This window comes from Streptomyces cavernae, from assembly GCF_004023625.1.
GTDB lineage: Bacteria > Actinomycetota > Actinomycetes > Streptomycetales > Streptomycetaceae > Streptomyces > Streptomyces cavernae.
In genome coordinates, this window is sequence record NZ_ML137711.1 from 204,878 (window position 1) to 252,992 (window position 48,115).

44 protein-coding genes (1 of these 44 only partly in view) are annotated in these 48,115 nt (G+C 71.0%); 27 read left to right on the top strand and 17 right to left on the bottom strand.

Going from position 1 to position 48,115, the window contains the following annotated elements; all coding sequences use genetic code 11:
* Nucleotides 1–92 carry the beginning of a glutamate decarboxylase gene (gad, locus tag EF387_RS05825; protein WP_128375387.1) on the bottom strand. Its footprint begins 1,321 nt before the window's first position, so only the first 92 of its 1,413 coding nucleotides appear in the window; the start codon lies at nucleotides 90–92; its stop codon lies off the left edge, out of view.
* Nucleotides 93–238: 146 nt separating this feature from the next.
* Here gad and EF387_RS05830 point away from each other — a divergent pair, with 146 nt between their 5' ends.
* Complete coding sequence (locus tag EF387_RS05830) at nucleotides 239–1,000, top strand: MerR family transcriptional regulator (RefSeq protein WP_128375388.1); 762 nt, start codon at nucleotides 239–241, stop codon at nucleotides 998–1,000.
* Nucleotides 1,001–1,129: 129 nt separating this feature from the next.
* On the opposite strand, the gene EF387_RS05835 is transcribed toward EF387_RS05830, so the two are convergent.
* Nucleotides 1,130–1,495 carry a YbjQ family protein gene (locus EF387_RS05835; protein WP_128375389.1) on the bottom strand — a complete coding sequence of 122 codons (366 nt, stop codon included), beginning with the start codon at nucleotides 1,493–1,495 and terminating at the stop codon, nucleotides 1,130–1,132.
* Nucleotides 1,496–1,631: 136 nt separating this feature from the next.
* Between EF387_RS05835 and EF387_RS05840 the strand changes: the two genes are divergently transcribed.
* Complete coding sequence (locus EF387_RS05840; RefSeq protein ID WP_128375390.1) at nucleotides 1,632–2,651, top strand: DedA family protein; 1,020 nt, start codon at nucleotides 1,632–1,634, stop codon at nucleotides 2,649–2,651.
* Nucleotides 2,652–2,678: 27 nt separating this feature from the next.
* Here the strand turns inward: EF387_RS05840 and EF387_RS05845 are convergent, their stop codons facing one another.
* Entirely contained in the window at nucleotides 2,679–4,331 is a 1,653-nt protein-coding gene (locus EF387_RS05845) for a threonine/serine exporter family protein (RefSeq protein WP_128375391.1), read from the bottom strand.
* A gap of 141 nt (nucleotides 4,332–4,472) precedes the next feature.
* On the bottom strand, nucleotides 4,473–4,964 hold the full coding sequence (locus tag EF387_RS05850) for an inorganic diphosphatase (protein ID WP_003991985.1): 492 nt from the start codon (nucleotides 4,962–4,964) through the stop codon (nucleotides 4,473–4,475).
* Nucleotides 4,965–5,043: 79 nt separating this feature from the next.
* Between EF387_RS05850 and dacB the strand changes: the two genes are divergently transcribed.
* The 6 genes from dacB (at nucleotide 5,044) to folE (ending at nucleotide 13,000) form a co-directional block, all read left to right on the top strand.
* On the top strand, nucleotides 5,044–6,702 hold the full coding sequence (dacB, locus tag EF387_RS05855) for a D-alanyl-D-alanine carboxypeptidase/D-alanyl-D-alanine endopeptidase (protein ID WP_128375392.1): 1,659 nt from the start codon (nucleotides 5,044–5,046) through the stop codon (nucleotides 6,700–6,702).
* 90 nt (nucleotides 6,703–6,792) lie between these two features.
* Nucleotides 6,793–7,920, top strand: coding sequence for a zinc-dependent metalloprotease (locus EF387_RS05860; RefSeq protein WP_128375393.1), 1,128 nt, complete (start codon nucleotides 6,793–6,795; stop codon nucleotides 7,918–7,920).
* Nucleotides 7,921–8,166: 246 nt separating this feature from the next.
* Complete coding sequence (gene tilS, locus EF387_RS05865) at nucleotides 8,167–9,201, top strand: tRNA lysidine(34) synthetase TilS (RefSeq protein ID WP_128375394.1); 1,035 nt, start codon at nucleotides 8,167–8,169, stop codon at nucleotides 9,199–9,201.
* A 231-nt stretch (nucleotides 9,202–9,432) separates the two neighbouring features.
* Nucleotides 9,433–9,993: a hypoxanthine phosphoribosyltransferase gene (gene hpt / locus EF387_RS05870; protein WP_128375441.1), complete on the top strand. Its 561-nt coding sequence runs from the start codon at nucleotides 9,433–9,435 to the stop codon at nucleotides 9,991–9,993.
* Between the two features lie 197 nt (nucleotides 9,994–10,190).
* Nucleotides 10,191–12,224, top strand: a complete 2,034-nt coding sequence (ftsH, locus tag EF387_RS05875) for an ATP-dependent zinc metalloprotease FtsH (protein WP_128375442.1) — start codon at nucleotides 10,191–10,193, stop codon at nucleotides 12,222–12,224.
* 170 nt (nucleotides 12,225–12,394) lie between these two features.
* On the top strand, nucleotides 12,395–13,000 hold the full coding sequence (gene folE / locus EF387_RS05880; RefSeq protein ID WP_128375395.1) for a GTP cyclohydrolase I FolE: 606 nt from the start codon (nucleotides 12,395–12,397) through the stop codon (nucleotides 12,998–13,000).
* Nucleotides 13,001–13,131: 131 nt separating this feature from the next.
* Here folE and EF387_RS05885 read toward each other — a convergent pair whose 3' ends face one another.
* The 6 genes from EF387_RS05885 to EF387_RS05910 all read right to left on the bottom strand — a co-directional run bounded on the left by EF387_RS05885 (nucleotide 13,132) and on the right by EF387_RS05910 (nucleotide 18,325).
* Nucleotides 13,132–13,617 (bottom strand): DUF3180 domain-containing protein, encoded by a 486-nt coding sequence (locus tag EF387_RS05885; RefSeq protein WP_128375396.1) that lies wholly within the window; start codon nucleotides 13,615–13,617, stop codon nucleotides 13,132–13,134.
* A 62-nt stretch (nucleotides 13,618–13,679) separates the two neighbouring features.
* Nucleotides 13,680–14,291, bottom strand: a complete 612-nt coding sequence (folK, locus tag EF387_RS05890; protein ID WP_128375397.1) for a 2-amino-4-hydroxy-6-hydroxymethyldihydropteridine diphosphokinase — start codon at nucleotides 14,289–14,291, stop codon at nucleotides 13,680–13,682.
* Nucleotides 14,288–14,647 (bottom strand): dihydroneopterin aldolase, encoded by a 360-nt coding sequence (folB, locus tag EF387_RS05895; protein WP_128375398.1) that lies wholly within the window; start codon nucleotides 14,645–14,647, stop codon nucleotides 14,288–14,290. The genes folK and folB overlap by 4 nt, the downstream gene beginning before the upstream one ends.
* Nucleotides 14,648–14,971: 324 nt before the next feature.
* A complete protein-coding gene (locus EF387_RS05900) occupies nucleotides 14,972–15,463 on the bottom strand; it encodes a nuclear transport factor 2 family protein (protein ID WP_128375399.1) in 492 nt (163 codons plus the stop codon).
* Complete coding sequence (gene folP / locus EF387_RS05905; protein ID WP_128375400.1) at nucleotides 15,460–16,383, bottom strand: dihydropteroate synthase; 924 nt, start codon at nucleotides 16,381–16,383, stop codon at nucleotides 15,460–15,462. Before folP ends, EF387_RS05900 begins: the two co-directional genes overlap by 4 nt.
* A 121-nt stretch (nucleotides 16,384–16,504) precedes the next feature.
* Nucleotides 16,505–18,325, bottom strand: a complete 1,821-nt coding sequence (locus EF387_RS05910; RefSeq protein WP_128375401.1) for a phosphatidylglycerol lysyltransferase domain-containing protein — start codon at nucleotides 18,323–18,325, stop codon at nucleotides 16,505–16,507.
* A gap of 220 nt (nucleotides 18,326–18,545) precedes the next feature.
* On the opposite strand from EF387_RS05910, the gene EF387_RS05915 reads away from it, so the two are divergent.
* The 3 genes from EF387_RS05915 (at nucleotide 18,546) to EF387_RS05925 (ending at nucleotide 22,270) form a co-directional block, all read left to right on the top strand.
* Nucleotides 18,546–19,670, top strand: coding sequence for an alpha/beta hydrolase (locus tag EF387_RS05915; RefSeq protein WP_128375402.1), 1,125 nt, complete (start codon nucleotides 18,546–18,548; stop codon nucleotides 19,668–19,670).
* A 592-nt stretch (nucleotides 19,671–20,262) separates the two neighbouring features.
* A complete protein-coding gene (locus EF387_RS05920) occupies nucleotides 20,263–21,765 on the top strand; it encodes a hypothetical protein (protein ID WP_128375443.1) in 1,503 nt (500 codons plus the stop codon).
* Entirely contained in the window at nucleotides 21,752–22,270 is a 519-nt protein-coding gene (locus EF387_RS05925; RefSeq protein WP_128375403.1) for a GNAT family N-acetyltransferase, read from the top strand. Before EF387_RS05920 ends, EF387_RS05925 begins: the two co-directional genes overlap by 14 nt.
* A gap of 59 nt (nucleotides 22,271–22,329) precedes the next feature.
* On the opposite strand, the gene EF387_RS46590 is transcribed toward EF387_RS05925, so the two are convergent.
* The 3 genes from EF387_RS46590 to EF387_RS05935 all read right to left on the bottom strand — a co-directional run bounded on the left by EF387_RS46590 (nucleotide 22,330) and on the right by EF387_RS05935 (nucleotide 24,472).
* Entirely contained in the window at nucleotides 22,330–22,500 is a 171-nt protein-coding gene (locus EF387_RS46590; RefSeq protein ID WP_155589739.1) for a hypothetical protein, read from the bottom strand.
* A gap of 5 nt (nucleotides 22,501–22,505) precedes the next feature.
* Complete coding sequence (locus EF387_RS05930) at nucleotides 22,506–23,786, bottom strand: PH domain-containing protein (protein WP_238431358.1); 1,281 nt, start codon at nucleotides 23,784–23,786, stop codon at nucleotides 22,506–22,508.
* 209 nt (nucleotides 23,787–23,995) lie between these two features.
* Complete coding sequence (locus EF387_RS05935; protein WP_128375404.1) at nucleotides 23,996–24,472, bottom strand: PH domain-containing protein; 477 nt, start codon at nucleotides 24,470–24,472, stop codon at nucleotides 23,996–23,998.
* Between the two features lie 274 nt (nucleotides 24,473–24,746).
* On the opposite strand from EF387_RS05935, the gene EF387_RS05940 reads away from it, so the two are divergent.
* Nucleotides 24,747–25,898, top strand: coding sequence for an NADH-quinone oxidoreductase subunit D (locus EF387_RS05940; RefSeq protein WP_128375445.1), 1,152 nt, complete (start codon nucleotides 24,747–24,749; stop codon nucleotides 25,896–25,898).
* Between the two features lie 81 nt (nucleotides 25,899–25,979).
* Here the strand turns inward: EF387_RS05940 and EF387_RS05945 are convergent, their stop codons facing one another.
* On the bottom strand, nucleotides 25,980–27,050 hold the full coding sequence (locus EF387_RS05945; protein ID WP_128375405.1) for an SAM-dependent methyltransferase: 1,071 nt from the start codon (nucleotides 27,048–27,050) through the stop codon (nucleotides 25,980–25,982).
* Between the two features lie 118 nt (nucleotides 27,051–27,168).
* Between EF387_RS05945 and EF387_RS05950 the strand changes: the two genes are divergently transcribed.
* The 3 genes from EF387_RS05950 to EF387_RS05960 all read left to right on the top strand — a co-directional run bounded on the left by EF387_RS05950 (nucleotide 27,169) and on the right by EF387_RS05960 (nucleotide 29,844).
* Nucleotides 27,169–28,368 carry a sensor histidine kinase gene (locus EF387_RS05950; RefSeq protein ID WP_128375406.1) on the top strand — a complete coding sequence of 400 codons (1,200 nt, stop codon included), beginning with the start codon at nucleotides 27,169–27,171 and terminating at the stop codon, nucleotides 28,366–28,368.
* A gap of 113 nt (nucleotides 28,369–28,481) precedes the next feature.
* Nucleotides 28,482–29,153: a response regulator transcription factor gene (locus tag EF387_RS05955; protein WP_128375407.1), complete on the top strand. Its 672-nt coding sequence runs from the start codon at nucleotides 28,482–28,484 to the stop codon at nucleotides 29,151–29,153.
* Nucleotides 29,154–29,211: 58 nt separating this feature from the next.
* Nucleotides 29,212–29,844, top strand: a complete 633-nt coding sequence (locus EF387_RS05960) for an AAA family ATPase (RefSeq protein WP_128375408.1) — start codon at nucleotides 29,212–29,214, stop codon at nucleotides 29,842–29,844.
* Nucleotides 29,845–29,853: 9 nt separating this feature from the next.
* Here the strand turns inward: EF387_RS05960 and EF387_RS05965 are convergent, their stop codons facing one another.
* Nucleotides 29,854–31,086 carry a threonine aldolase family protein gene (locus tag EF387_RS05965; protein ID WP_128375409.1) on the bottom strand — a complete coding sequence of 411 codons (1,233 nt, stop codon included), beginning with the start codon at nucleotides 31,084–31,086 and terminating at the stop codon, nucleotides 29,854–29,856.
* 165 nt (nucleotides 31,087–31,251) lie between these two features.
* Here EF387_RS05965 and EF387_RS05970 point away from each other — a divergent pair, with 165 nt between their 5' ends.
* The 10 genes from EF387_RS05970 (at nucleotide 31,252) to EF387_RS06015 (ending at nucleotide 40,470) form a co-directional block, all read left to right on the top strand.
* Nucleotides 31,252–32,184: a Rossmann-like and DUF2520 domain-containing protein gene (locus tag EF387_RS05970; RefSeq protein WP_128375410.1), complete on the top strand. Its 933-nt coding sequence runs from the start codon at nucleotides 31,252–31,254 to the stop codon at nucleotides 32,182–32,184.
* The gene (gene panC, locus EF387_RS05975; protein ID WP_128375411.1) at nucleotides 32,181–33,203 is read left to right on the top strand and encodes a pantoate--beta-alanine ligase; all 1,023 of its coding nucleotides are present in this window, start codon (nucleotides 32,181–32,183) and stop codon (nucleotides 33,201–33,203) included. The genes EF387_RS05970 and panC overlap by 4 nt, the downstream gene beginning before the upstream one ends.
* A complete protein-coding gene (locus EF387_RS05980) occupies nucleotides 33,200–34,948 on the top strand; it encodes an L-aspartate oxidase (RefSeq protein ID WP_128375412.1) in 1,749 nt (582 codons plus the stop codon). The genes panC and EF387_RS05980 overlap by 4 nt, the downstream gene beginning before the upstream one ends.
* A gap of 5 nt (nucleotides 34,949–34,953) precedes the next feature.
* On the top strand, nucleotides 34,954–35,940 hold the full coding sequence (nadC, locus tag EF387_RS05985; protein ID WP_128375413.1) for a carboxylating nicotinate-nucleotide diphosphorylase: 987 nt from the start codon (nucleotides 34,954–34,956) through the stop codon (nucleotides 35,938–35,940).
* 16 nt (nucleotides 35,941–35,956) lie between these two features.
* Nucleotides 35,957–36,754, top strand: coding sequence for a type III pantothenate kinase (locus EF387_RS05990; RefSeq protein ID WP_128375414.1), 798 nt, complete (start codon nucleotides 35,957–35,959; stop codon nucleotides 36,752–36,754).
* A gap of 332 nt (nucleotides 36,755–37,086) precedes the next feature.
* Nucleotides 37,087–37,713 (top strand): glutathione S-transferase family protein, encoded by a 627-nt coding sequence (locus EF387_RS05995; protein WP_128375415.1) that lies wholly within the window; start codon nucleotides 37,087–37,089, stop codon nucleotides 37,711–37,713.
* A 911-nt stretch (nucleotides 37,714–38,624) separates the two neighbouring features.
* Nucleotides 38,625–38,807, top strand: a complete 183-nt coding sequence (locus EF387_RS06000; RefSeq protein ID WP_128375416.1) for a hypothetical protein — start codon at nucleotides 38,625–38,627, stop codon at nucleotides 38,805–38,807.
* A gap of 120 nt (nucleotides 38,808–38,927) precedes the next feature.
* Nucleotides 38,928–39,353: a BlaI/MecI/CopY family transcriptional regulator gene (locus EF387_RS06005; RefSeq protein ID WP_202918154.1), complete on the top strand. Its 426-nt coding sequence runs from the start codon at nucleotides 38,928–38,930 to the stop codon at nucleotides 39,351–39,353.
* Between the two features lie 9 nt (nucleotides 39,354–39,362).
* A complete protein-coding gene (locus EF387_RS06010; protein ID WP_128375417.1) occupies nucleotides 39,363–39,893 on the top strand; it encodes an amino-acid N-acetyltransferase in 531 nt (176 codons plus the stop codon).
* Nucleotides 39,894–40,131: 238 nt separating this feature from the next.
* Nucleotides 40,132–40,470, top strand: coding sequence for a histone-like nucleoid-structuring protein Lsr2 (locus tag EF387_RS06015; RefSeq protein ID WP_128375418.1), 339 nt, complete (start codon nucleotides 40,132–40,134; stop codon nucleotides 40,468–40,470).
* On the opposite strand, the gene EF387_RS06020 is transcribed toward EF387_RS06015, so the two are convergent.
* Nucleotides 40,449–41,192, bottom strand: coding sequence for an SCO3374 family protein (locus EF387_RS06020; protein ID WP_128375419.1), 744 nt, complete (start codon nucleotides 41,190–41,192; stop codon nucleotides 40,449–40,451). The two genes, EF387_RS06015 and EF387_RS06020, sit on opposite strands and share 22 nt — an antisense overlap.
* A gap of 440 nt (nucleotides 41,193–41,632) precedes the next feature.
* Between EF387_RS06020 and EF387_RS06030 the strand changes: the two genes are divergently transcribed.
* Nucleotides 41,633–44,149, top strand: a complete 2,517-nt coding sequence (locus EF387_RS06030; protein WP_128375420.1) for an ATP-dependent Clp protease ATP-binding subunit — start codon at nucleotides 41,633–41,635, stop codon at nucleotides 44,147–44,149.
* A 93-nt stretch (nucleotides 44,150–44,242) separates the two neighbouring features.
* Here the strand turns inward: EF387_RS06030 and EF387_RS06035 are convergent, their stop codons facing one another.
* A complete protein-coding gene (locus EF387_RS06035; protein ID WP_128375421.1) occupies nucleotides 44,243–47,371 on the bottom strand; it encodes an NACHT domain-containing protein in 3,129 nt (1,042 codons plus the stop codon).
* Between the two features lie 148 nt (nucleotides 47,372–47,519).
* Here EF387_RS06035 and EF387_RS06040 point away from each other — a divergent pair.
* On the top strand, nucleotides 47,520–48,115 hold a 596-nt coding region (locus EF387_RS06040; RefSeq protein WP_155589740.1), incomplete at its 3' end, for a carboxylesterase family protein.

Sequence of the window (48,115 nt, forward strand, 5' to 3'; positions counted from 1 at the left end):
ACCATTCCGCTGAGCGGATTGGCCTCTCCGTAGAGGGGGTTCACGGGTACGGGGCGCTCGTCGTGTTTCTCGGGACCTTTGTGCAGCGGCACGGGGACTCCTCCGGTGGCGGTGGAACGGCTTCCCTTGCGAAACGGCCTCCTCCTGCGAGGTTACGTAGGGACCTCCGTCCGCGCGCGCTTGCACCTCACGCAACGTGAGGAGCCAACCTGGTGTGCGGACCGGGAAAGGAGCGGGAGTGAGCTACTCCGTGGGACGGGTCGCCGGTTTCGCCGGGGTCACGGTGCGCACGCTGCACCACTACGACGAGATCGGCCTGCTGGCGCCGAGCGAGCGCAGCCACGCCGGCCACCGGCGTTACAGCGACGCCGACCTCGACCGGCTGCAGCGGATCCTGTTCTACCGGGAGCTGGGCTTCCCGCTCGAGGAGGTCGCGGTACTGCTGGACGACCCGGAGGCGGACCCTCGGGAGCACCTGCGCCGTCAGCACCGGCTGCTGACCGACCGGATCGAGAAGCTGCAGATGATGGCCGCGGCCGTGGAGCGCGCGATGGAGGCGAGCAAGATGGGCATCAACCTCACGCCCGAGGAGAAGTTCGAGGTCTTCGGGGACAAGGACCCGGAGCAGTACGCCGAGGAGGCGGAGCAGCGCTGGGGCGGCACGGAGGCGTACGCCGAGTCCCAACGGCGTGTCGCCCGTTACACCAAGGACGACTGGCAACGCATGCAGGACGAGGTCAAGGACTGGGGCGAGCGCTACGAGGCCCTCATGGAGGCCGGGGAGCCGGCGACCGGGGAGCGAGCCATGGACCTGGCCGAGGAGCACCGGCAGCACATCACCGGCTGGTACTACGAGTGCTCGTACGAGATGCACCGGGGGCTCGCCGAGATGTACGTCGCCGACGAGCGGTTCAAGACGTTCTACGACTCCATGCGGCCGGGGCTCGCCGAGCACCTCCGGGACGCGATCGTCGCCAACGCGGCCCGTCACGGTCAGTGAGCCCTCGTCAGGAACTCTTACCGCACTCCTGTCACTCCGGTAAGGGGCGTCCGCAATGGCGGACGCCCCTTACCGGGCTCCTCCTTGGCTCCTGCCTGGCACCACGTTGGCCACGTCCGGCCTACTGGGCTACTCCTTGGCGACGACGGCGGCCGTCCCGTACGCGCACACCTCGGTGCCGACGTCGGCCGCCTCGGTCACGTCGAAGCGCATCATCAGCACCGCGTTGGCGCCACGCGCGCGTGCCTGATCGATGAGGCGCTCCATGGCCTGATTGCGGGTCTGCACCAGCGTCTTGGTGAGGCCCTTCAGCTCGCCGCCGACCATCGACTTCAGGCCCGCGCCGATCTGACTGCCCAGGTGCCGTGAGCGCACCGTGAGACCGAACACCTCGCCGATGACCTGCTCCACCCGGAAGCCGGGGACGTCGTTCGTGGTGACGACCAGTACGTCGGACTGGGGACCGAGACCCCCGCCGTATTCTTCGAGGCTCATGGCTCACAGCTTCGCCGCAGTCGGTACACAGCGCATCCCGGGGCGGCCGGTGGAACCTGGCGCCGTCACCCGACGTTGATAGCTTTGGACCGGCCAGAAGCCGTACTCTTCCTCACCCCCTCAGGAGCTCGGACCCGTGCAGACGCTTGCCCTTGGACCAAGCTGGTTGGATCCGGACTACCTGCTCGACACCTTCGGCATCTGGGGTCTGCTCCTCATCGTCTTCGCCGAGTCGGGGCTGCTCATCGGCTTCTTCCTGCCGGGCGACTCGCTGCTGTTCACGGCGGGCCTGCTGATCACCTCCGACCAGCTGGACTTCCCGCTGTGGGCCGCCATCGTGCTGATCTGCGTCGCCGCCATCCTCGGCGACCAGGCGGGCTACATGTTCGGCAAGAAGGTCGGGCCCGCGCTCTTCAAGCGCCCGGACTCCCGCCTGTTCAAACAGGAGAACGTCACCAAAGCGCACGAGTTCTTCGAGAAGTACGGTCCCAAGTCGCTGGTCCTGGCCCGCTTCGTGCCCATCGTGAGGACGTTCACGCCGATCATCGCCGGCGTCAGCGGCATGCGGTACCGCTCGTTCCTGATCTTCAACGTGGTCGGCGGCATCCTGTGGGGCGCGGGCGTCACCCTGCTGGGCTCGTGGCTCGGCAAAATCGACTTCGTCAAGACGAACATCGAGCCGATCCTGCTGCTGATCGTCTTCCTTTCCGTGGTGCCGATCATCATCGAGTTCCTCAGGGCGCGCAGCCAGGGGAAGAAGAACCCCTCCGGCCCCTCGGACCCCGCCGAGGCGGCACAGGGCCCCGCCATGGACGACGCGACGACCCCGCTGCGTCTGACGGAGCTCCACGACGGTCAGGACCACCAGCAGAACCACCAGCGGCCCTCCCACCCGCAGGGCCAGGGCCCCGGGCAGCCGGGCTACCCGCAGGGCCCGGGCTACCAGCAGTCCCCCTACCCGTACGGCCAGGGCCAGGGCGCCGAGCCCAACCCGTACCAGCAGGACCAGGGCTATCAGCAGCCGTCGTACCCGCAGGGGCCGGGTTACCAGCAGTCTCCGTACCCGTACGGCCAGGGCCAGGGCCAGGGGCAGGGCGCCCAGCCGAACCCGTACCAGCAGGACCACGGCCACCAGCCGAACCCGTACCAGCAGTAGCCGCCCGACCGGGCGGCAACGCTCGCGCTAGAAGCCGCGTGTCCGCTTGGCCGCGCGGCGGCCGGTCCCGCCGGCCGCGCCCGGCACCCGCAGGAACATCCGGGAGATCTCCGAGCCCAGGTGCACGCCGATGGCGATGGCCATCGAGAGGGTGGCGGCCTGGGTGATGGAGACCAAGCCCTTGTCGACGTTGTTCTGCGAGATCGCCAGGACACCGAAGTACGTGGCGGAACCGGGCAGCAGCGGCCCGATCGCGGCCGTCGTGTAGGGCAGCGCCGACGCGAACCGGTAGCGGGACAGCAACTGCCCGAACAGGCCCACCAGGCCCGCCGCCGCGGCCGTGGAGGCGACCGGTGAGAGTCCGCCTGCGTAGTGCATCGCCCCGTACACGCTCCAGGCCACGCCCCCGTTGAGCGTCACCAGCAGCACGGTCGACCGCTCTTGCTGGAGCAGGATCGCGAAGGTCAGCGACAGCAGCATGGAGGCGGCGAGCTGCCACAGCGGCCGCTCGGCGCCCGCCAGCGCCGCGTCCGGGTTGAGCTCCGCGCCCAGTTCCACCCCGAAGTAGAGAACCAGCAGCACACCGATGACGATGCCGACGTAGAAGTACATGACCTCCAGCAGTCGGGCCGAGGCGGTGATGTAGAAGCCGGTGAGGCCGTCCTGGACGCCCGCCACCAGCGCCCGGCCCGGCAGCAGCGCGAACAGCCCACCCGTGATGACCGCGGACGCCGCCACGTCCACGTGCGCGAGCGTCAGCGTCACCCCGATCGCGGCCGGCGGCATCGCCGCCACCGTGAACTGGTAGAACTCCGGCAGCCCTCGCCCCGCGCAGAGCCAGGCCAGCCGGTCGCCGAGCATCGCGCCGAGCGCCGCCGCCACGAACACGATCACGTCACCGCCGACCAGGACGGAGGCCGCACCCGCGAGGAGCCCGCTGGCCACGGTCAGCGCCCAGCCGGGGTAGGGGTGCCGGTTGCGGCGGATCTCGGCGAGCCGCCGGTAGGCCTCCTCCAGGGAGATGTCGGTCTCGGGGTCGCTCAGGTCGTCGACGAGCTGGAACACGGCCGCCAGCCGCGTGTAGTCCGTGCCCCGGCGGCGCACCGTCCGTGACGCGGTCACCGGATCGTCGACCAGGGACGGCTGGTAGGAGATCGACAGCAGGGTGAAGGTGACGTTGGGCTCGCAGCGGTCCAGGCCGTAGGACCGGCACACGGCGAACATCGCCGCCTCCACGTCCTCGGCGCCCTCCCCGCCGGCCAGCAGCAGTTCGCCGATCCGGAGGGTGAGATCGAGCACACGCGGTACGGCGGGCCCCGTCTCGTCCTGCCGCTGCACCGGCTCCGGCGCGGGCCGCTCGGTCACCGGCAGCCGCAGCATGGTGCGCATCCGGTCCTGCCAGGGGGCGTCCTTGGTGAGCCTCACCATCGGGACGCCGGTCGCCGGGGTGAAGGCGGCGGCGTGACCGTCGCTGTACGTTCTCGGCGTGTTGAAGGCGGAACCCTCGGGTTCAGCCTGCTGCGGCACCTCGAGCCCCTTGGGGATCGCGAACTCCGACGTCGTGGAGGACTCGTCGTCGACCCCACCGCGCTGCGGCGTCACCACGCCCAGCGGCTGGGTGAACGCGCTCCTCGCCTCGTCCGACTGCGGCTTGAGGTCCTCCGCCCCCGGCTCAGCCACCAGTGCCCCGCCCCACCTCTCGTGTCGTCGCGACCGTGATCCCGTACCCGTGTTCCTGGGCCACGCCTCAGTATGCGCACGGACAAGAGAACGGGCCGCGTGCCCCCTCAGGAGTTCACGCGGCCCGCAGGTCACAGGAGGTCAGTGACCGCCCTGCTCCTTGAAGCGCTTGTACGACCGCTCGATCTCGGCCTCCGCGTCCGTGCGGCCCACCCAGTTGGCGCCCTCGACGGACTTGCCGGGCTCCAGGTCCTTGTAGACCTCGAAGAAGTGCTGGATCTCCAGGCGGTCGAACTCGGACACGTGGTGGATGTCACGCAGGTGCTCCACGCGCGGGTCGTGCGCCGGGACGCACAGCAGCTTGTCGTCGCCGCCGGCCTCGTCCGTCATGCGGAACATGCCGATCGCGCGGCACTGGATGAGGCAGCCCGGGAAGGTCGGCTCGTCCAGGATGACCAGCGCGTCCAGCGGGTCGCCGTCCTCGCCGAGGGTGTTCTCGACGAAGCCGTAGTCCGCCGGGTAGCTGGTCGAGGTGAAGAGACGACGGTCCAGGCGGATCCGACCGGTCTCGTGGTCCACCTCGTACTTGTTCCGCGAACCCTTAGGGATCTCGATCGTGACGTCGAACTCCACCGATGGCTCCTTCATGATCAACACATAGTTCTGGTGGTTAAGTGTCCCTCACGCAGGTGTGTGATCGCGAAAGGGGCTGGTGGTCGTGCCAGAGCTGAAACCTTGGCGGGGCGCGCGACCGCATGTTGCGCGGGTCGTGCGCGCCCTGCGGCCGCACCGCGAGCGGCTCACGGCGCGGGTGAAACCGCATGGTCAGCGGCTCGCCGCGGCCGTGAAGCCGCACGGCGTCCGGCTTGCCGAGGCCGTCCGGCCGCGGGGTGCGCGGGTCGTCGAGCTCGTACGGGAAACGAAGCCGAACACCTGGCAGCTCACGGCCGGCGCCGCCACCCTCGGCCTGGTGCTGTCGGCCGGTGCGGTGACCGCGGCCGGTCCCTGGGACTCCACGGGTCAGCGTACGGCGGAGCGCGACCGGGCCGCTGCCCTCGAGACCGCGGGTGGCGCAGATCACGGCCCTACGTCCGGTACGTCCGGCTCCGCTTCCGGGGTGGTCAAGCCCGCGCCGAGCGCCCCCGCGGTCCTCTCGGGCCTCGGCGGCGCCGTACCGTCCCCCGCGGAGCGCGCCCTGGCCCGGGTACTGGACCCGCTGCTCGACGCCCCGGCCCCGGGCGGGGCGAACACGGCCGCCGTCGCCGACGTGGCGACCGGGAAGCTGCTCTACGGCAAGGACGCGGGGCGGATGCTCACCCCGGCCTCCACCACGAAGATCGCCACCGCGGTCGCAGCGCTGTCCGCGGCCGGCGCCGACCACCGCATCACCACGCGCACGGTCCTCGAACCCTCCGCCGACAAGGTCGTCCTCGTCGGCGGCGGCGACCCCACACTCACCGCGCGCGAGAAGACGGCCGGCAACGCGAGCCTGCGTACGCTCGCCGACGCGACGGCCCGCGCCCTGAAGGCCCGCGGCAAGGACGCGGTGACCCTGTCGTACGACACCTCCCTGTACAGCGGGCCGACCGAGCACGCCATCGGGGTCAACGACAACCTCGCACCGGTCGTGCCGCTCATGGCCGACGAAGGCCGGCTGGACGACTCCACCCGCGGCCCCGCACCGCGCGGCCCGGACCCGGCGGCCGACGCGGCCCGGACCTTCGCCGACCTGCTGGCCGAGCGGGGGATCAAAGCCAAGGCACCGGGCCGTCCCAAGGCACCGGGCCGAGCCAAGGCCTCCCCCCGCGCCACGGAACTGGCCTCGGTGCAGTCGCCGCCGCTGTCCGCCCTGGTCGAGCGGATGCTGACCAACAGCGACAACGACATCGCCGAGGCACTTGCCCGGCAGACGGCGCTGGCGTCGGGAGAGCCGGCCTCCTTCGACGGCGCGGCGGCGGCGGTCGGTTCCCGGCTGGCCGAGCTGGGACTGCCGCTGAAGGGTGCGAGGTTCGCCGACGGCAGCGGCCTGGACCGCGCGGACCGGCTCTCCGCGGGCCTGCTGACGGCCCTGCTGGCGCTCGCCGGGGACACCGCCCATCCGGAGCTGCGGTCCGTCCTGACGGGCCTGCCCGTGGCCGGCTTCACCGGCACCCTCAGCCACCGCTACTCCGACGAATCCCCGGCAACAGGCCTGGTCCGCGCCAAAACGGGCACCCTCACCGGAGTGAACACCCTGGCGGGCACGGTGGTGGACACGGACGGCCGTCTGCTGGCCTTCGCGTTCCTCGCCTCCCGCACGACGGACCCGCAGGCGGCCCAGCAGACTCTGGATCGCGCCGCCACGGCGCTGGCGGGCTGCGGCTGCCGCTGACCGGCCGCCGCCACCCGGCACCGCTCCCGGAAGGCGCCCGGGATCTCGTACCCCTAACCGCTTGTGGATCCGCTCACGTACGGTTGACGCATGACGAGCATCGGTGGTGCGGAGATGGTCGACTGGAATCTCGCGGTGGCGACCGCGACCCGGCTCGTGAGGCCGGGTCCGGAGATCAGCCGCGACGACGCGCGCGCCGTGGTCGCCGAACTGCGCCGGCACGCGAAAGCGTCCGAGCAGCATGTGCGCGGCTTCACGCAGATGGGCGCCGAGGAGGGTCACGACACCCCGGTACTCGTCGTCGACCGCCCCGGCTGGGTGCGGGCCAACGTCGCCGGGTTCCGGGAGATCCTCAAACCACTCCTCGAAAAGATGCAGGAACGCCGCGGCAGCACCCCCGGCGGGGCCGTGCTCGGCGCCGTCGGCGGCAAGGTCACCGGCGTGGAACTGGGCATGCTGCTGTCGTTCCTGGCCTCGCGGGTGCTGGGCCAGTACGAGACGTTCGCCCCGGCCACCCGGGAACTGCCCGCCGGGGAGAACGGCGGCGGCCGGCTGCTGCTGGTGGCCCCGAACATCGTCCACGTGGAGCGCGAACTCGACGTGCAGCCCCATGACTTCCGGCTGTGGGTGTGCCTGCACGAGGAGACGCACCGCACCCAGTTCACGGCGGTGCCCTGGCTGCGCGATCACCTCGAGGGCGAAATCCAGTCGTTCCTCGGGGAGACCGACGTCGATCCGATGACCGTCCTGGAGCGCATCCGGGAGGCCGCCCAGTCGCTGGCCGGCGGGCGCCCCGAGGGCGAGGAGGGCGAGGACGGCGGGCGGTCCTTCGTGGAACTGGTGCAGACCCCCGCCCAGCGCGAGATCCTGAGCCGGCTCACCGCGGTGATGTCGCTGCTCGAGGGCCATGCCGACTTCGTGATGGACGGCGTCGGGCCGGATGTCGTGCCGACCGTCGCCGAGATCCGCGAGAAGTTCCAGCAGCGCCGCCAGCGCGGGGCGTCCCGGCTGGACCTGGCCCTGCGCAAACTGCTCGGCCTCGACGCCAAGCTCCGCCAGTACCGCGACGGCGAACGCTTCGTACGAGCCGTCGTCGACCAGGTCGGCATGGACGGTTTCAACCGGGTGTGGACCTCCCCCAACACGCTGCCCACCAAGGCCGAGATCGCCAAACCGGCGGACTGGATCGCCCGGGTGCACCGCAAGGCCGAGCAGTAGCCGGGCGGGAGCAGCGGGGGAGCGATCGCCGGGGGCGTGAACCGCGGACGTGTGACCGGTGGGGCGCAGGGGTAGCGCGATTCGGCCGACGAAAGGTAAATACCCCTTCAATCACCCGTCCGAGGGACCGTGAGCCCGGAGCGGGCGTGCAATGCTCGGGGAGCGGCTCGGTTCTGTCACCATCTATACACTCTGCGTGACCGTCCTCGGGCTCACCCCCCGAAAACTTCATGAAGGGAACCGGACATGGGTCCCCATCCAGCGGTCGCGGCGATACGCCTGGCGGTGCGCCGCGTCCTCCACGACATCCTCACCGAGCACACCTCCCCGGGGGCCTCCCCCGCCGAGGCGGCCCCGCCCTCGCCCCTCGTGCTCGTCGCGTGCTCCGGCGGCGCAGACTCCACGGCCCTCGCCTCCGCCCTCGCCTTCGAAGCCCCCAAACTCGGCATCCGCGCCGGTGGCATCACCGTCGACCACGGTCTGCAGCCCGGCTCGGACCAGCGCGCCCGAGAGGTCGCCGACCGCCTTGTCCACCTCGGCCTCCACCCGGTCGAGGCCGTCGCCGTGACCGTCGGCCGGGGCGGCGGTCCCGAAGCGGCCGCCCGTGACGCGCGCTACGGCGCCCTGGACGCAGCCGCCGAACGCCACGGCGCCGTCGCCGTCCTGCTCGGCCACACCCGGGACGACCAAGCCGAAACCGTCCTGCTGGGACTCGCCCGCGGCTCCGGCATCCGCTCCCTGTCCGGAATGGCACCCGTCTCCGGAGGTCCGGGGGCCGTCGGCCGTTACCGCCGCCCCTTCCTCCAGCTCGACCGGCAGACCGCCCGCAAGGCCTGCCTGGTCCAGTCCCTCCCCGTCTGGGACGACCCCCACAACGCCGACCCGGCCTACACCCGGTCCCGGCTGCGCCACGAGGGCCTGCCCGCCCTGGAGAAGGCGCTCGGCAAGGGCGTCGTCGAGGCCCTCGCCCGTACCGCACAGCTCTCCCGCGACGACGCCGACGCCCTCGACGCCTGGGCCGGCCAGGCCGAGGCCTCCGTGCGCGACGAGGCGGGTCTGCTGGAGTGCGCGAAGCTCTACGCGCTGCCGCCCGCCGTCCGCCGCCGCATTCTGCGCCGCGCCGCCATCGAGGCCGGTGCGCCCGCCGGTTCGCTGTTCGCCCGGCACATCGAAGAGGTCGACAAACTGATCACCGGCTGGCGCGGCCAGGGAGCCATCAATCTGCCCGGCAAGGTGGTCGCCCAGCGGCAGGGTGGCAGACTGGTGATTCGGCAAGGCTGAACCGGGACCGGCGTTCGGGTGCCTCGGAGTACCCCGTCACGGGGCCGGGAGGGGCGCAGGACGGCTGCCGGAGCGGCTGCGAGTGAGCCGAAAGGGGTGCTGCGCCTTCCACAGGGCGAGCGTGCGGAGGCCGTGAGGAACCAGCGGCCGAGCGCACGGTCGACCGTCGGAAGCGGCATCGGCGCCCCTGAGGCGAACGAGCCCGGAAATGCGGCGGGACGACCGAAAGTGATGCGGGTGGACGCGAAAGACATGGGCACCGACCTCAAGTCGGTGCTCATCACCAAGGAAGAGATCGACGCCAAGCTGGTGGAGCTGGCGGCGAAGATCGACGCGGAGTACGCGGGCAAGGACCTGCTCATCATCGGTGTCCTCAAGGGCGCGGTGATGGTCATGGCGGACCTGGCGCGCGCCCTCGCCACCCCCGTCACGATGGACTGGATGGCCGTGTCCTCCTACGGTGCCGGTACCCAGTCCTCCGGTGTGGTGCGGATCCTCAAGGACCTCGACACCGACATCAAGGGCCGGCACGTCCTCATCGTCGAGGACATCATCGACTCCGGGCTCACCCTGTCCTGGCTGATCTCCAACCTCGGCTCCCGTGAGCCCGCGTCGCTGAAGGTGTGCACGCTGCTGCGCAAGCCGGAGGCGGCGAAGGTCGCGATCGACGTCGAGTGGGTCGGCTTCGACATCCCCAACGAGTTCGTCGTGGGGTACGGCCTCGACTACGCCGAGAAGTACCGCAACCTCCCGTTCGTGGGTACGCTCGCCCCTCACGTCTACGGCGGCTGAACCCCGGGGTACCCGGCTCCGTAAGACGTTCGGGAACCCCAGCGGGTTTCGCGCCGTTGGAGCATGCGTGGACGGGATTGTCATCCGCGCGTGCCGCGTCGGGTGACAATGCTGGGGTACCGTCCGAAGAGCAGTCTGTACAAGTCTTTATCAAACTCACTATGGCAGGAGGGACGGGGCGGCACCGCTCCGTGTGGATGGACGTGAAGCGATACTTCCGTGGGCCGGTCATGTGGATCGTGCTGGCCGTCCTTGCCGTGGTCGTGTTGATGCAGGTCGTCGGCTCGTCCGGCGGCTACAAGACGGTGGACACCGGTCAGGTCGTCCAGGCGATCAACGAGAACAAGGTCGAGTCGGCCAAGATCACCACCGGTGACGAGCAGATCATCAAGGTCGAGCTCAAGGACGGCGCAAAGGTCGAAGGCGCCACAAAGATCCAGGCGAGCTACATCGGTGACCAGGGCGTGCAGATCGCCGGCACGCTGCAGGAGAAGTACCAGAACAAGCAGATCGCGGACGGCTACACGGTTTCCCCGTCCAAGCAGAACCCGTTCGTCGGGATCCTGCTCTCGCTGCTCCCCTTCGTCCTGATCGTGGTCGTCTTCCTGTTCCTGATGAATCAGATGCAGGGCGGCGGCTCCCGGGTCATGAACTTCGGCAAGTCCAAGGCGAAGCTCATCACCAAGGACACCCCGAAGACGACGTTCGCCGACGTGGCCGGCTCGGACGAGGCGGTCGAGGAACTCCACGAGATCAAGGAGTTCCTGCAGGAGCCGGCGAAGTTCCAGGCCGTCGGCGCGAAGATCCCCAAGGGCGTGCTCCTCTACGGCCCGCCCGGAACGGGTAAGACGCTGCTCGCGCGCGCCGTCGCGGGCGAGGCCGGGGTCCCCTTCTACTCGATCTCCGGTTCCGACTTCGTCGAGATGTTCGTCGGTGTCGGTGCCTCCCGGGTCCGTGACCTGTTCGAGCAGGCCAAGGCGAACGCCCCGGCGATCGTCTTCGTCGACGAGATCGACGCCGTCGGCCGGCACCGCGGCGCGGGCCTCGGCGGCGGCCACGACGAGCGCGAGCAGACGCTGAACCAGCTGCTGGTCGAGATGGACGGGTTCGACGTCAAGGGCGGTGTGATTCTCATCGCGGCGACGAACCGTCCGGACATCCTCGACCCGGCACTGCTGCGCCCCGGCCGTTTCGACCGTCAGATCGCGGTCGACCGCCCGGACATGCAGGGCCGTCTGGAGATCCTGAAGGTCCACCAGAAGGGCAAGCCGGTCGCGCCGGACGTGGACCTGTCGGCGGTCGCCCGCCGTACTCCGGGCTTCACCGGCGCGGACCTGTCGAACGTGCTGAACGAGGCCGCGCTCCTGACGGCGCGCAGCGACCGCAAGCTGATCGACAACCAGATGCTGGACGAGGCGATCGACCGGGTGGTCGCGGGACCGCAGAAGCGGACCCGGATCATGTCCGACAAGGAGAAGAAGATCACCGCGTACCACGAGGGCGGTCACGCCCTGGTCGCGGCGGCCTCCCCGAACTCCGACCCGGTGCACAAGATCACGATCCTCTCCAGAGGCCGTGCCCTCGGCTACACGATGGTCCTGCCGGACGAGGACAAGTACTCCACGACGCGCAACGAGATGCTCGACCAGCTCGCGTACATGCTGGGCGGCCGCGCGGCCGAGGAACTCGTCTTCCACGACCCGACCACGGGCGCCGCGAACGACATCGAGAAGGCCACCGCGACGGCCCGCGCGATGGTCACGCAGTACGGCATGACCGAGCGTCTCGGCGCGATCAAGTTCGGTGGCGACAACACCGAGCCGTTCCTCGGACGTGAGATGGCTCACCAGCGCGACTACTCGGAAGAGGTCGCAGCGCTGGTGGACGAGGAGGTCAAGAAGCTCATCGAGACGGCGCACAACGAGGCCTGGGAGATCCTGGTCGAGAACCGCGACGTCCTCGACAACCTCGTGCTCGCGCTGCTGGAGCGGGAGACGCTGGGCAAGGAGGAGATCGCCGAGATCTTCGCCCCCATCGTCAAGCGCCCGGCCCGGCCCGCGTGGACCGGCTCCTCCCGGCGCACCCCGTCCACCCGCCCGCCGGTGCTCTCCCCCAAGGAGCTGTCACTGACGAACGGGGCGAACGGTGCGACGCCCGCGATCGCGGGGGCGACCGCCGAGTCGTCGGTCCCGGTGGCCGAGCCGGCTCCGGAGGACCGGTCCGAGAGCTGACCCGTCCTGGGCCGTCCCACGGCCCAGGCAGGCCCGGAATGAACGCCGCGCCCCCCAGGTTCTAGCCTGGGGAGCGCGGCATTTCGTATGCCGGGATGTTTTCCTTATGCCGGGATGCCCGGATCCCGGGTGTGACACGGCGCGATGCGCATGAGAGAACGAGGCACCACATGACCGACCCCGTGACGTTGGCCGGCGAGGGCGCCATCGGCGAGTTCGACGAGAAGCGCGCCGAGAACGCCGTGCGGGAACTGCTGATCGCGGTCGGCGAGGACCCCGACCGGGAGGGGCTCAGGGAGACGCCGGGGCGGGTCGCCAGGGCGTACCGGGAACTCCTGGCGGGGCTGACACAGCAGCCCGAGGACGTCCTCACGACGACGTTCGACCTCGGGCACGACGAGATGGTCCTGGTGAAGGACATCGAGATCGTGTCCCTGTGCGAGCACCATCTGCTGCCGTTCCACGGTGTCGCGCACGTCGGTTACATTCCGGCCGAGAGCGGCAAAATCACCGGGCTGTCGAAACTCGCGCGCCTGGTGGAGGTGTTCGCCCGGCGGCCCCAGGTGCAGGAACGCCTCACCACACAGATCGCCGACTCCCTCGTACGGATCCTCGAGGCGCGCGGTGCGATCGTCGTCATCGAGGCCGAGCACATGTGCATGTCGGTGCGCGGCATTCGCAAGCCCGGCGCCAAGACCACGACGTCGGCCGTGCGCGGCCAGCTGCGGGACGCCACGACCCGGGCCGAGGCGATGAGCTTGATACTGGCTCGCTGAGCCTGACAGCGGCGCGCTGAGCCTGACACCGCGGCGACACCCCGGCGCACTTGCCTGACACCGGCGCGCAGCGCGGGACACCGGCGCGCTGAGCGACGCTCGAAGCGTGGGCGGTCGGGTGGTCGGGGCTGCTACGACGCGCGGGCCGCGCCGCCGTGTTCGTCGTCGTCCTCCGGGAGCTTGCACACCCGCTCCATGAAGAACGCCGCCGCTATGACGCCGATGCCGGCCAACACCGAGAAGCCGGCGTAGATGGCCTGGTCGCGGCGGGCGGGGATGTCGAGGGATTCCAGGAGGAAAACCCCCGTGCCGCCGTACATACCGGCGACCAGGGCCGCCACCAGGGCGCTGGCCTGGGCGAAGACCACCGCGCGGGCCGCCATCAGGGGGTCCACGCCCTTGGCGCCGATGCGGCGCTCCCGCTGGGCCTTCAGTCGGGCGCGGATGGAGAGCGCCGTGGCCAGCAGGACGACGGCGATCAGCGCGAGGACGATGGGGGCCGCCAGCGGAACCCTCGGCAGGGTGCCCACCGCGGTCCACAGCCGGGCGCCCGCCCAGGACAGCACCCCTGCCACGACGAACAGGCCGGCCAGCGTCCTGATCCGCAGCTCTTTCACATCGCCCCTTCGGTCGTGCCGGTCGTCCCGTCTGACGGCGCCGGCTCGGTAGACCTTAACGACTACTCGGGCAGCCTGAGTTCCAGGTCTGCCCGGGGGGCGACACCCTCGCGGGTGATGGCGGCCAGCAGTTTGGTGACCGTGCCGTGGCCGGGGAGCTGTGCGTCGGGGTCGACGTCGTGCCAGGGAGCGAGGACGAAGGCGCGTTCGTGGGCGCGCGGGTGGGGCAGCGTGAGGTCGGGGTCCTCGGAGCGCACGTCCGCGTAGGCCACGATGTCCACGTCGATCGTGCGCGGGCCCCAGCGTTCCTCGCGCACCCGGTGGAACGCCTCCTCGACGGCGTGAGCCCGCTCCAGCAGCGAGGACGGGGGGAGCGTGGTCTTCAGGACCACCACCGCGTTGAAGTAGGAGGGCTGGCTGCCGGGTTCGACGCCCCACGGCTCCGTCTCGTAGACCGGTGACACGGCCTTGACGCGGACGCCGGGGGTGTCCTCCAAGGCGTCGATGGCGCCCTGCAGGGTCTCCAGGCGGTTGCCGAGGTTGCTGCCGAGCGCGAGCACCGCCCGCTTGGGGTTGCTCAGTGTCGTGTCCGCGGCGTCGACCTGCTCCACCACGGACGGCGGCACGGGCTGGACGGTCGGGTCGCTCTGACCGTCGGTGAGGTAGGCGGTCATACTCGGCTCCGGTTGATGGTGACGGTCACGTCGTCGAAGGGGACCGTGATCGGTGCGTCCGGTTTGTGGACGCAGACCTCGACCTCGGTCACCGCGGCGTGCTTCAGGCACGACAGCGCTATGCGCTCGGCGAGCGTCTCGATGAGATTGACCGGCTCGCCCTCCACGAGGGCCACGACCTCCTCGGCCACCTCCCCGTAGTGCACGGTCTTCGTCAGGTCGTCGTCGGCGGCGGCAGGCCGGGTGTCCAGGCCGAGGACGAGGTCCACGATGAAGGTCTGGCCCTCTTCGCGCTCTTTCGGGAAGACACCGTGGTGCCCGCGGGCCTTCAGGCCGCGCAGCGCGACACGATCCACGCGAATCACTCCTGCAATCGTCGAACGGCAATTTACCGGTGACACGTCGTCGCCCGGGGTCACCGGGGCACCCTCTGCTTGCACCGGGGCACCCCGCTCACCGGGGCACCCGGGACCCCGCCAGGCCTCTGCGGGTGCGGCCGGAACACCGGCCGCACCCGAATGTACCCGCGGGCACTGACAATCCCCGATCACGGGGGTGCCGGCCCACACGGTCGACAGGCAGGGTTCACCGGGTGTTCTCCTGAGTGAACACTTGCGGCTCATGGCCGGGACGCCCTCCCAGTGGGATGCCCCACCAGCCACTACCCGGCCCCTACCCACTCAGGACGGGGTCTCGTCCCCTTCGTCCTCGTCGGTTTCGGCCAACACGGGTGACGCGTGATGGGACCACAGTTTCCAGCCGTCGTGTGTGCGCCGAAACACATTGGTGGCCACCACCAACTGTCCGACCAGTGGCCCCAGCTCGTCGCTGTCCTCGGGGGCCGGGCCGCCGCTGAGGATGTTCTCGGTGCAGCTGACGAGCGCGGTGTCGCCCGCGACGGACACGTTCACGTCTGTCAGGAAGAACTGGATGTAGTCGGTGTTGGCCATGATGAGCGCGTACGAGCGCAGTACCTCGCCCCGGCCGGTGAGGACGGGCCAGCCCGGGTGCACGCAGGAGATGTCGGCGGCGCCGTCGGGCTCGACGGGGCCCAGCTCCCCGGGGGCCAGCCACAGGCCGGACAGCTCCTCGAAGTCACCCCGCTCCAGCGCGTCGTAGAACGCGGTGTTGGCGCGTTCGACCTGCTCGACGTCGGTGCGGGAAGTGCTCACCGGGCTCCCTCGCCGGGGTTGTGCGGGGCGTCCGCGGCCGGGTGCGCGCCCGCACGCGCCCCGCGCGCTTGCTCGATGGCTCGGGCCACCCGTACCGCGTCGGCCGTGGCCCGCACCTCGTGCACGCGCACCGCCCACGCGCCCTGGTGGGCGGCGAGCGCGGAGACAGCGGCGGTGGCGGCGTCGCGCTCCCGTGCGGGCGGCGGGGCGCCCTCGGGGCCGGCCAGGACCCGGCCCAGGAACCGTTTGCGGGAGGCGGCGACCAGCAGGGGGTGGCCGATGTCGCGCAGCCGGTCCAGGTGGGCGAGCAGTTCGAGGTCGTGCTCGGCCTCCTTGGAGAAGCCGAGACCGGGGTCGATGACGATCCGGTCGGGGGCGATGCCGCCCGCCAGAACGGCCTCCACGCGCGCATGCAGTTCGTCGACGACCTCGGAAACCACGTCCCGGTAGGAGCCCTTGACGTTGCCGCCCTGGAGGAAGCCGCGCCAGTGCATGACCACGAAGGGGGCGCCGGCCGCGGCGACGACCGGGATCATCGCGGGGTCGGCGAGACCCCCGCTGACGTCGTTGACGAGGGCGGCACCCGCACCCAGCGAGCGTTCGGCGACCGAGGCGCGCATGGTGTCCACGGATACGGTGACGCCCTCGGAGGCGAGCCCGCGGACGACCGGGATGACCCGCTTGAGTTCCTCTTCCTCGTCGACGCGGGTGGCGCCGGGGCGGGTGGACTCTCCGCCGACGTCTATCAGGTCCGCGCCCTCGGTGACCAGGCCGAGGCCGTGCTTGACGGCGGCCGTGGTGTCGAACCAGCGGCCGCCGTCCGAGAAGGAGTCGGGCGTCACGTTGACGACCCCCATGACCGCACAGCGGTCCCATGCCGGTAGCCCTGCGACCCGCCCGCGCCCATGCAACGTACTCATGCGTCCAGCCTAGGCCCCGTACCCGGGGCGACCGGCAGCTTCGCGACCCGAGCCGCCGGATCCGGGGCCGGCCCGCCGACCGGTGCGCCGGCCGGTTCGCAGACTGGTCGGTGCCGGTCGCCTAGGCGGCGCGGACGCCGCGGTCGGCGAGGCTGTGCGGGCAGGGGCGCGGGGCGAGCGCCCGGTGGCGCAGGAACCGGGGCGGGGCGAGGTTCACGAAGCCCTCGGCCTGCATCGCCGCGAAGCCGATGCGGGGCAGGTCGCGGGAGGAGCGGTAGACCACGAAACGGGGCTCCCAGCGCGGCTGGAACTTGGCATTGAACTTGTACAGCGACTCGATCTGGAACCAGCGCGAGAGGAACACCAGCAGTCCGCGCCAGGCACGCAGCACGGGTCCCGCGCCGATCTTCTCGCCGCGGGCGAGCGCCGAGCGGAACATCGCGAAGTTCAGCGAGACGCGTTCGATGCCGAACCTGGGGGCGGCCTGCAGGGCGGCCACGATGAGCAGTTCGTTCATCCCGGGGTCGGCCGAGCGGTCCCGGCGCATCAGGTCCAGGGAGGCCCCGTCGGTGCCCCACGGCACGAAGTGCAGCACCGCCTTCAGATCGCCGTACGGTCCCGGCTCGGCGTCGGCCCTGTGGGCGGTGGCGATCAGACAGTCGCCGTCGCCGGCGTCGCCGACCCGGCCCAGTGCCATGGAGAAGCCACGCTCGGTGTCCGTGCCGCGCCAGTCCTCGGCGGCCCGCCTGATGCGCTCCAGTTCGCCGTCACCGAGGTCACGGACGCGGCGCACGCGGGTCTCGTAACCGGCCCGCTCGATGCGCTTGACCATCTGGCGCACATTGCGCATCGCGCGCCCGGAGAGGGAGAAATCCTTGACGTCCACCACCGCCTCGTCACCCAGTTCGAGGGCGTCCAGGCCGGTCTCGCGGGTCCAGACCTCGCCGCCGGTCTCGGAGCAGCCCATGACGGCGGGTGTCCAGGAGTGTGCCCTGGCCTCGTCCATGAAGCGTTCTATGGCGCCCGGCCAGGCCTCGACGTCGCCGATCGGGTCGCCGCTGGCCAGCATCACCCCGGAGACGACGCGGTAGGTGACGGCCGCCTTGCCGCTGGGGGAGAAGACGACGGCCTTGTCGCGGCGCAGCGCGAAGTGGCCGAGCGAGTCGCGTCCGCCGTGCTTCGCCAGCAGGGCGCGCAGCCGGGCCTCGTCCTCCTCGGTGAGGCGCGCTGCGGGGTGTTCCGGACGGAAGGCCAGGTAGATGGTGGTGACGGCGGTCAGCCAGCCCAGCGCGCCGAGTGAGAAGGCGACCGTCCAGGAGGTGGGGCCGGTGTAGTCGACCGGGCCCTCGAAGCCGAACAGGCCGTACACGACGTGCGTGAGGCGGTCGGCGAGGCTGGGGGCGCCGACCATCCGCCTGCCGTGGACGCTCACGACGACCAGGCCCAGCAGGATCGAACCGGTGCCCATGAGCAGGAAGTTGGCGAGGGCCCGCCAGCGGCTGCGTGGGTCGGGAAGGGCGTCGAACTCGTCGCGGTGGCGCAGCAGGAGGGCGAGCAGCGCCAGCGAGATCAGCATGCCGAACACGGAGTGCCGGTAGGTGAACTGGGCGGCGGCGCCGGCCGGCAGCAGCAGGACGGCGGCCCGCCAGGCGCGGCGCTTGCGGCGGCGCAGCCCGTGCGCGAGCAGCAGGAGCAGGATGCCGGCGCTGAGCGAGAGGGCGGCGGCGAACGGGCCGAACGCGCCGGGCAGGACCTCGGCGATCGTATGCATCCGGCTGTACCGGAAGCGTGGGAAGACGCCCGCCGCCACGTCCAGCAGTCCGACGAAAGCGACCGCCCTGGCGACCAGGACCGGCACGGCCTCGGGACGCGGGCCGCGCAGCATCCGCCGCACCCGGTCGGGCCGCGCCCCGCCTGATCGATGCGGAACCTCGCCGGACATTTTCCCATCTACCGTGACAGACATCGCATCCCGTAGTTCTGCGAGAGATCGTAAATCCGGTGCCATTCCGGCGTCCGGTGACATTGCGCCCTCTAGGACGGTGTCTCGGGGACGAAGGTTTCACCTCGTCAAAAAAACTGGTTCAAAGGGCAAGAGAAGCCGGGGCAAGGCGCTGTCGACGAAACAGCGCCGGTCTCCGGAGGAAGCACGGGGGAAGCAGATGGGGCTCACAAGCAAGAAGGTGCTCGCGCTCGCGGTGCTGTTCGCCGTGGTGCTGTTCGTCGGCACGATCCTGTTATGGCCGCGACTGGCGCGCCGGGACTGGCGGGCCGTCGGCGGCCGGGTCGCCCTGTTGCTGGCCACGCAGCTCGCCCTGTTCGCCGCGGTCGGTCTCGCCGCGAACCAGGCCTTCGGTTTCTACGCGTCGTGGGCGGATCTGTTCGGCCGGGAGTCCGGCGAGGGTGTGGTCGTCGACCACGGCGCGGGTGGTGCCGGACCCGGTGTGCGGGTGCTCGCCACCCAGGAGGTGAACGTGCCGGGCGGCGGGGTGCCCACGGTGGGCGGCCGGATACAGAAGATCCAGGTCCGGGGCGGGAAGACCGGTATCTCGAGTCCGGCGTACGTGTACCTGCCGCCGGAGTACTTCCAGCCGGAGTACCGGAAACGGACCTTTCCCACCGCCGTGGTGCTCACCGGGTATCCCGGCACCGCGGAGTACCTGATCAGGAAGCTGCATTACCCGCGCACCGCCCACCAACTGGCCAAGAAGGGCAGGATGCGGCCGATGATCCTGGTGATGCTGCGGCCGACGGTGGCACCGCCCAGGGACACCGAGTGCGTGGACGTGCCGCGCGGGCCGCAGACCGAGACGTTCTTCGCGGAGGACCTGCCCGAAGCCGTCTCCAGCCACTACAGGGTGAGCCCGAGGCCGGGCGGCTGGGGCATCATCGGCAACTCCACCGGGGGGTACTGCGCACTGAAGATCGCCCTCCACCACCCCGGGGTCTACTCCGCCGGGGCGGGGCTCTCGCCCTCCTACCGGGCGCCGGTCGACGCCACCACGGGCGACCTCTTCCAGGGGGACCGCCAACTCAAGCGGCGTTCCGACCTGTTCTGGTATCTGAAGCACAGGCCCGCGCCGAACGTCTCCCTGCTGGTTTCCAGCAGCAAGCGCGGAGAAGGCAACTACAAGGACACGCTGAGGTTCCTCGATCTCGTCAAGTCGAAGTCCCCGACCAGGATTTCGTCGATCACCCTGGACAGTGGCGGGCACAACTTCAACACCTGGCGGCGGGAGATACCCGGCTCCCTGCAGTGGCTCAGTGGGCGGCTCACCGACAGCTGACACCGTCTTCGCAACGCTGGACGTCGTCGTCCAATACGCGGCGACACCCGTGGAATTCCCCCACCGGAGCGAGAAGGGGCCGGTAAGCGGAGGGAGAAGGTGCGGCATCCGGAGGGAGAAGGGCCCGGTGCCAAGCGCGTGCCTCCGGTTGTGCCGAGCCCCCGGACCAGGCCTGTGGCCGAACGGAACGCCTTCCCGGACGGCTCCGAATGCGCCGGGAACCGCAATCGTCGTGGGACTACCGGAGGACCGTGGTTCTACTGGAAGACGACAAGAAGCAGCAGAACGCGGACATCGCCCTTCCTGTCGTGAACGCGAAGGACGCCGGAAGCGTCGTGAAACTCAAGGATTGATCGAGAAGTGATCGCGGGGGGCGCTTCGGTCGCCGCCTCGGGGCGGAAGTTGGCGGCCAACGGTCAGGAGATGCTTCGCCGTAGCAGGTTTTTACCGGCTGGAGCACCAAGATTCGTCCACGCGCGGTAAGTTTCTGGCCATGCCACGTGGACGTCATCGCCATTCGCCACCTTTGCACCGGTTGCTGCCACCTTCAGCCATCGCAGGCGTCTCCGTCCTCTGTGCGGCCGGGCCCTGGTTGTTCTCGGAAACGATCGTGCTCCGCGGTCTGGCCGCCGGGGCCGCGGTGACCGCGGTCGTGGGCGCCGTCGTCATGCGCCGCTGGGACGTCTTGGCGGGCAAGCGCGTCGCCGACCTCACGCGGGCACGCGTGAACGACGAGTGGCGCCACGAGGAGCGGGTCGCCGAGCTGGAGACCGACCTGGAGGAGTCGCGCGAGCTGCGCGCCAAGCTGGAGCAGAAGCTGCGCTCCAAGCGGGCCGAGCTGGCGGGGTTGCGCAATGAGCACGCCGCGCTGCTGCGCCGGTACGCCACGGCGGAGACCGAGCGGGCCACGGCTCTGGAGGGGCGGCGCCTGCTGGCGATAGAGGCCGGGTCAGCCGGTCCGGAAGCGGACGAGGCACAGGTCTCCGAGGAGACCGAGTCGGCCACCGTCACCGCCGAGCAGACGGCGCCGGAGACGAAGACGGCGACGACGAGCGGGCTCGCCTCGGAGCTGTTCGTCGCGGCCAACGCGGCCCTGGACCGGATGGCGCGACGGGAGTCTCCGGCGGCGGACGCGGACGCAGGCGCCGGCCCGGATGTGGACGCGGCTGCGGATTCGGGCGCGGATGCGGACGGTGTGGTCGGTGCCGCGGTCGACGCGGCCTCCCCGGCCTCCGTCGCCGATGTGGCCCCGGTGGGTGCCGGCGTTGACGATGACGCTTCCGTGGACGACGACGCGTCCGCGGACCCGGTCACCCCTGTCCCCGTGCAGAACGGTCTCGAGGCCGAGGCCACGGGGGAGCTCGTGGACGAGTCGGACGCGCTGTCGGCGATCGATTCGGGAGCAAGGGACGCAGGAGAAGCAGAGGAAGTAGAGGAAGCAGGCGAAGAAGAGGCCGGAGCGAAGGCCGAGTCGGAGGCGGAGACGGACAAGGCCGTCTCGGACCACACCGAGACGGGCGTCGTGGCGTCCCAGGCTCCTGCGGTCACCGTGCCCGACGCATCCCGCTCCGGCGCCTCCGCGAACGCCTCGGTCGCCACCCGGCGAACCCCGGCCCCGGCGCAGCGGCGTCCGGTGAAGGGCGGGCCGCCCACCAACGGCGGCTCCCGGCAGGGCGTTCCCGTCGCCGAGGAGGAAGAGGCCCAGGGGCAGCCCGAGGCGGCCGGGCACGAGCGCGCGGCCGCCACGCCCGCGGAACGCCGTGCCCTGCCCTCCGGTCACTACACCGTGCCCACGGCCGTTGCCGTCGTCCCGGCCGCGCCCGAGCGTCGCAAGTCGCTGATCGGCGGGTTCGACTTCTTCGGCACCCAGAAGGGCGCGGGCGCGGCGCAGCCGGACGCGTTGGACGCCGTGCAGAACGAGGACCTCGCGGACGTGGTCGGCCAGGAGGCACTGACGCTGCACAAGGCCGAGTCCGAGGCCGGCTTCAAGGCGGCCGACGACCAGGCCCGCGGGGTCGGCCAGGTCATCGACCTGACCGCGCACGACGAGACGGAACAGATCGACGTGGCGGAGTTGCGGAGTGCCGTTTCCTGACGGCGCGCCGACGCGTGTCGTCGAGGTCCCCGCAGGCGGTGTTCCCGTACTGCGGGACCAGTTGATAGCCGTGTGCGCGCAGGCCTTCGGCGGGCCGCCGTGGAACGAGTCGCCCGCCGGTGCCGTGCGAGGTGCCGATCTGGCGGTGGACGCCGCCGTCAAGAAGCCCGGCTTCCGCTTCGTCGCGGCGCTCGATGCCGAGGGCGCGTTGGTGGGGTTCGCGCGGGGGCACTTCGACGACTACTGCGCCCGGTTGTCGCCGGCCGCCGACGACATCAGCCTCGCCTGGGAGTTGGCGGACATCGCCGTGGCCCCCGCACACCAGGGGCGGGGGCTCGGGCACATGCTCCACAACGCGGTGCTCTACTCCACGCCCGCCCCGCGGCTGCTGATCACTCTGCCGGTCCCCAGCCTTCGTGACCGCTACGCGCGTTGGGGCTGGCGGGCCTTGTCGGAGGACATTCGGGACGGTGGGTCACGAATGGTGCTGATGCGGCACGGCTGAGGGTGTGTGCGGTGGCGGTGGCATGGGTGAGAACGCGTGCGCCGCCGATCCACGCCTTCTCAGCCCGCCTGCCCGGTGCGATCCATCCGGCTCATGCCGACCATCCGGCTCATGCCGACCATCCGGCTCATGCCGACCATCCGGCTCATGCCGACCACCCGGCTCATGCCGACCATCCGGCGCATGCTGTGCAGCCCGAGCATGCCGCACAGCCCGCCCATGCCGTCCAACTGACCTATGCCATCCAGCGGTCCGGCAGCGCCACCCGGCGCCCCGTCCGTGACCGGTCGGCCTGGGACCGCCACAGTTCCGCGGCCTGACCGGCGTCCCGGAGCCGGGCCGTCACCGTCTTGTTCGCCCCGGTGTCCACGTGCACGTGCGCCAGCCGCTTGCGGCGCATCCACGGGCCCTGTTCGTAGCGCACGCTCTGCACCTTCGCGTGCGGTACGAGGGCCAGATGAGGACTGAGCAGTCCGTGCCGGGCGGCGAAGACCGTGTCCGTGACGGCGATGCCGTAGCCGCGCCACCAGAAGGGCATGCACCAGCCCGCGCGGCGCGGTGGCCGGGACAGTGCGGCCGGGACCGTCACCCCGGGCAGCACCTGCTCGATCACCGCCTGGGCCACCTCGCGCGGAGCGACCGGCACCAGCAGGGAGTTGGACGACCCGGCCACGTCCAGTTCGACCCGGACCCAGCCGCGTCGCCGCCACAGCAGCGGTTCGACGATCCGCACGGTCTGGATCCGTCCGGGCGGCACCGTCTCGTGGGCCCGGTCGAGCAGCCCGTGGTCGACCCGGAGTCCGTCCGGGGACTCGCCGACCGTCCAGTCGTACTCGCCGACGTACCGTCCCACGGTGTTCGCGCCCGCGGCACCCAGCAGCGGAAGCGCCGTCGCCAGGACCGACCACACGCTGTGCGTGGCGAGCCACAGCAGCGCCGGCACGGTCAGCGCGGCGACCAGCATGCCCCAGGTGCCGGCGGTCAGCACCAGCGACAGCGCCAGCATCTTCGGCGGCACGTGCAGCAGTTGGCGTACCGGTGCCTCGCCCACCTCGTGCGCCGTCTCCGGGGCGAAGCCGGCGGCGCGGGCGAGGAGTTCCGCCCGCAGCGTCCGCGCCTCCGTCTCGCCCAGGAACGCCAGTTCGTCCTTGGCGTCCGTGCCGATGACGTCGAGTTTGAGCTTGGCGACGCCGACGATCCGGGCCAGCAGCGGCTGGGTGATGTCGATCGCCTGGATGCGTTCGAGACGGATGTGCGCGGTGCGCCGGAAGACCAGCCCGGTCCGGATCCGCAGTTCGCTGTCGGTCACCGCGAAGTGGGTGAACCACCAGGTCAGAAAGCCGTACAGGGCAGCCGCCGGCACCAGGACGGCGAGCCCGACCAACAGCGTGGTCATCGTGAGCCGGGTCAGCTGACGCTGGGTCCGGTCGGGGTCGTGCAGGGCCCAGCCGATGACCACGGCTATGGGCGCCCACGCCCGTCGCAGCGGGGTGACGGGATGCAGTCGCCGCTCGATGGGTTCCTTCGACCGCTTCTGCTCCTGCGGATCCTCCTGCTCCTCATGCTCCTTCGGACTCTTCTGCTCCTTGGGATCCTCCTGCTCCTTCGGATTCTGCGGCGCCAGCGGCTGCTGCGGCTGCTGCGTCTGCTTCGGAGCCGCAGCAGGCGCCTTCAGTTCCTTCGGCTCCAGCGCGGGCACGGCCTCACCGTCGCCCGGTGAGGTGCTCACAGGCCCGCCGATCGTGCTTCGCCCAGTTCGGTGAGCCGGTCGCGCAAGCGCTCGGCCTCCTCGGGCGCCAGGCCCGGGATCCGTGCGTCGGTCGCCGCTGCGGCCGTGTGGAGTTGCACGCTCGCCAGGTTGAAGTGCCGTTCCACGGGCCCCGAGGTCACCTCGACCAGTTGCAGCCTGCCGTAGGGCACCACGGTCTCCTCGCGCCACAGCACACCCCGGCTGATCAGCAGGTCGTCCGCGCGCTCGGCGTACCGCCAGGAGCGCCAGTTGTGCCCCAGCATCGGCCAGCCCCATGTCAGCAGGGCCAGCGGGAGCAGGGCGAAGGCCGCCCAGGCGGGGCCGGCGAGCAGGCCCGGGAGCAGTGCGGTGCCGATGGTCAGCGGCACCAACCACACCAGTAGCAACAGCCGCCGCATCCGCAACACCCTCACCGGAAGCCCTACCCAGCGCGGCTCCGTCTGCGCACCCATCGGGTCCTGCGTGCCGACGTCACCGGCCGGACTCCCCGAGCCGGCCCCGTTCCCCGCGCCACCTGAGCCGGCTCCGTTCCCCGAGCCCGCTCCGTTCCCCGTGTCGCCCGAGCCCCCCGCGCCGCCCGATCCTCCCCGACTTCCCGGGCTCGCCACGTCCCCTGGAGCGCCCGAGTCCTCCGGGCTCCCCCCGCTCTCAGCGCCGCCCCCGGCGTTCGCGCTCCCCGTCTCCATGCCGCAAGCCTACGTAGGGGAGACTGTGTCCATGACGCCCATGACGCCCACGACACAGACCACGGTCGGTATCGGTGGGGCCGCGGAAAGCACCGACATGGTGCTCAACATCGGCCCGCAGCACCCGTCCACGCACGGGGTGCTGCGGCTGAGGCTGGTGCTGGACGGCGAGCGGATCCAGCACGCGGAGCCGGTGATCGGCTATATGCACCGGGGCGCGGAGAAACTCTTCGAGGCGCGCGACTACCGCCAGATCATCATGCTCGCCAACCGGCACGACTGGCTGTCGGCCTTCTCCAACGAACTCGGCGTCGTCCTCGCCGTGGAGCGGATGCTCGGCATGGAGGTCCCCGAGCGCGCCGTCTGGACCCGTACCCTGCTCGCCGAGCTGAACCGGGTCCTGAACCACCTGATGTTCCTCGGCTCGTACCCGCTGGAGCTCGGCGGCATCACCCCGGTCTTCTACGCCTTCCGGGAGCGCGAGGAACTGCAGAACGTCATGGAGGAGATCTCCGGCGGGCGCATGCACTACATGTTCAACCGCGTGGGCGGCCTCAAGGAGGACCTGCCCGCCGGATGGACCTCCCGCGCGCGGCACGCCGTCGCCGCCGTACGGTCGCGCATGGACGTCTTCGACGATCTCGTGCTCGGCAACGAGATCTTCCGCGGGCGAACCCGGGACGTGGGCGTGCTCGCGCCCGAGACGGTGCACGCCTACGGCGTGAGCGGCCCCATCGCGCGCGCCTCGGGCGTCGACTTCGACCTGCGGCGCGACGAGCCGTATCTGGCGTACGGGGAGCTCCAGGACGTCCTGAAGGTCGTGACACGGGAGGAAGGCGACTGTCTCGCCCGCTTCGAGTGCCTCCTGGAGCAGACGCACAACGCGCTGGACCTCGCGGACGCCTGCCTCGACCGGTTCGCCGAACTGCCCCCCGGGCCGATCAACCAGCGGCTGCCGAAGGTGCTCAAGGCCCCCGAGGGCCACACGTACGCGTGGACTGAGAACCCGCTCGGCATCAACGGCTACTACCTCGTCAGCAAGGGCGAGAAGACCCCGTACAGGCTCAAGCTGCGCTCGGCCTCCTACAACAACATCCAGGCGCTCACCGAACTGCTGCCGGGCACGCTGGTGGCGGACATGGTGGCGATCCTGGGGTCACTGTTCTTCGTGGTCGGGGACATCGACAAGTAGCGGATCGCAAGTAGCGGATCGCAAGTAGCGGACCGCGAGTAGCTGATCGACAAGTAGTGGATCGACGAGCGGGGGACCCGTTCACGGTGCATCGGTGACCGGCGGATCGGTGACCGGCGGATCGGTGAGCCGCGGATCGGTGACCGGCGGATCCGCGAGCAGGGGCCCGATGCCGACCGGCTGGAGCAGCCAGCCGAAGTCGCCCAGGCCGCCGAGCGCGGTGAGTTCGGCGGCCGCGCCCGCGGTGGACAACTCCCGTACGTACCCCGCCGGATCCGTGGTCGCCAGGGCGAGCGGCGGCCGCTCCCCGGTCACGCCCAGGGCCCGCAGTGCCGCCCGCTGGGTGAGCAGCCGGGCCCCGGGAAGCGCGCAGGCGTCCAGGGCGACGTGGGCGGTGATGTCACAGGAGCCGTCCGGCACGGGCACGGTCTCCCTGCCCTCACGGAAACCGGTCAGCGTCCCGAAGGGCGGCCGGGTCTCCCGGAAGTGCGCGTAGTCGACGGCGACCGCGAGACCGCGCCGAAGGCCCCGTACCGCCGACGCCCATGCCGTGTCCCTGGGGATGCCGATCTCGGCGCGTGCGCCCGGAACGGGTGCCGGCGGCCACCAGCGCTCCAGCCACTCGGCGTCCGCTCCGGAGACCGGGTGCCCGAGGCGTTCGGTGCCGTCGGCGTGTACGAGGACGACGCGCGCCACACCGTCGGCGTCCGCCTCCACGACGTCCAGGGGCACGTTGTCCAGCCACTCGTTGGCGAAAAACAGCCCCTCGACGTCCTGGGGTGGTGTGACGTTCCACTCGATCCGGTCGTCCAGGGACGGGGGCCGCCCGGCGATGTCGACGCCGTACGCGCGCGTGCGGGACACGACCTCCTCCGGGAGTGCCGAGAGGACGCCCGACACCAGTTCACCGCGGCCCGCGCCCATGTCCACGAAGGTGAGCTCCGGGGGGTGGTCCAGCGCCTTGTCGACCCGGAGCAGCAGCCGGGCCACCGCCCCCGCGAACAGCGGTGACACGTGTACTGAGGTCCTGAAGTGGGCCGCAGGGCCCTCCGGGCGGCGGTAGAACCCGTCCGGCCCGTAGAGGGCCTCCTCGGTCGCCCGCCGCCAGGTGCGCCACTCGTCCGTCGTCATGTCCGCGGTTCCGTCCGTCATGGGGTCAGGCTAGGCATCGGGATCACCGCGGTCTCCACCTTGCGGAGTATGCGCCCTGACCATGGATCGGCCCTCCGGTTGACCCGGGCACACACTGCGCGTACCTACTCTGGGTTACGTGCAGCGCCTCTATGACTTCCTCCGCAGGCACCCGACATGGGTCGACTCCTTCTGGGCCGTCGTTCTGCTCGGGATCTCCGCGGTCGAGGTGACCACCCGGCGAGACGAGGTACAGGCCATGCCGGACCTCGCCGTCGTGGTCGCCCTCCTGCTGAGCCTGGTGGTCGCGCTGCGCCGGCGGATGCCGGAGATGATGCTGCTGCTCACGCTCGCGATCGGGCTGGCCCAGCTCATCGCGGACGTGCCGGTGATCCTGGCGGACTTCGCCATGCTGGTGATCCTCTACACGGTGGCGGCGACCGGCGCCCGCTGGGCCTCCCGGCTCGGCCTGGTCGCCGGGCTCTGCGCGGGCACCCTGGCCCAGCTGCGCTGGCCCCAGCAGAACGACGGGGTCTGGGCCCACCTCGCCATCGCGGTCTTCCAGACGGTGCCGTTCGCCTTCGCCTGGGTGCTGGGTGACTCCCTGCGCACCCGCCGGGCCTACTTCGCCCAGCTGGAGGAGCGCGCGGCCCGCCTGGAGAAGGAGCGCGAGGCGCAGGCCAAGGTCGCCGTCGCCGCCGAGCGCGCCCGCATCGCCCGCGAGCTGCACGACGTCGTCGCCCACAACGTCTCCGTGATGGTGGTGCAGGCCGACGGCGCCGCGTACGTCCTGGACGCCGCTCCCGACCAGGCGAAGAAGGCGCTGGAGACCATCTCCACCACCGGTCGCCAGGCCCTCGCCGAGATGCGCCGGCTGCTGGGCGTGCTGCGCACCGGCGAGCACCAGGAGGGCGGCGAGTATGTGCCGCAGCCGGACGTCGAACAGCTGGAGGAGCTCATCGAGCAGGTGCGCACCTCCGGCCTCCCGGTCGACTACAAGGTCGAGGGGACCCCGCGCCCGCTGCCCAGCGGCGTCGAGCTGACGGCGTACCGCATCGTCCAGGAGGCGCTCACCAACACCCGCAAGCACGGGGGGGCCAACGTGGGGGCGAGCGTCCGCCTGGTGTACTTCGACGACGGGCTCGGGCTGCTCGTCGAGGACGACGGCAAGGGCGCGCCGCACGAGCTGTACGAGGACGGCGGCGCCGACGGCCAGGGGCACGGTCTGATCGGCATGCGGGAACGCGTCGGCATGGTCGGCGGGACCCTCGACGCCGGTCCGCGTCCCGGCGGCGGCTTTCGCATCAGTGCCCTGCTGCCGCTCAAACCCGCCCATTGAACCGGTCGAGTTCCCTGGTTCACTGAGCCTCAGTCATTTCGCCTCAGTCACTGAGCCGAAGCCACTGAGGCTCCGAGCCCACTGACCCGTACGGACCGAGAGAGGGACCCCCGATGGCGATCCGCGTGATGCTCGTCGACGACCAGGTGCTGCTGCGCACCGGCTTCCGGATGGTGCTCGCCGCCCAGCCGGACATGGAGGTCGTCGCCGAGGCGGGCGACGGTGTCGAAGCCCTCCAGCAGTTGCGCGCCACCGAGGTCGACGTGGTGCTGATGGACGTCCGTATGCCGAAGCTGGACGGCGTGGAGGCCACCCGCCGCATCTGCTCGGACCCCAACCCGCCGAAGGTGCTCATCCTCACCACCTTCGACCTCGACGAATACGCCTTCTCCGGTCTCAAGGCGGGCGCCTCCGGCTTCATGCTGAAGGACGTGCCACCGGGCGAACTCCTCGCCGCCATCCGCTCCGTGCACAGCGGTGACGCGGTGGTCGCGCCCTCCACCACCCGGCGGCTGCTGGACCGGTTCGCGCCGATGCTGCCCAGCGCCTCCCAGGAACCCCAGCACAAGGAGCTCCAGCGGCTCACCGACCGCGAGCGCGAGGTCATGGTGCTGGTCGCGCAGGGACTGTCGAACGGCGAGATCGCGGCCCGTCTGGTCCTCTCCGAGGCGACCGTGAAGACGCATGTGGGCCGCATCCTCACCAAACTGGGGCTGCGGGACCGGGTGCAGGTGGTGGTCCTCGCCTACGAGACCGGTCTGGTGCGGGCGGGCGGGCAGGGCTGAGTCCCCGCCGACCACGAAGCGTGACCGGGGCGTGACCGGCGCCCACTAGGGTGCGCGCATGCTCCTGTGGATCAACGGCCCTTTCGGGGGTGGGAAGACGCAGACCGCACACGAGATCCAGCGCCGGCTGCCGGGCAGCGTCATCTGCGACCCGGAACACGCCGGCTTCGGTCTGCGCCGCATGCTGCCGCCCGGGCTGCGCGGGAACTTCCAGGACCTGGCCGCCTGGCGGCAGGGCGTGGTCGAGGTCCTGGACCTGGCCCTCACCAAGCACGACGGTGTGGTGATCGTGCCGATGACGGTCACCGACTTCGGCTACTTCGACGAGACCGTCGGCAGGCTGCGCGACAAGGGCCACGACGTCCACCACTTCTCGCTGCTGGCCCGCCGTGAGACGGTGCTGAAGCGACTGCGGGAACGCGGCTTCGGGCACCTGCTGCAGCACGTCGTCGGCAAGGACGCCCCGTTGCGCCGGGAGAGCTGGGCCGTGGAGCAGCTGGACCACTGCCTGGAACGCCTGCGGCAACCGGAATTTGCCGAGCACCTGTGGACGGACGAGTCCACGGTGCCGAAGACCGCGGACCGGATCGCCGTGCTGGCCGGACTGAGGCTCGCCCCGAACACCGACGGCGCCCTGCGGACACGCGTGCGGCAGATCAAGGTGAGCCTGCGCCACATCCGGACCGACTGAGGCCACCCGTCACGGCAGACGCCGTACGAACTCCCCGACCGCGTCCCGAACGTCCTGCGGCGTCCACTCCAGGCCCGGCGCGGCGACCGTGACCTCCGTGACCGCCAGGCCGGGCACCGTCGCCGGGAACCAGCGGCGGAAGAGCGCCGTTCCGGTCTCCTCGGCCTGCAGTACGGCCGCCTCGGTCAGCACCGACGGGTCGTACGGCAGCCAGACCCGGAACTCGTGTGTGTGCGGCGGCTCCGGGTGGACCCGGTGCCAGGGCACACCCGACGCGGCGAATCCCTCGCCCAGCGCCGCTGCGACCACGCGCGCGTGGCGCACGTACTCCGGCAGCCGCGGCAGCTCCCGCCGCAGGCCGAGCAACGCGGACAGCACGGTCGGGAACTGCTGGAAGACCGTGCCGCCGTAGCGGTGCCGCCAGGCCCTCGCCTCCTCGATCAGTGACCGCGGGCCGGCCAGCGCGGCGCCGCCGATCCCGCCGAGCGACTTGTAGAACGACACGTAGACGCTGTCGGCGAGCGCCGCTATCTCGTCCAGGGGCCGGCCGAAGTGCGTGCCGCACTCCCACAGTCGGGCCCCGTCGAAGTGCACCACCGCGTCCCGCTCCCGTGCGGCGGCGACGGCGGCGGACAACTCCTCCCAGGAGGGCAGCACGTAACCGGCGTCCCTGAGGGGGAGTTCCAGCATCAGCGTCCCGAAGGGCTCGTCCAGGTCCCGTACCTCGTCCGCGTCCGGCAGCCGCGGCTCCTGCGTGGGGTGGACCACGCGCAGTCCGCTGACCGTGCTGAAGGCGTCCCGTTCGTGCACTTCCGGGTGGGCGAGCGGATGGAGGGCCACCGTGGCGTTGCCGGTGCGTCCCGCCCAGGAACGCAGGGCGGCCTGCTGCGCCATGGTGCCGGTCGGGAAGAAGGCGGCCGCCTCCTTGCCGAGCAGCCCGGCCACCCGGGTCTCCAGGTCGGTGACCAGTCCGTCGCCGTAGTGGTCCGTCGCCCGGCCCGGGTCGGCCACCGTCCAGGCCCCGTCGGCCAGTGCCGCGAGCCGCTCCCCGAGGGTGGCGTCGATCCCGGGCCGCCACAGGACCCGCTCGGCCGCCCGCAGGGCCGCCCTGCGCCGTGTGCGGTTGGTCTCTTCCGGGTCGGTCGCCCCGCCACCGGCGTTCTCCGCGGCCCGTGCCGGCCTCTCCTCGTTCTCCTCCGCCACTGCGGCCCTGTCTTCGGCGTTCTCTTCCGCGCTGGTCATCCCTGGATCATGCCCTGCGCGTCTCGGACGGACATGCGATTTCCACACACCCTGTGGATAACTCCTCGCCCTGTGGACAGAGGACCGTTGCCGGAACCAATCGCGTTAACATGACGAGAAATCGTCCGGTACCCCGAGCGGACTGGAACGGAAGGCCGCCGTCGAGTGACTACATCCCAACAACCAGACCCCAAGGACCGTCCCGCGCGGCTGACCGTGGGTGTCGTCGGCGCCGGCCGTGTCGGGCCCGCCCTCGCCGCCTCGCTCCAGCTGGCGGGGCACCGCCCGGTGGCCGTCTCCGGGGTCTCCGACGCCTCCCGGCGGCGCGCCGCCCAGCTGTTGCCGGACGTGCCGGTCGTGACGCCCTCCCAGGTCCTGGAGCGTGCCGAACTGGTGCTGCTGACCGTCCCGGACGACGCCCTGCCGGGCCTGGTCGAGGGCCTCGCCGAGACCGGAGCCGTACGGCCCGGGCAACTGCTGGTGCACACCTCGGGGCGGTACGGCGCGAAGGTCCTCGACCCCGCGCTGCGCGTCGGCGCACTGCCGCTCGCGCTGCACCCGGCGATGACGTTCACCGGCACCCAGGTGGATGTCCAGCGGCTCGCCGGGTGTTCCTTCGGCGTCACCGCGCCCGAGGAACTGCGGCTGGCCGCAGAGGCGCTGGTGATCGAGATGGGCGGCGAACCGGAGTGGGTCGCCGAGGAGAAGCGGCCCCTCTACCACGCCGCCCTCGCGCTGGGCGCCAACCATCTGGTGACGCTGGTCGCCGAGTCCATGGAGCTGCTGCGCGGCGCCGGCGTCGAGGCACCCGACCGGATGCTCGGCCCGCTGCTCGGCGCCGCCCTGGACAACGCCCTCAGGTCCGGCGACGCCGCGCTCACGGGACCCGTCGCGCGCGGAGACGCGGGCACGGTCGCCGCGCACGTCGCCGAACTGCGCCGGCACGCCCCGGGGACCGTCCCCGGCTATCTGGCGATGGCCCGCGCGACCGCCGACCGGGCACTCGCGAGCGGCCTGCTCAAGCCGGAGCTGGCCGAGGACCTGCTGGGGGTACTCGCCGACGGCGCGGGCCTGGCCGACAACGGGAGGGACGGATGAGCCGCCACACCTTCGAACTCGCGCCCACGGTGGACGACCTGACGTACGTACGGGAGCACTTCGCGGTGCCGGGACGCACCGCCGTGGTGATGACGATGGGCGCCCTGCACGAGGGCCACGCCACCCTGATCCGGGCGGCCCGTGCGCACGTCGGCCCGAAGGGCTTCGTGATCGTCACGGTCTTCGTCAATCCCCTCCAGTTCGGCGCCGGGGAGGACCTCGACCGCTATCCGCGCACACTGGAGGCCGACCTCAAGACCGCCGAACAGGCGGGCGCCGACGTGGTGTTCGCGCCCTCCGTGGACGAGGTCTACCCCGGCGGCGAGCCCGACGTCCGCATCAGCGCGGGCCCCATGGGGGAGCGCCTGGAGGGCGCGGTGCGGCCCGGGCACTTCGACGGCATGCTCACCGTCGTCGCCAAACTCCTCCACCTCACCCGGCCCGACCTGGCCTTCTTCGGGCAGAAGGACGCTCAGCAGCTCGCCCTGATCCGCCGCATGGTGCGCGACCTGAACTTCGGCGTGGAGATCGTCGGCGTGCCCACCGTGCGCGAGGAGGACGGCCTCGCCCTCTCCAGCCGCAACCGCTACCTCTCCAAGACGGAGCGGCGCACGGCGCTCGCACTGTCCCAGGCCCTGTTCGCCGGCCGCGACCGGCACGCCGCGCAGGAGGCGCTGCGCGCGCGAGCCCGCGAGGTTCCCGCCACGCGCGCGCGTGCCGAGGCACTCAGCGCCATCGGCGAGTCCCGCGCCGCGGCGGACGCGCACGCCGTCGCCAACGTCGGCAAGGCCGTCCCCGGCGGCCCGGCGGCCGTCCGGGCCGCCGCCCGGCTCGTCCTGGACGAGGCGGCACGGCTCAAGCCGCCGCTGGAACTCGACTACCTGGCCCTCGTCGACCCCGCCGACTTCACCGAGATCGGCGACGACTTCGCCGGCGACGCCGTCCTCGCGGTCGCCGCCCGCGTCGGCAGCACCCGGCTGATCGACAACCTCCCCCTCACCTTCGGAGCCGCCTCGTGACAGGCACAGGAACCTCCCCTGGAGGAACGGGCACCGGCATACGCCTGCACGCCCAGGCCCCCGGCTGGGCCATCGCCGCCGACGTGGTGGTCGTCGGCTCCGGCGTCGCCGGCCTCACCGCCGCCCTGCGCTGCGACGCCGCGGGCCTGAAGACGGTCGTCGTCACCAAGGCCCGCCTGGACGACGGCTCCACGCGCTGGGCGCAGGGCGGCATCGCGGCGGCCCTCGGTGAGGGCGACACCCCCGAACAGCACCTGGACGACACCCTCGTCGCGGGCGCGGGCCTGTGCGACGAGGAGGCGGTCCGGATCCTCGTCACCGAGGGCCCCGACGCCGTACGCCGCCTCATCGACACCGGCGCCCACTTCGACGAGTCCTCCGAGGGCGGCCTGGAGCTCACCCGTGAGGGCGGCCACCACCGCCGCCGGATCGCGCACGCGGGCGGTGACGCGACGGGCGCCGAGATCTCCCGGGCGCTCGTCGAGGCGGTACGCGCGCGTGGCCTGCGCACGGTCGAGAACGCGCTCGTCCTGGACCTCCTCACCGACGCCGAGGGCCGCACCGCCGGCGTCACCCTGCACGTCATGGGCGAGGGCCAGCACGACGGCGTGGGTGCCGTGCACGCGCCCGCCGTCGTCCTCGCCACCGGCGGCATGGGTCAGGTGTTCTCCGCCACCACCAACCCGTCCGTGTCGACGGGCGACGGCGTGGCGCTCGCACTGCGTGCCGGCGCCGAGGTCTCCGACCTCGAGTTCGTGCAGTTCCACCCCACCGTGCTCTTCCTCGGACCCGAAGCCGAGGGCCAGCAGCCGCTGGTCTCCGAGGCGGTCCGCGGCGAGGGCGCCCACCTGGTCGACGCGGACGGCGTGCGCTTCATGGTGGGACAGCACGAGATGGGCGAACTGGCGCCCCGCGACATCGTCGCCAAGGGGATCATGCGCCGGATGCAGGAGACCGGCGCCGAGCACATGTACCTGGACGCCCGGCACTTCGGCGCCGACATGTGGGAGCACCGCTTCCCCACCATCCTCGCCGCCTGCCGCACCCACGGCATCGACCCGGTCACCGATCCGATCCCGGTCGCCCCGGCCGCCCACTACGCCTCCGGTGGCGTGCGGACCGACTCCCAGGGCCGGACGACCGTGCCGGGCCTGTACGCGTGCGGGGAGGTCGCCTGCACGGGCGTGCACGGCGCCAACCGGCTCGCCTCCAACTCACTCCTCGAAGGCCTCGTCTACGCCGAGCGGATCGCCGCCGGCATCGCCCGCCGCCAGGCCGAGGACAGCCTCCACGCGCGCGTGCCCGCTCCCGTCGCGTACGCGTACTCGGCGAAGCCCGAGCACCCGCTGCTGCCTCCGGAGGCGCGGTTCGCCATCCAGCGGATCATGACCGAGGGCGCCGGAGTGCTGCGCTCGGCCGAGTCCCTGGCCACGGCCGCGGACCGGCTGGAGCGGCTGCACCGGCAGGCCCTGGACGCCCTCGACGAGAACGGCAAGACCGCCGAGCCCGGCGTCGACACCTGGGAGACCACGAACCTGCTGTGCGTGGCCCGGGTCCTGGTCGCCGCGGCCGAGCGACGGGCCGAGACCCGGGGCTGCCACTGGCGGGAGGACCATGGTGAACGGGACGACGCGAACTGGCGACGGCACATCGTCGTGCGGCTGAATCCCGACCGGACGCTCGCCGTACACACCACTGACACGCCAGACTTCCCCCCGACCCGGCATCCCCTTCAGGAGCAGTGACAGCAGTGAGCACCCCCGACCTTCCCCTCGTGCCGAGCGGCGGCTGCGGCGACGGCTGCGGCTGCGCCGCCGAGGGCGACTACGAGGTCCCCGAGTACCTGGAATGCGGCCTCGACCCCGCCCTCGCCCAGCTCCTCGCCGACGCCGGTCTCGACCCCGTGGAGGTCGAGGACATCGCGAACGTGGCGATCCAGGAGGACCTGGCGGACGGCGTTGACGTGACGACCGTCGCCACGATTCCTCAGGAGGCGGTCGCCACCGCCGACTTCACCGCCCGCGAGGAGGGCGTGGTCGCCGGGCTGCGGATCGCGGAAGCCGTGATCTCCGTCGTCTGCACGGACGAGTTCGAGGTCGAGCGGCACGTGGACGACGGCGACCGGGTGACGGCCGGACAGAAGCTGCTCACCGTCACCACCCGCACCCGTGACCTGCTCACGGCCGAGCGCAGCGCGCTGAACCTGCTGTGCAGGCTGTCGGGCATCGCGACGGCCACGCGCGCATGGGCGGACACCCTGGAAGGCACCGCGGCGAAGGTCAGGGACACCCGGAAGACGACGCCCGGGCTGCGCTCCCTGGAGAAGTTCGCGGTCCGCTGCGGGGGCGGCGTCAACCACCGCATGTCGCTCTCGGACGCGGCGCTGGTCAAGGACAACCACGTGGTCGCCGCCGGGGGCGTTGCGGCCGCCTTCAAGGCCGTGCGGGAGGAGTTCCCGGACGTGCCCATCGAGGTCGAGGTCGACACGCTGCACCAGCTGCGCGAAGTGGTCGACGCGGGCGCGGACCTGATCCTGCTGGACAACTTCACCCCGGCGGAGTGCGAGGAGGCGGTGGCCCTCGTGGACGGCCGCGCCCTCCTGGAGGCCTCGGGACGGCTGACGCTCGGAAACGCGGCGGCGTACGCGGCCACCGGCGTCGACTTCCTCGCCGTGGGCGCACTGACACACTCCTCGCCGATACTGGACATCGGCCTGGACCTGCGAGCGGCGGAGTAGGGGCGTAGGACAGGCCATGCTGCTGACCATCGACGTAGGCAACACCCATACCGTCCTCGGCCTGTTCGACGGCGACGAGATCGTCGAGCACTGGCGCATCTCCACGGACGCGCGCCGCACGGCCGACGAGCTCGCGGTGCTCCTCCATGGCCTGATGGGCATGCACCCGCTGCTCGGCGAGGAGCTCGGTGACGGCATCGACGGGATCGCGATCTGCTCGACGGTCCCGTCGGTGCTGCACGAACTGCGCGAGGTGACCCGCCGCTACTACGGCGACGTCCCCGCCGTCCTCGTCGAGCCCGGTATCAAGACCGGCGTGCCGATCCTGATGGACAACCCCAAGGAGGTCGGCGCGGACCGCATCATCAACGCGGTCGCCGCCGTGGAGCTCTACGGCGGACCGGCGATCGTCGTCGACTTCGGTACGGCGACGACGTTCGACGCTGTGTCGGCGCGCGGTGAGTACACGGGCGGTGTCATCGCACCCGGCATCGAGATCTCGGTGGAGGCCCTCGGCGTCCGCGGCGCCCAGCTCCGCAAGATCGAGCTGGCCCGGCCGCGGGCGGTGATCGGCAAGAACACCGTGGAGGCCATGCAGGCGGGCATCGTCTTCGGCTTCGCCGGCCAGGTCGACGGGGTGGTCAGCCGCATGGTCCGGGAACTGGCGGACGACCCGGACGACGTCACCGTCATCGCCACGGGGGGCCTCGCTCCGATGGTCCTCGGCGAGTCCTCGGTGATCGACGAGCACGAGCCGTGGCTGACGCTGATCGGGCTGCGGTTGGTGTACGAGCGGAACGTGTCGCGGATGTAGCTGGTGGTGGTGGGGAGAGCGTGGGCGAAGAGCGGTCGGCGTGGAGTCGGGAAGCGCTGACGAGGAAGCGCTGAGGAAGCGCTGACGAGCCGGTGGGGCGCGAGGAGCCCCGCCTGACGAGCCGTGGGTGCGACCGGAGCCCGGCCTGGCGAGCGGGGGCGCGACCGGAGCCCCGCCTGACGAACGGGGGCGCGACCGGAGCCCCGCCTGACGAGCCGTGGGTGCGACCGGAGCCCGGCCCCGCAGGCACGCGGGGGACCGCCCGGGTGGCCGGTTCACGACGCGTACGCGCAAACGAGCGGTTTTGTCCGATTAGCGCGTATCGTCACCTCATGCCCACGCCTTACGGATCCCGCGGCGGCATGGCGTTCGGTGCGGAGGAGCTAAGCGTTCTCCGTCGCGCCCTCGCCCTCGCCCTCCACCCCGGTCCCGCCCCGGCCGAGGACGTCCAGGCCTGCCTGGGCCTCGCCGAGTCCGTCGACGAGGCGCTCCGCGAGGCCGCCCGCCTGCGGGCCTTCCAGCTCGCCGACCTCGCCCGTTACCGGGCAGCCCTCCCCGGGGCCGTCAGCGGCTATCTGGCCCGCCTCAAGGAGGCCCTGGCGGTCGGCTACACCCCCACCACGGACGACCTCGCCGCCCTCGGGGCGCTGCGGGGCAACCCGGCCGCGGCGGCCCTGCTGACCCGCTGCGACCCCCACTCCGCCACCGTCCCCACGGCGCGCCTGCGACTGCACGCCCTCCCGGGCGGCCTCGGCGCCGACGACCCGTCCCACGCGCGTACCGCGTCCGACTCCGAAGGGGAGCCGAAGAAGAAGCCGGCGAAGAAACCGGCCCCGGCCCCCGAACCCAAGCCGGCACCCCCGGCCAAGCCCCGCCGCCCCATCCCCACCCCGGGCGAGGTCTTCCCGCCCCGCCGCAAACCGTCCCCACCACCGAAGCAGCGCCTGGCGGCCGTGTAGCGGGCGGGGCCGGTAGCCGCGGAACCGTGCGCCGACGCTCCGTCGGCGGGATGCTTCGGTGGCCGCGGAACCGCCGCCGACGCCCCGCTGGTCGGCAGACCGTTCGGTGGTTTGGTGGGCGGCCGGTTCGGGGCGGTCGGTCGGTGGGCCGGGCTGGGCGGGGTGGCTCCGGCAGCGCCTGGCGGCCGTGTAGCGGGCGGGGGCCGGTAGCCGCGGAACCGTGCGCCGACGCTCCGTCGGCGGGATGCTTCGGTGGCCGCGGAACCGGCGCCGACGCCCCGCTGGTCCGGACACCGTCCGCTCGCCCGGCGGGCGGCCGGTTCGCGGGTGGCCCGTCGACCCCAGTCGGCGGGCCGGGTGTATCGGCTCGGGCGGCGGCTTCCGCCACCTCTTGCCCGGGCTCCGCGAGCACTTCCGGCCCGCACGGGCATGGACCGAGCCGGCGCCGTCCCAGGCCTCGCTGCGATGCCGCGCCGACCGGGCGCCGGGCAGCAGAGCACCATCCGGCCCGAGCGCCGGCCGACAGCCGACCAGCCGAGCGCCGACACCGACTCGCAACGGCTTTCCGTTCACCCGTACGGCCGCCGTGCAGCGTCGTAAGCGGTCTGGTCTCCGAGACGCCCGGCCCCGCGGGGCCTGCGCGAGACCCCCACCGGTAAGCCCGCAGCCCGCAGCCCGCAGCACCCGCCCCTGCTGACGCCGCGCCGGGCAAGCGCGGCACGGGCGGGCCGATCTCCTGCCCGAGCCCGGCAGCGCGGCCCACCCTGCCCCTCCCCGGAGGCAGGGGAGGCCGGGGAGGTCCGGGGAGGCTCGGTCAGCCCAGGAAATCTCGCCCTTCCCCGCCCCCGGCCAGGCGCCCGCAACGCTCACCCGCTCCCGGGGCGTCGCCGAGTCGTGGCTACCCTTGCGGTATGGAATACGTCTCCGCGCTCACGCCCCCGGTAGTGATGGCCGTCTTCTTCGTCGGGCTCATCGTGACGATCGTCAAGAGCCAGGGCGGCGCCAACAAGGCCAAGGAGGACGCGGCCGTGGACGCCGCGTTCGCGCAGGCCGACGCCGCGCGGGAAGGCGAGCGGGGCCCAGTCGGCGACTGAGTGCCACCGCGGCGCACGGTCCGTATGCGAACCACGGGCCGTGCGTCCTTTTTGCTGCGATAAGTAACTTGATGCCACGTTCGTTGCGTCTCGTGTGACATCTCCGCCTATTCTGCTGGTGTGCCTCGCCCATTGGGAGAACTCGAAGACGCGGTCATGACGCGGGTGTGGAAGTGGAACCGCCCGGTGACCGTCCGAGAAGTCCTGGAAGACCTACAGCAGGAACGGTCGATCGCCTACACCACGGTGATGACCGTTTTGGACAATCTCCATCAGAAGGGCTGGGTCCGCCGCGAGGCCGAAGGCCGCGCCTATCGATATGAGGCGGTCTCGACGCGCGCCGCCTACGCCGCCGCACTCATGAACGACGCGTGGTCGCAGAGCGACAACCCGGCCGCCGCACTCGTCGCGTTCTTCGGGATGATGTCGGAGGAACAGCGCGAAGCGCTGCGCGACGCCGTTCGCATCGCGCAAGGGCCCGAGAACACTCCCGGCCAAGCCACTCAGAACACCCCCGAGGACGCCCGGGGCCCGGCCGGGCGATAGCGTCCGGCCATGCCAGCAGAGCGCCCCCAAACCGCAAAAGCCTTCACCGTACGGCGGGCCCGGACCAGCGATGTCCCCGAGGTGCGCCGCCTCCTGGACGACTTCGCAGCCAAGCGCATCCTCCTCGACAAAGCCACCGTGACGCTTTACGAGGACATCCAGGAGTTCTGGGTCGCCGAACGCGATGACAACGCCGCCGTGGTGGGCTGCGGCGCCCTGCACGTCATGTGGGAAGACCTGGCGGAAGTCCGCACTCTCGCGGTGAACCCCGCCCTCAAGGGTTCCGGCGTGGGCCATCAACTCCTGGAGAAGTTGTTGCAGACCGCCCGCTGGCTGGGTGTTCGCCGGGTTTTCTGCCTGACCTTCGAAGTCGAGTTCTTCGCCAAGCACGGCTTCGTGGAGATCGGCGAGACACCGGTCGACGCCGATGTCCGTGCCGAGCTCTTGCGTTCCTATGACGAGGGCGTCGCGGAGTTCCTCGGTCTCGAACGAGTGAAACCGAACACCTTGGGCAACAGCCGGATGCTTCTGCATCTGTGATCGTCGGCGCGTATTAGCCCGAGATGTAGCTCCGGGCGCCTTGCCCGCGTTCCCTATGTCCGAAACGCGCATGTTTCCGGTCTGTGCCGGGGGTTCGGTCTCTCTCAAGGGTTTGTGTTTTCCCGGGAAAAGCGGTTTGCTTTCCGACGTACTGCAGTACTGCATATAACAGGGGACGGAAACAGCGGCGCGGGCCGCAAGACCCCCGGCCCCCCAGTTATCGATGAAAGGAAATCCGGTGGCACAGAAGGTTCAGGTCCTTCTTGTCGACGACCTCGACGGCGGCGAGGCGGACGAGACCGTCACGTTCGCGCTGGACGGCAAGACGTACGAGATCGATCTCACCACCGCCAACGCGGACAAGCTCCGCGGCCTTCTCGAGCCGTATGTGAAGGGCGGTCGTCGAACCGGAGGCCGTGCCTCGGGCGGACGCGGAAAGGCTCGCGCCGCGGCCGGGGGCGGCAGCCAGGACACCGCACAGATCCGCGCCTGGGCCAAGGAGAACGGCTACGAAGTCAATGACCGCGGTCGTGTTCCGGCGCAGATCCGCGAGGCCTACGAGCAGGCCAACGGCTGATCATCACCCGCACCTCGCAGCCGGATCCGGTGGCACTGCGTCGCCACCGTGTCCACGAGTCGTACGAGGCTGGGGCCCGCGGCGGCACCTCCGTCGCTCCCCAGTGCCGACAGTGTCGGCAGCACCCGTTCCACCTCGCACCCCGGCTCCGGGGGCCGCAACCAGACGGCGGCCCCCTGCGAGCCGGGTTTCTGCGTTCCCGGCGTCGTTGCCCGGGTTCCCGGGCTCCCCGGGCTCCCGGGGGTTCCCGAGGTTCTCGGGTCTCCTGAGGTTCCCCGACCTGCGTTTCCCAGCGCTCCCGGAGATCTCCCGGCCCCCGGGGTTCCCGGCAGCCCCCGGGGCGGCGGAGCCGCGATGTGCCCGTCCGTGCCGACGGCCCTGATGTCCGGCCCCAGCGACCCCCACTCCAGCCAGTCGAGCAGCCCCGGCAGGTCCTCCGCGCTGCCGGCCGCCACCAGCAGGAGCATCCGGTCCGCCCGCAGTGCCACCGGGGAGCCGGGTGTCAGATGCCGCAGGGCCGCGCGCCCGGCCTCGGCCGGTACGTCGAGCACGTCGAAGCTGAGACCCGTACGAAGTCGTAGGGGGAGGCCGGGCACCGTGGGCCAGCCCAGTTCGTTCTCGTACCACTGCCGCATCTGCTCGTACCCCTGCCGCACCCGATCGCTCCCACCGAGCGGCCGGCGGGGAGAGGGGACCGGAGAGGGGACCACCGTGAGGGCCATGCCAAGGCAACCACCGGAAAGAAGCCGAAGTTACGCTGAGTGCCCTTTCCGGTACGCACAGTGTCCGAAATGGGAGCGCGCGAAGGGGTTGGCGGGCGCAAGAGTGTTCGCCCATAGCGGAGGGAACCGGGGCGCGCCGCATGGAGTGTCAGTGCGTGCGGGTAAGACATCCCTAGTGGGAGGGGGCGACACGCAGGACAGGCCGTCTCACGTTCGCCATGGGCGTACTGGCGACTGGGGTATCTGTCTGGCCTGCGGGAACATCGTCTCGCACCATCGGGTTGGAGCAGATGTCGGCGTTCGGGGTCAGGAGGCAGTGCTGGTTCTCGGTCCGGTGTCGGCAGTTGGAATGAGCGGTCCCCGCTTGCGGGACTAAGCTGCGGAAGGACAGGGAGGGGAGCGTCCCCTTACTGCCTGACCGCTCTGAGGAGCGATTAACGATGTTCGAGAGGTTCACCGACCGCGCGCGGCGGGTTGTCGTCCTGGCTCAGGAAGAAGCCCGGATGCTCAACCACAACTACATCGGCACCGAGCACATCCTCCTGGGCCTGATCCACGAGGGTGAGGGTGTCGCCGCTAAGGCCCTGGAGAGCCTCGGGATTTCGCTCGAGGCGGTCCGCCAGCAGGTGGAGGAGATCATCGGCCAGGGCCAGCAGGCGCCCTCGGGCCACATCCCCTTCACCCCCCGTGCCAAGAAGGTCCTGGAGCTGTCGCTCCGCGAGGCCCTTCAGCTGGGCCACAACTACATCGGCACGGAGCACATCCTGCTCGGCCTGATCCGCGAGGGCGTCGCCGCCCAGGTCCTGGTCAAGCTGGGCGCAGATCTCAACCGTGTCCGTCAGCAGGTCATCCAGCTGCTGTCGGGCTACCAGGGCAAGGAGACCGCCACCGCCGGTGGTCCTGCCGAGGGCACGCCCTCCACGTCCCTGGTCCTCGACCAGTTCGGCCGGAACCTCACCCAGGCCGCTCGCGAGTCCAAGCTCGACCCGGTCATCGGGCGCGAGAAGGAGATCGAGCGGGTCATGCAGGTGCTGTCCCGCCGTACCAAGAACAACCCGGTGCTCATCGGCGAGCCCGGCGTCGGCAAGACGGCGGTCGTCGAGGGCCTGGCGCAGGCCATCGTCAAGGGCGAGGTGCCCGAGACCCTCAAGGACAAGCACCTCTACACCCTCGACCTGGGTGCGCTGGTCGCCGGCTCCCGCTACCGCGGTGACTTCGAGGAGCGCCTGAAGAAGGTGCTCAAGGAGATCCGCACCCGCGGCGACATCATCCTGTTCATCGACGAGCTGCACACGCTGGTCGGTGCGGGTGCCGCCGAGGGCGCCATCGACGCGGCCTCGATCCTGAAGCCGATGCTGGCCCGTGGTGAGCTGCAGACCATCGGCGCGACCACGCTGGACGAGTACCGCAAGCACCTGGAGAAGGACGCGGCCCTCGAGCGCCGCTTCCAGCCCATCCAGGTCGCCGAGCCGTCCCTGCCGCACACGATCGAGATCCTCAAGGGCCTGCGTGACCGCTACGAGGCCCACCACCGTGTCTCCATCACGGACGAGGCCCTGGTCCAGGCCGCAACCCTGGCCGACCGGTACATCTCCGACCGTTTCCTGCCGGACAAGGCGATCGACCTGATCGACGAGGCCGGCTCCCGGATGCGCATCCGCCGGATGACCGCGCCGCCGGACCTCCGAGAGTTCGACGAGAAGATCGCGGGCGTCCGCCGCGACAAGGAGTCCGCGATCGACTCGCAGGACTTCGAGAAGGCCGCCTCCCTCCGCGACAAGGAGAAGCAGCTCCTGGCCGCCAAGGCCAAGCGGGAGAAGGAGTGGAAGGCCGGCGACATGGACGTCGTCGCAGAGGTCGACGGCGAGCTGATCGCCGAGGTCCTCGCCACGGCCACCGGCATCCCGGTCTTCAAGCTGACCGAGGAGGAGTCCTCGCGTCTGCTGCGCATGGAGGACGAGCTCCACAAGCGCGTCATCGGCCAGACGGACGCCGTCAAGGCGCTGTCGAAGGCGATCCGCCGCACGCGTGCGGGTCTGAAGGACCCGAAGCGTCCGGGTGGTTCGTTCATCTTCGCGGGCCCGTCCGGTGTCGGTAAGACCGAGCTGTCCAAGGCGCTCGCGGAGTTCCTCTTCGGCGACGAGGACGCGCTGATCTCCCTCGACATGTCGGAGTTCAGCGAGAAGCACACGGTCTCGCGTCTCTTCGGTTCCCCGCCCGGATACGTGGGCTACGAAGAGGGCGGCCAGCTGACGGAGAAGGTGCGGCGCAAGCCGTTCTCGGTGGTTCTGTTCGACGAGGTCGAGAAGGCTCACCCGGACATCTTCAACTCGCTGCTGCAGATCCTGGAGGACGGTCGCCTGACCGACTCCCAGGGCCGGGTCGTGGACTTCAAGAACACGGTCATCATCATGACGACCAACCTCGGCACCCGGGACATCTCCAAGGGCTTCAACCTCGGCTTCGCCGCCGCGGGCGACACGAAGTCCAACTACGAGCGCATGAAGAACAAGGTGTCGGACGAGCTGAAGCAGCACTTCCGGCCCGAGTTCCTCAACCGTGTGGACGACGTCGTGGTCTTCCCGCAGCTGACCCAGGACGACATCCTGGCGATCGTCGACCTGATGATCAGCAAGGTCGACGAGCGGCTCAAGGACCGGGACATGGGCATCGAGCTCGCCCAGTCCGCGAAGGAGCTGCTGGCGAAGAAGGGCTACGACCCCGTCCTGGGCGCGCGGCCGCTGCGCCGTACGATCCAGCGCGAGATCGAGGACACGCTGTCCGAGAAGATCCTCTTCGGGGAGCTGCGTCCGGGCCACATCGTGGTCGTCGACACGGAGGGCGAGGGCGAGACCAAGACCTTCACCTTCCGCGGCGAGGAGAAGTCCGCTCTGCCGGACGTCCCGCCGATCGAGCAGGCGGCCGGTGGCGGGCCGAACCTGAGCAAGGAGGCGTGACCCCGCGGGTCAGCTGAAGAGCTCTGGAGAGGGGCTGCTTCGGGACTTCGGTCCCGGGGCGGCCCCTTTTCCGGTTTCGCACCACGCTGTGGTTCACACGACGCTGTGGGTTTTGGCGACGGTGGCGATGTCCGTGAACACATTGAGGATGTGCCGCGGTACTTCCGGTGTCTCGGGAGCGAGCGAGAAAGTGACGGTACGCAGTCGGGGAAAGAGTTCCCGCACCGAGGAGAGGTCCTCGTCGCCGGTGAACTTGTTGAGCCGCAGCCTGGTCACCCGGGAAAGGGCGGGCCCCCGTGTCCAGGGGACCCGTGCCCAGTTGAGGCGCAGCTCTTCCAGCCGCGGGAGCCGGGTGACCTCTTCATAGTCGTCGCGGCTCAACGAGTGGGGCGTCAGGGTCGCCAGGCTGAGTATCCGCACCGAGCCGAAGTGGCGCAGACCGCGCAATCCGGTGTTCGTCAGGGCTTCTTTGGTGAACCGGAGATACTCCAGCCGCAACTCCCGGGGCAGAGCCTCGTCCAGACAGTCGCCGAGCAGTGGCCGGCCGATCTCCAGCGAGCGCAGCGTGGGCATCCGCGAAAGCGTGGCGGCGAGGTCCGTCATCTCCAGGCCGGGCATGGATTCCACGGACAGCCACCTCAGGGAAAGCCCGGTCAGCGGCCCCAGGTCCGTGACATACGGACAACCGGCGATGTCGAGGTGCGAGAGCTTGTGCTGCGCCGCGAGAAATTCCAGGCCGCGCAACTTGTCGTTGTTCGACACCACGAGTTCTCTCAGCTGATCGGGTACGAGACCGTCGCGCAACTCCGAGGGGTCGATGTCGCCCACGATCTGGAGCCGTGGACGACCACCGAGTTCGCGCAGCACCCGGAGGTGCTCCCCGGAATGCACCGCGAAATACAGATCCCCCTGGTCCAGATGCGCGATGACCTCCCGCGCATATCGCTCCGTGTCGAACCGGTGCCACGTCCAGGTCAGCTGTGCCCGTACCGAGAGCGCCGGATGGGAGCGGAACCGGGCCAGCACCGGGACGGCCGCCTCCGTGCCGATCAGGGACGCGGTGACCACCACCGCCCGGGCCTCCGCCTCCGTCAGGTTCTCCGGGCCCGGCAGGAGTTCCAGGACGAGGGGGCCGGCCGACGCCAGCGCGCGGGCCTCCTCCGTGGTGCCGGGAGGGATGAGGGCGCCGGCGTTCTCCTCCACCAGCGCGCGTACCCGGGGGTCGAGTTCCGTGGCGTGCTCGAGACAGGCGAGGGCCAGCAGAAGGACGCGGGTTCGGGCCAGGACCGGCAGCCGCTGCGCCGACTCCATCAGCTCCCGCAGGAAGTCCGCCCGCTCCCGCGGCCGGGCATGCGCCACCGCCATCCGGATCACGTCCGACCACTGCGCGTCGGCGGCACCCCGCACCAGCATCCCGAAGTCGCCGTCCTCCACCGCCGCCTTCGCGCCCAGGTAGTCCTGGAAGGTGCGGTGGACGAACTCGACGGTGCCGAGGCTCGGTTCGCGCAGGAGGCCACTGCGGACGAGGAGGTGGCGCAGGATCGCGGATGCGTCGCCCTGGGCCGCGGCCGCCGGGAGGGAGGGCAGGACATCACAGATGATGCGCTCCGCTCGCTCGCGGTCCATCTCCGACTGGCCGTTGCGGATCAGCCAGTACGCGAGGCGCTGCAGGAGCTGGATCTGGGGGAGTTCGGTGAGCTGGATGTCGTCGTCGTGCGGGCGGAACATGTCCCGCTCCTCGTCCCGGCGGGACAACAGCATCGACAGCGCCGCGTCGTACAGCTCCTGCCGGCCGTGCGGGAGGTAGCCGCGGCGGTCGCGGTGCAGGGCGCAGATCAGCCCGCACATCAGGGGATTGGTGGCGAGGCGGCCGAGGTCCGGTTTGGTGGCGACGGCGTCCAGCAGGGAGTGCTCATAGCCGTCGAGGCGTTCGGTGTCGGTGTCGCTCGCGCCGATGCGCGCCGCGGTGTGCCAGCGGCGGATGAACGCGGAGACGTCGTCGCGGCTCATGGGGGCGAGGACCAGCTCCGTGAAGCCGTCGGCGGCGAGCCAGTCCTCGCGTACGGCGGAGGGGCGTGAGGTGACCAGCCAGCGGTTGCCCGGATAGACCTCCATCAGGTCCCGCAGCCAGCGCCGGGTGCGTTCGCGTTCGCGCTCGGGGATCTCGTCGACGCCGTCCACGAGGAGCAGCCCGCGGCCCGCCGCGAGTACCCGGTCCGACCAGCCGTCCGGCTGGGTGGCGTGGAAGGGGACCCGGACGGCGGACAGGAAGCCGTCGGGGGCGGGCAGCCCGTCCGGGCGGCGGACGAGGGTGCGCAGCGGCAGCACGAACGGGATGCGGTCGCCGCGCTCGCCCCGGGCCGCGGTCACCGCGATCCACTGCACCAGTGTCGTCTTGCCGGAGCCCGCGACCCCGCGCAGCAGCACCCGGTCGTGGTCGGCGAGGGCCTGCTCGGCGGGCAGGGCGGCCAGGGGAGCGGCGATGTGTGCCGTGGTCTCGTCGTCCGCGGTGGGGTGCATCGCCTGCAGGCTCAGATACGCGGCGTCCAGCGGCCAGCGTTCGGGGGAGTTGACCAGGTCGATGCCGTAGATGGTGAGGTGGCTGTGCTTGGTGGCGACATGGGCGAGGTAACGCTGCTCGAACGCCGGGTCCGTGCCGCCGGTCATCGGCGTGCGGGCGATCAACTGGTCGACCTTGGCGATCAGTTCGGCCTGTCGGCGGGCCTGCTCGACGAGCGTGGCGGCGACGAAGGTCGACCGCTGGGTGAAGAAGTGCAGGATGTGCAGACAGGCAGTGTCCAGGATCCGCTCGTAGAAGAGAGTGGCGTCGAAGGAGAGGTCGCTCTCCGGATTGCCGCTGTGCGCGCGGAGGTTGAGGGCGAGGCCCGTGTGGCCCAGTTCCACGGCCTGAACATCGCTCATGTCGAGGTCGCCCAGGGCGTACAGGGTGCGGGCGAGGGCGTGCGCGACGGCCCTCTCCTCCCCGTCGGGCAGCGGACGCTCGCCGGCCTCCTTCAGCGCCCGGTCGACCAACTCCCCGGCGAGCCGGGTCAGATCCTTCTCCTCCAGCGTGCGCTTCTCGCCCTTGAAGGAGACGTAGCCGCTGAGCCGGACCGGCCTGTCCACGAGGCCCGCACCCGGGCCCTGCGTCACAAAGAGCTTCCTCACCAGTGGTGTTACAGCGCTCGACGCCAGCCGGACGCCTACGGCTGCGGGTTCCATGTCGCTCCCCCGAGGCATGGTGGACGGCTGCTCAGCGTAGCCCTCCCGATCTTGGTCGGTAAATAGGTGGCCGGGCTCGCCACAGGACGGGATGGTGTCCCTCTCGCACACTTCGCGGACTTCGAAGGAATTTCGAAAGGAGCGGTCCATGGCGGTCGACGATCCCCAAGTCAGCACATCGGCAGGGGTGTTGAGGGGTACACAGGAGGCGGGGGTGACCGTCTTCCGAGGGGTTCCGTTCGCCGAACCGCCGGTCGGCGAACTGCGCTTCGCGGCGCCCCGGCCGGTGCGGCGTTGGGACGGCGTCCGCGAAGCGGTGGCGTACGGGCCGCCGCCCCCGCAGGCGGGGGCGTTCGGCATGGACCGGCTGACACAGGACTCCGGGGACGACTGGCTGACGCTCAACGTATGGGCGCCGGAAGGAGCTTCGGGGCTGCCGGTGATGGTGTGGATCCACGGTGGCGGCTATGTGATCGGTACGTCCGGTGTTCCCGACTACGACGGCGGGCGCCTGGCGCGTGAGCACGACGTGGTCGTGGTGACGTTCAACTACCGGCTCGGCGTCGAGGGGTTCGCACAGATCGAGGGCGCGCCCGCGAACCGGGGACTGCTCGACCAGGTCGCCGCGCTCGAGTGGGTGCGGGACAACATCAGCGCCTTCGGCGGCGATCCGGACCGGGTCACCGTCTTCGGGGAGTCGGCGGGCGCCGGTTCCATCGCCGCGCTCCTCGTGATGGAGCGCGC

Bases quoted from the DNA above. Each gene is read 5' to 3' on its own strand.
- EF387_RS05835 (WP_128375389.1), bottom strand. From the start codon at position 1,495: ATGAGCCTCGAAGAATACGGCGGGGGTCTCGGTCCCCAGTCCGACGTA.
- EF387_RS05860 (WP_128375393.1), top strand. From the start codon at position 6,793: ATGACGAGCATCGGTGGTGCGGAGATGGTCGACTGGAATCTCGCGGTG.
- tilS (WP_128375394.1), top strand. From the start codon at position 8,167: ATGGGTCCCCATCCAGCGGTCGCGGCGATACGCCTGGCGGTGCGCCGC.
- hpt (WP_128375441.1), top strand. From the start codon at position 9,433: ATGCGGGTGGACGCGAAAGACATGGGCACCGACCTCAAGTCGGTGCTC.
- ftsH (WP_128375442.1), top strand. From the start codon at position 10,191: ATGGACGTGAAGCGATACTTCCGTGGGCCGGTCATGTGGATCGTGCTG.
- folE (WP_128375395.1), top strand. From the start codon at position 12,395: ATGACCGACCCCGTGACGTTGGCCGGCGAGGGCGCCATCGGCGAGTTC.
- folK (WP_128375397.1), bottom strand. From the start codon at position 14,291: ATGACCGCCTACCTCACCGACGGTCAGAGCGACCCGACCGTCCAGCCC.
- folP (WP_128375400.1), bottom strand. From the start codon at position 16,383: ATGAGTACGTTGCATGGGCGCGGGCGGGTCGCAGGGCTACCGGCATGG.
- EF387_RS05910 (WP_128375401.1), bottom strand. From the start codon at position 18,325: ATGTCCGGCGAGGTTCCGCATCGATCAGGCGGGGCGCGGCCCGACCGG.
- EF387_RS05915 (WP_128375402.1), top strand. From the start codon at position 18,546: ATGGGGCTCACAAGCAAGAAGGTGCTCGCGCTCGCGGTGCTGTTCGCC.
- EF387_RS05935 (WP_128375404.1), bottom strand. From the start codon at position 24,472: ATGGGTGCGCAGACGGAGCCGCGCTGGGTAGGGCTTCCGGTGAGGGTG.
- EF387_RS05940 (WP_128375445.1), top strand. From the start codon at position 24,747: ATGACGCCCACGACACAGACCACGGTCGGTATCGGTGGGGCCGCGGAA.
- EF387_RS05945 (WP_128375405.1), bottom strand. From the start codon at position 27,050: ATGACGGACGGAACCGCGGACATGACGACGGACGAGTGGCGCACCTGG.
- EF387_RS05955 (WP_128375407.1), top strand. From the start codon at position 28,482: ATGGCGATCCGCGTGATGCTCGTCGACGACCAGGTGCTGCTGCGCACC.
- EF387_RS05960 (WP_128375408.1), top strand. From the start codon at position 29,212: ATGCTCCTGTGGATCAACGGCCCTTTCGGGGGTGGGAAGACGCAGACC.
- EF387_RS05965 (WP_128375409.1), bottom strand. From the start codon at position 31,086: ATGACCAGCGCGGAAGAGAACGCCGAAGACAGGGCCGCAGTGGCGGAG.
- panC (WP_128375411.1), top strand. From the start codon at position 32,181: ATGAGCCGCCACACCTTCGAACTCGCGCCCACGGTGGACGACCTGACG.
- EF387_RS05990 (WP_128375414.1), top strand. From the start codon at position 35,957: ATGCTGCTGACCATCGACGTAGGCAACACCCATACCGTCCTCGGCCTG.
- EF387_RS05995 (WP_128375415.1), top strand. From the start codon at position 37,087: ATGCCCACGCCTTACGGATCCCGCGGCGGCATGGCGTTCGGTGCGGAG.
- EF387_RS06000 (WP_128375416.1), top strand. From the start codon at position 38,625: ATGGAATACGTCTCCGCGCTCACGCCCCCGGTAGTGATGGCCGTCTTC.
- EF387_RS06010 (WP_128375417.1), top strand. From the start codon at position 39,363: ATGCCAGCAGAGCGCCCCCAAACCGCAAAAGCCTTCACCGTACGGCGG.
- EF387_RS06020 (WP_128375419.1), bottom strand. From the start codon at position 41,192: ATGGCCCTCACGGTGGTCCCCTCTCCGGTCCCCTCTCCCCGCCGGCCG.
- EF387_RS06030 (WP_128375420.1), top strand. From the start codon at position 41,633: ATGTTCGAGAGGTTCACCGACCGCGCGCGGCGGGTTGTCGTCCTGGCT.
- EF387_RS06035 (WP_128375421.1), bottom strand. From the start codon at position 47,371: ATGGAACCCGCAGCCGTAGGCGTCCGGCTGGCGTCGAGCGCTGTAACA.